Consider the following 56,365-nt stretch of genomic DNA (forward strand, 5'->3'; position numbering starts at 1 on the left):
CGATATGCAAACGTCCGATCCATCGAAACGAACCAAACCGCCCGCATATCCCTTCATACACCAAATTTTCAAAAAGCGTTCCGAACACAAAACGAAGAACTCGCTAGTCTTGCCTAGCGCCTTCGCTCGCCTCGCATCCAGATATGTTGTCGGCGTTTCCGCCGCCGTCGCTGCTTCGTTCGCGTTTCCGCGTCCCCGCCGCTTCGGTGAGGCGGTATCTAGGCCCCGGCGCCAAAACCCGCAAGAGGAAAAATGCAGGGCCTCGTCGTTTTTTTTCGCGGAACTGTCACAAGCCCTTGTTTTATTGGCTCTGGCAGCGCGAACAAAATCGACCCCCGCCTGTGGGGCGTCGTAGGGGGGCAGTTTGCCTTCCTGATGGGCGGGGTGAATATTGCGCGATGCGGGTCGCTGTGCGCAATTTCCTGACCAGACGGACAGGATTCGACCCGGACGCCCCGAATCCCTGCCCCGATTCCGCGTGATTCCGGTCGATTTTTTTTCACGGGACCCCGACTCGCCCCTCCGATTCATCCGACTCGCCCGGGCGTCACCGGCAAGGACGGGAATCGGCGCCGAGTCAGCGGCTGGGCGCGGCTCCGGCGGGCGGGTTGGCGCGGGCGGGCCGGCGCGCGGGGATCAATCGGACCGCCAGCAAGGCGATGATCGCGCCCAGATACAGGAACGGCTCCCACGGATAGCCTTTGACCAGCCAGACGAAGTGAACGGCCCCCAGCAGGATCGCGGGATAGGTGAGCTTGTGGATCCGGCGCCAGACCAGCGGCCCCAGCTTGCGGATCGACAGGTTGTTCGAGGTCACCGCCAGCGGGATCAGCAGCACGAAGGCCGCAAAGCCGATGGTGATATACGGGCGCTTGACGATCTCGGCCCCGATCCGGGAGAGGGATTGCAGGTCCAGCACCGCCCAGACGAGGAAATGCGCCAGCAGGAACAGGAAGGCGGTCACACCCAGCGCGCGGCGATACTTGATCAGGCTGACATTGGTGAATCGCCGCAGGGGCGTCACCACCAGCGTCGCCACCAGGAGCTGCAGCGTCAGAAGCCCGTAATCGCGTTCCAGCGCGTTGATGGGCTCGGGTCCCAGCTGGCCGCTCAGCCCCAGCCAGAACAGCCAGCCCATCCAGCCCAGCCCGATCAGGTAGATCGGCCAGGCGGGCACATGGCGCTGCGCCCGGTTGATCCGCTGCGCAAGGGTGACCGAGGCCATCAGTAATTCTCCCGCAGGTCCATGCCCTCATAGAGCGCGGCGACCTCGTCCTCGTAGCCGTTGAACATCAGCGTGTCCTGCCGGCGCGCGAACAGGCCGCCGCCGATCTGACGCTCGGTCGCCTGGCTCCAGCGCGGGTGGTCCACTTCGGGGTTCACGTTCGAATAGAACCCGTATTCGCGCGCATTGAGGTTGTTCCACGTTGTTTCGGGCATCGTGTCGGTCAGGGTGATCCGTACGATCGACTTGATCGACTTGAAGCCGTATTTCCACGGCACGACCAGCCGGATCGGCGCGCCGTTCTGCTTGGGCATCGGCTCGCCGTAGATCCCGGTGGCCAGCAGCGTCAGGGGATGGCGCGCCTCGTCAAGCCGCAGACCTTCAATATAGGGGAAGGGAATGACGCCGCGCCGCACGCCCGGCATGTTGTCGGGCTGCACCACGGTCTCGAACGCGACGAAGCGCGCGCCCGATTGCACGCCCACCCGGTCCAGGACATCGGCCAGCTCGACCCCGTTCCAGGGCACGACCATCGACCACGCCTCGACACAGCGGAAACGATAGATCCGCTCTTCGATATCCAGCCCGTCCAGAAGATCGGCCAGCGCATACTCGCCCGGATTGTCGACCATCCCGTCCACGGTGATCGACCACGGCTCGATCTGCATCGCGTCGGCATGGCGCATCGGATCTTCCTTGCCGGTGCCGAACTCGTAGAAGTTGTTGTAGCTCGAGATCTGCTCCAGCGTGTTGGGCTCCAGCCCCTGCGCCATGGCGCCCCGTCCGGCCATCGACAGCGCGGTCGCGCCCGCCATCCCCGCCATGATCTGTCGGCGGTTGAGCCACAGAGCCTTGGGTGTGACATCGGCATGGGTCAGATCGTTCGTCCAGCGGCGGGCCATCTCTGTCTCCTTTGCTTCGCATCGGCGATGCGGCGCGCGATGCCTTTGCAGGACAATACGGCCCAAGGGCCCGGTCGTTTCACCGGATTTCGGAAAATTCCGGTTCCGGTCGTCAACTAAATGTGAGTGGAAATTCGAAAAACCCTCGGCTTTGCGCAAAGGCGCATTCCGTCAAGACCGGCGCACAGAATCGTGAGGGTGATCCACGCGCGCCGCCGCTCCGTTTCCCTGCCATACGCAACACCCAACGGGAGATACACGATGCTTCGTACAACCGCTTTCGCCTTCGCTTCGGTCTGCGCTTTTGCCGGGACCGCCTGGGCCGACAACCATGGCTCGATGTCGGGCGAGATGGACATCGTCGACACCGCCGTCGCCAATGGCAACTTCACCACGCTCGTGGCCGCGGTCGAAGCGGCGGGCCTTGTCGACACGTTGAAGGGGGAAGGCTCGTTCACCGTCTTCGCACCGACCGACGCCGCGTTCGCCGCGCTGCCCGAGGGTACGGTCGAAGCCCTGCTCGAAGACACCGAGGCGCTGACCGGCATCCTGACCTATCACGTCGTGCCGGGGGCCGTCATGGCCGGTGACCTGAGCGAGGGCATGATGGCCGAAACCGTCAACGGCCAGGAAGTCACCTTCACGCTGGAAAGCGGCCCGCAGGTCAACGGCGCCAACATCACCATGACCGATATCGAGGCGTCGAACGGCGTCATCCACGTCATCGACGCCGTGCTGATGCCGGAATAATCCGCCCCGACTTTCCAGTCCGCCGCCCCGTGTCCCAAGCGCGGGGCGGCTTTCGTTTCAGCGCGGACCGTTCCCCGGCAGAACCTTCCCGGGATTGAGCCGCCCTTCCGGGTCGAACGCCGCTTTCAGCGTGCCCATCGCCGCCAGGATCCCGGCGGGCCGATAGGTCTGAAGCGCCGCGCGCTTTTCCAGCCCAACCCCGTGCTCGGCAGAAATCGCGCTGCTTTCGAACCCGGCCAGAACACCATAGACCACGGCATCGACCGCATCGCGCGGCGGCAATGTTCCGTCGGGCATCAGCGACAGATGCAGGTTGCCGTCGCCCACATGGCCGAAGACCAGCACCGCGATACCGTCGAACGCGTCCGCCACCTTTGCCTGCAGGCGCTGCACATAGGGGTCCAGATCGGCCAATTTCAGCGAGACGTCGTAGTGATAGCCCGGCGCGCCGTCGCCACCGATCACCCCTGCCCCTTCGCGGATGCGCCAGATCCGGGCGCGCTCGGCCCCCGATTGCGCCAGCACGGCATCGCGGATCGTCCCGTCTTCCAACATCGGCACCAACGCCTGCTCCAGCGCCGTTTGCGCGGCGGTATCGTCGGGGCCGAACGCCTCGGCGATCAGGAACAGCCCCGGCCCGTCCGGCCCGGCCTGCAGCGGCAGCGGCGTCACGCCCTGAAATTCGGCGCAGCGGCGATAGCAATCGGGCCACATCCCCTCCAGCGCGGCCAGCCCCTCGCCCAGCGCCAGCCGCAGACGCGGCATGAACGCCGACAGCGCCCGCGCATCGATCCCCACAAGCGCGGTGGCAATCGCCCTGGGCCGCGGGAACAATCGCAACGCCACCTTCGTCACCAGCCCCAGCGTGCCCTCGGAGCCGATGAAGACCTGTTTCAGATCGTAGCCCGCATTGTTCTTCATCAGCGGCGAAGTCAGGTCCAGCACCGTCCCGTCCGCCCGCACGACCTCAAGCCCCAGCACGCTGGCGCGCATCATGCCATAGCGCAACACCCGGATCCCGCCCGCGTTGGTCGACACCATGCCGCCGATCGTGCAGCTGTCGCGCGCGCCGATATCCACCCCGGCCATCAGCCCATGGGGCTCCAGCGCGGCATCGAGCTGCGCCAGCGTGACGCCAGCCCCCACCAGCGCCACGCCCTGCGCCGGGTCAATCTGCTCGATCCGGTTCATCCGCTCGAAGGAGACGATGATCTCGCCGGGGGACGAGGCCGTGCCTTCGACCAGCCCCGTGACGCCGCCCTGCGGCACCACCGGCACGCCGGGCGTGGCCTTCAGGATCGCCGACAACTCGGCGGCATCGGCGGGGCGCACCAACAGGCCGGCATCCAGCGACTGCGCGCACCAGCCCGGATGCCTGAGCGACAGTTTCTCAGGGCCCAGGACATGCTCGGCGCCCAGTTCCCGCGCCAGGATCTCTGCCAGTGTCATTGCTGCCCTCGCCAACAGGCCCCACGAAAAATCCGGGCGATCCTGTCACGGAGCGCCCGGATTTGTAAGAGGTCCGGCCCGCCCTGGGCCGTCGGATCAGCGTTCAGGGCAAGCCAAGGGGATATCGCGCCGATGTCCCGATGCCGGAACCGGGCGCGTCACAGATAGCGGTTGACCAGGTTTTCCAGCCGCTCCTGCCGACCCGAACGCGGCTGCGGGTTGATCTTCTTGTCCTCGACCAGATGCGCGATGGTTTCCAGATCGCTCTCCATCAGCGCCCGCCCGTCCGAGGTCTCCCAGCCCGCGTAACGCTCGTTGCGCGCCGCTTCCAGCTTGCCGTCTTCCAGCATCCGCGCCGCCGCCTTCAGACCGGCCGCGCAGGCATCCATGCCGCCGACATGCGCCAGGATCAGATCCTCGGGGTCGAGCGACTGGCGGCGCAGCTTGGCGTCGAAATTGGTGCCGCCGGTGGTGAAGCCCCCGGCTTTCAGCACTTCGTAATAGGCCAGCGTCATCTCGGGGACATTGTTGGGGAACTGGTCGGTATCCCAGCCCGATTGATAATCGTTCCGGTTCATGTCGATCGAGCCGAAGATCCCCAGCGAGGATGCCAGCGCCAGTTCATGCTCGAAGCTGTGGCCCGCAAGGATCGCGTGGCCCTGCTCGATATTGACCTTCACCTCGTTTTCCAGCCCGAAATCCTTGAGGAAGCCGTAGACCGTGGCGACGTCGTAATCGTATTGATGCTTGGTCGGCTCCTGCGGTTTGGGCTCGATCAGGATCGTGCCCTTGAAGCCGATCTTGTGCTTGTAATCGACCACCATCTGCAGCATCCGCCCCGCCTGCGCGCGCTCGCGCGCCAGGTCGGTGTTGAGCAGCGTCTCGTAACCCTCGCGCCCGCCCCACAGGACATAATTCTCGCCGCCCAGCTTGTGGGTCGCATCCATGCAAGTCTTGATCGTCGCGGCCGAGAAGGCGAAAACCTCGGGGTCGGGGTTCGTCGCGGCGCCGGCCATGAAGCGGCGGTGGCTGAACAGATTCGCCGTGCCCCACAGAAGCTTGGTGTCCGAATTTTCCATCTTCTCGGCGAAGTAATCCGTGATCTCGCGCAGACGCGCGGTGTTCTCGGCAAAGCCTTCGCCTTCGGGGCGCACATCGACATCGTGGAAGCAGAAATACGGCGCGCCGAGGATCTCGAACATCTCGAAAGCCACATCGGCCTTGAGCTTGGCGTGATCCATCGACTCGCCGAACCAAGGCCGCTCGAAGGTCTGGCCCCCGAACGGGTCGCCGCCGGGCCAGGCAAAGCTGTGCCAATAGGCCACCGCGAACCGCAGGTGATCCTTCATCGGCTTGCCGAGGATCAGTTCGTCCGGATTGTAATGCCGGAACGCGAATTCGTTGTCGCTTTCGGGGCCCTCGTAGCGGATCTTGTCGATGCCGTGGAAGAAGTCGGTCATGGGAGTGTCCTGTGTCAGAGGGTCTTGATCGCGGCATAAGCCGCCTTGTAGCGCTGATGCGCCTCGGCAAAGGCCGGGGCCAGCGCGGTGTCGGGATCGTGGCTGCGCGCGACGGGGGGCGCGGTGGCGATCTCGGGCCCGGCGCCGGTGGCCGCCATCATGCCCAGACGCGCCGCCCCCAAGGCCGCGCCGAACTCGCCCTGTTCGGGCACGTCCAGCGGGAAGCCGCAGGCCGTGGCCAGCACGTCGAGCCAATAGCCCGAGCGCGCGCCCCCGCCGATGGCGAGCGCGCGGGTGATCGTGGTGCCGGTCGCCCCCAGCGCGTCGCGGCAATCGGCAAAGGCAAAGGCCACGCCCTCCATCACCGCGCGCGCGGCGGCTTTCGCATCGGTCGCGTGGTCGAGATGCAGGAACTGGCCCCGGATCGCCGCATCGTTATGCGGCGTCCGCTCACCGCCCAGATAAGGCAGGAACAGCGTCTGCGCGGGCGCCCGCAGCGCCCCCAGATCCGAGGTCAGCGCCGCCGCCGATTGCCCGGTCAGCCGTGACAGCCAATTCAGCGCATCGGTCGCAGCAAGGATCACGCCCATCTGATGCCATGTTCCGGGCACGGCGTGGCAAAAGGCATGGACCGCGGTCGCGGGATCGGGCCGATAACGGTCATTGGCGGCAAACAGCACGCCCGAGGTCCCGAGGCTGAGAAACGCCTCGCCCTCTCGCACCACGCCCGCGCCGATCGCGGCGGCGGCATTGTCGCCCCCGCCCCCGGCCACGACGCAGGCGGGCAGCCCAAGCTCGGCGGCCAGATCGCCGCGCAGCGTCCCCGAAACCGCGGACCCTTCGACCAGTCGCGGCATGGAATAACGCGACAAACCGCAGATGGCCAGCAGCCGGTCCGACCAGTCGCGCGCGCCGGTATCGAACCACGCGGTTCCGGCGGCATCCGACATCTCGGCCACATATTCGCCGGTCAGATAGAAACGCAGGTAGTCCTTGGGCAGCAGGATCTTCGCGGTCTTCGCGAAGATCTCGGGCTCGTTGCGGCGCACCCATTCGACCTTGGGCGCGGTAAAACCCGGAAAGACGATATTGCCCGTGATCTCGCGAAACGCGGGATCGGCATCCATTTCGGCAGCCTCGGCATGGCTGCGGGTATCGTTCCACAACATGCAGGGCCGCAGGACCGTGCCGTCCTTGGCCAAGAGGGTCGCGCCGTGCATGTGCCCCGACAGCCCGATGCCGGTGAGCCCGGTGCAATCATGCTGCGCGCGGATCGCCGCCAGCGCTTCGCGCACGGCTTTTTCCCAGCTTTCGGGGTTCTGCTCGGACCAGCCGTCATGCAGCCGCTCCACCGTCAGCGCGACGCTGTGCTCGGCCAGAACGCGCTGCTCGTCATCGATGAGGATCGCCTTCAGGGAAGACGTCCCCAGATCCAGTCCAATATACATCAGGCCGCCAGATGTTCGGGTTTCTTGCCCAGGATGATCATCGCAAGGATGTCGTCCTCGGTGACTTCATCCACCTTCACCACGCCCACCAGCTCGCCGTTCTTCATCACCGCCGCGCGGTCGCACAGCTTCTTCACCTGATGGACGTCGTGATCGATCAGGAAGATCCCCAGCCCCTGACGCTTCAGCTCGTCGATCAGGTCGGCGACCATCTGCGTTTCCTGCGGGCCAAGCGCTGCGGTCGGTTCGTCCATAATCAGCACGCGGGCATTGAAATAGACCGCGCGCGCGATGGCGACCGACTGACGCTGGCCACCCGACAGGGCGGAAACCGGCGCGTTGAACTTGCGGAAATTGGGGTTCAGCCGCCCCATGATCTTGCGCGTCTCTGCCTCCATCGCGCCGTCGTCGACGAAGCCCAGGGGCGTGGTGATCTCGCGCCCCAGGAAAAGGTTGGCCGCCGCATCGAGATTGTCGGCCAGAGCCAGCGTCTGGTAGATCGTCTCGATATTATAGGTGCGCGCGTCCCGGGGGTTGTTGATCTCGGCTTCCTTGCCGTCGACGAAGATCTGCCCCGAATCCATCCGGTAGGCGCCCGACAGGCACTTGATCAGCGTCGACTTGCCGGCGCCGTTATGCCCCAGCAGGCCCACGACCTCGCCCGGGAACAGATCGACGCTGACGTGATCCACGGCCTTGATGCCGCCGAAGGAAATCGAGATGTCGCGCATCTCGACCAGAGGGGTTCCGGTACGGTCGACCATCACAGCACTCCCTTGCGCTTGAAGAAGACACCCAGGATCACGGCCACGACAGCCGAGACGGCGAAATAGAGCACACCGAAGAACATCAGGATCAGGATCGGCAGCACGATCAGGTGGAACAGCAGCGCCTTGGGGCGGACGGACGGAACACGATACGCGATGTCCAGAAGCACGGCCTCGACCAGCACAGCGCCGACGACGATGTTCTGGAACGGCGCGTCGACGCCGATCATCGCCATGCCCGATTGCAGCGACTGCATGATCAGCGCGCCCAGAACGGCGCCATAGATCGTGCCCAGCCCGCCCGACAGCGCCGTCCCGCCGATCACCGCCGCCGCGATCACCCGCAATTCGTCGAGCGTGCCGATGTCGTTGGCGTGGTTGGTCAGCCGGGCCGAGGCCACGACCGCCGACAGGGCGCACAGAAAGCCCATGATGGCGAAGACCTTGACGGTCAGGAAGCGGGTATTGATGCCCGACAGCTCGGCCGAATCCGGGTTGCCGCCGGTGGCAAAGATATAGCGGCCCAGCCGGGTCTTGCGGGCGATCACGGTCATGGCAATGGCCACGAGGATCAGCAGCAGCACCGAGATCGGCAGCCCGTAGCCCATCGAGAAGCCCTCGGGCACCGTTTCGCCGCGCGCCTCGAAGATCCGGCGCAGGCGGCCCATCGGCACCTCGTAGGCGTTGAGGATAGCCACGAAGCCCAGGATCAGCACCACGAACAGGCCCGCCAGCACCCCTTCGGCCCAGAGCGGCTTGACCGGGAATTCATGCGAGATCTTCTTGCGCCGGGCCGAGAACACGATCCACACCGCCGCAGCGGCCGCGATGGCGCCCAGGATCCAGCTCCAGCTTGCGCCCAGCGTGCCGTTGATGCCCCCGAACAGCTGGAAATTCTCGTCCAGCGGGCCGATCGTCTGGCCGCCGGTCAGGTACCACGCCACGTTGCGCCACACGAGCAGACCGCCCAGCGTGACGATGAAGGCGGGGATGGTCAGATAGCCCACCAGCCAGCCCTGCGCGGCCCCGATCAGCGTTCCGGCGATCAGGCCGGTCAGGATGGCCAGCGGCGCGATGGCCCAGTGGCCCAGTTCCAGCCCCATCAGGTTGGGCAGCCAAGCCTGCTGCATCATCGCCATCACCGCCGAACAGGTCGCCAGCAGCGCCCCCACGGACAGGTCGATATGGCGGGTGACAATGACAAAGACCATGCCGGTCGCCATGATCGCCACGCTGACGGTCTGGATGGACAGGTTGAAGATGTTGCGCGGGCTGAGGAAACGGCCGCCTGTCATCATGTCGAAGGCAATGCAGATCAGCGCGAAGGCGGCGATCATGCCCAAGAGCCGCGTGTCGATCTCCAGCGACTCGATCAGGGAACGGCGCCGGGGCGTCTGGGCGGGGCGCGCGGTATCGCTCATGGCGGAACTCTCGGTGCAGGGAATTGGGAAAAGGGGGCCCCGGCGAACGCGCCGCCAGGGCCTTTGCTCAGATCAGTTGCACGGCGCCGGGCCGTCCGAGACGCCCTGGCAAAGCGCTTCCTGGCTGATCCAGCCGGCATCGACCACGACAGACAGGTTGTCGGCGGTGATCGGAACGGGGGCCAGGAACATCGACGTCATCGTCGTGCCGCCGGGCGAGGTCCATTCCTCGGCGCCCTCGATATCGGCCATCGCGGTGCCGCGGGCCAGTTCGACGGCGATTTCGGCGGCCGCGCGGCCCAGTTCACGGGCGTCTTTCCACACCGACACGGTCTGCGTGCCCAGCGCGATGCGGTTCAGCGCGGCATGGTCGCCGTCCTGACCCGAAACCGGGATACCCTGCATGCCCTGCGCGGTCAGCGCGGCGACGACGCCGCCGGCGGTGCCGTCATTCGACGCGACCACGGCGTCGACGCCGTTATCGGTGGCGGTCAGGATCTGCTCCATGTTGCGCTGCGCGTTGGCGGGCAGCCAGCCATCGGTATAGGCTTCGCCCACGATCTCGATCGCGCCCGAGTCGATGGCCTCCTGCAGGATCTCCTGCTGGCCGCCGCGCAGGAAGTCGGCATTGGGATCGGTGGGCGAGCCCTTGATCATCACGTAGCGCCCTTCGGGCATCGCCTCGAACACGGCGCGGGCCTGCATCCGGCCGACTTCGACATTGTCGAAGGTCAGGTAGAAGGCACGCGGGTCTTCGATCAGGCGGTCATAGGCGATGACCGGAATGCCTTCGTCCGCGGCGGCCTGCACGGCCGGACCGATGGCCTGCGCGTCCTGCGCCAGCACGATCAGCGCATCGACACCCTGCGCGATCAGCGCCTCGATATCGGAAAGCTGCTTGGCCGAGGACGATTGCGCGTCCGCCGAGACATACTCGGCGCCCGCCGCTTCAAGAGCGGCGACGATGGCGGTCTCGTCCGTGCGCCAGCGCTCTTCCTGGAAATTCGACCAGCTGACACCCACCGTGATGTCCTGCGCCATCGCCGTGGTGGCCGCGGATGTCATGAAACCCGCAGCCGCAACGGCCGCGGCGTACAATGCCTTGCGCATGTTTTTCCTCCCTGGATAACGACCCGTTGACACAGGCCTCGGGCTCCTCCCGATGCGGGCAGGATAGGTTATTTTGTTTAGGTGTCAAAATAAATATTCTCGCATATAAGCAATTTTCGTGTTTCAATACGGGCTTCAGGCCGATCCAGGGACGCTTCGGGGAGGAAGCGGGGTCGCGCCGCGCTGCAGCGAGGGGATATTATTTGATGAATGAACGAATGTCGGCCGTTTCCTTGACGCAGCGCCCCGACGAGTCGGCGGCCCCTTCCGGCTGCGGCCCGCTGCTGCCCGGCCCCGAACTCGACACGAAGCCGCTGCGCCAGAAAGTCTTCGAACATGTCCGCGCCACCGGGCAGGCCGCACGCGCCGATGTCTCTCGCGCGCTGGGAATCAGCGCGGGATCGGTCACGCAGGTGACCTCGGACCTGATCGAGCGCGGCTACCTCCAGGAATCCGACGAGGCCGCGCGCGACCGGCGCGAAACCGGGCGCGGCCGCCCCTCGGTCGCGCTGTCGGTCGTGCCCGAGGCGCATCGCGTGGTCGGGATCAAGCTGTCGGACGAACGCCACACCGCCGTTCTGGCCGATTTCGCCGGCACCATCCTGGCCGAGGCGATGCTGCCCACGCCGGCGGTGCGCAAGACCATGGACCAGATCGCGGGCGAGACCGCGCAGCTGGTCGACCTGGTGCTGGAAAAAGCCGGGCTGACGATCTCCGATATCGCGGCGGTTGGGGTGGGAATCTCGGGCCTTGTCGATCCGATCGAGGGTCTGGTTCCGTGGTCGCCGCTGCTGGAAGGCGAGAACCTCGCGCTGGCCGAACGGCTGACGCGCAGGCTTGGCTGCCCCGCCCTGGTCGATAACGACGCCAACATGCTGACGCTGGCCGAGCTGTGGTTCGGCGCCGGTCGGGCCAATTCCGACTTCGCCGTCGTCACCATCGAACACGGCGTCGGCATGGGGCTGGTGGTCGGCAACCGGCTTTACCGGGGCACGCGCGGTATGGGGATGGAGCTGGGCCATATCAAGGTGCAGCTCGACGGCGCGCTGTGCCGCTGCGGCCAGCGTGGCTGTTTAGAAGCCTATCTCGCCGATTACGCGCTGGCACGCGAGGCGGGGACGGCGCTGGGACGCAATCCGCGCAACATGGCCTCGGCGCAGTCCATGCTGGACACGCTGTTCGCCGAGGCCAAGGGCGGGAACATGGCCGCGCGCTCGATCTTCCGCCGCGCCGGGCGCTATCTTGCGGTCGGGCTGTCCAACGTCATCCAGCTTTTCGATCCGACGCTGATTATCCTGTCGGGCGAGCGGATGCGCTACGACTACCTCTATGCCGACGAGGTCATGGCCGACGCGCTGTCGCTCACGCTCAATCACGGCCGCCCCGCCTGCCGGGTCGAGATCCATAACTGGGGCGACATGGTCTGGGCACGGGGCGCGGCGGCGCTGGCGCTGGGGCATGTGACCGACACCGCTCTGGGTCAGGCGGCATGAAACTGCGCTGGCTTGTCCTCACCCTGATCGGCGCGGCCACCCCCGCGCTCGCCACGCCGCGCTTTCAGGACCTGTCCGATACCCTGCCCCGCCATGTCTATGACGGCGGCTGGGAACATTTCGTCGGCGGCGGGGTCGCGGTGTTCGATTGCAACGGCGATGCCCGCCCCGAGATCCTGGCCGCCGGTGGCACGAATCCGATGCTGTTCCTGCGCAACCGGGGCGACATGGTCTTCGAGGCCGGCCCTTTTCCCACCCTGACCGGCGCCACCGGGGCCTATCCGCTGGATCTGGACGGCGACGGGATCCTCGACCTCTATATCCTGCGGGCTGGCGCCGACCGGGTGCTGCGTGGCGGGGCGAATTGCCGTTTCGAGGACGTGACCGATGCCTGGGGCTTCCCGCAGGACGACCACTGGACCACCGCCTTCACGGCGTGGTGGGAAGACGGCGCCAGCCGCCCCACGCTCGCCATCGGCCATTATGTCGACCGCAGCAACCCCGAGGGGCCGTTCGAGGCCTGCGACACCAACAGCCTGATGATCCCCCAGACCGAGGGCTGGCGCGAAGAACCGCTCGAGCCCGGTTTCTGCGCGCTGTCGATGCTGGCCGCCCGCGACGCGCGGGGCCGCCCGACGCTGCGGATCTCGAACGACCGGCACTACTATGTGCGCGGCGGCTATGAGCAGATGTGGGACATCGCCGAGCATCGTTTCCTGACGCCAGAAGACGGCTGGCAACACGTCTCGCTCTGGGGCATGGGCATCGCGTCGCGCGATCTCGATGGCGACGGGCGCGACGAGGTGATGCTGACTTCGATGGGCGATCAACTGCTACAAATCGCACAACCCGATGGCACCTACGCGGCGGCACCCTATGCGATGGGGACTTATGCAACCCTTCCCCATGATGGAAGCGATGGCCGTCCCTCGACCGGATGGCACGCGCAGTTCGGCGACGTGGACAATGACGGCCGCGCCGACCTGTTCATCGCCAAGGGCAATGTCGACCAGATGCCGACGAATGCGATCGAGGATCCCAACGATCTGCTGATGCAGCAGGCGGACGGCACCTTCGTGCAGCGCGCCACCGAGGCGGGCGTGGCGACCCGGACCCGCGCGCGGGGCGCGGCGCTGGCCGATCTGGACGGCGATGGCGGGCTGGACCTGGTGGTGATCAACCGCCGCGCACCGATGGAGCTTTATCGCAACGTGACGCCCGGGCGCGGCCACTGGATCGCGCTCGACCTGCGCCAGCCGGGCGCGAACAGCCGGGCTGTCGGGGCGGTGGTGACGGTCGAGAGCGCGGCGGGAATGCAGGGACAACAGGTCACCGTCGGCGGCGGCCATGCCGGCGGGCAGGCGCTGCCGCTGCATGTCGGGCTGGGAAGTGCGACGGAGGTGGTGATCCGGGTCGAATGGCCGGACGGTCGCGTGAGCCGCGTGGAGAGCGGCGTCGACCGCGTCCTGACCCTGTCGCCCCAGGAGTGAGGGCGGCGTTGCGGGGCATCGAGCCCCGCAACGCCGCGCGGGCCGCAGGCCCGCACCCGCCCGGGAGGGTTTTCCACCCTCCCGGACCCTCCCGAGGATACTTCCGGAACAAAGATGGGCGTGGCCGGGCGGGCGGGTGTCGCCCAGCGAAGCGCAGGCGCAGGCGCCGGCCCGGCTCAGGGGTTGGGCACCGGCAGCCCCGATGGCACGCTGTCGGGAACGCCCAGTCGTCCGGTCCGCGCCACGGGGTCGGTGAGGGTTTCAAGAAACGCCACCAGCGCCGTGATCTGCTCCGCATCGGGCACGAAGACAGTCTCGGCCGCCGCGCGGATGGCCGCGACCTGTTCGGGATCGTCCATCGCCGCCCAATCTTCAACCGGCATGGCCGGCAGCACCGCCTGCGTGCGGTCATAACCGTCGAGTCCCTGCGCGCCATGTGCCGCAAGAAACCCCGCCAGCGTCGCATGCGCGCCCGCATGGCCATAGGGCGCCGTCAGCGCCACGTTGCGCAAAGCCGGCGTGCGGAACGCGTACCAGTCCGCCGGATCGCCGGTCACGCGGTAGCGCCCCTCGTCGCGGTGATGGCTTTCGAACCGCGCGCCCTTGCCCGGTCCCAGCTGCGGGGCGCCCATCGCGTGGAAATCATGGTCGGTCAGGAACGGCCCCGCGTGACACGAGGCGCAGCCCGCCTCGCCATAGAACAAGGCCATGCCCTGCCCGGCCAGCGGCGCCATCGTCGCCTCGCCCCTCAGCACCGCGTCGAAGGGGGCGCTGTCCGAGCGGAATTCGAACTCCATGAAGGCCGCGATGGCGTTCGAGACATCGGCGAAGGTGATCGCGCGGCCCGCGGCGATTTCGGGATAGACCTCGGCGAACATCCGCGCGTAATCGGGCACGCCCGCCACGCGTGCCGCCAGCCGGGCCCAGGCGCCGTCCTCGCCCGTCAGCATCCCCATCCGCACGGCGGTCGAGATCTCGTTTTCCTGGTAATGGCCCGCCATCTCGTCGGGCGAGACCACCGGGAACATCGTCTGCGCCGCCAGCATCGAGGCGAAGCCGTCCAGCATGTCGGCCCCCAGGGGCGTGCGCATACCGTGATATTGCGCATCGTCAATCTCGACCCGTCCGTCATGGAACATCGACCGGTATTCGAGCGCACCCAGATTCCACAAAGCCTGCGCGTTGCGCGGCACGCGTTCCTCGGGTGGGTTATCGGGGTCGACGACGCGCGCCGGCCCCAGCCCGATGCCGCCATCGCCCAGGCCCAGCGACAGCCCGTCCGAGGTTCCGAAGGCCGGGTGGTGGCAGGTGGCGCAGGCAACCTCGCGATTGCCCGACAGGATCGGATCGTAGAACAGAAGCTGGCCCAGCCGGGCCTCGGTTGGATCCACGGGGCGGAAATCGGCGTCGGTCAGGGGTGGCGGCAGGGTGTCGGGCCGTCCTGCGCCCAGCGTCGCCGCCGCCTGCCAGCCCAGCGGGATCAGCGCCAGCGCGCCCCAGATGATCGCCCGTTTCATGGCCCCTCCCCTGCCCGCTTGCCGGACGGGCGAAGGGTGGCATGCCGGTCAGAGCCCGGTCAACTGGTGCAGCACGAAACTGACGCTGAGAAGGCCCAGCACCGTCGTCACCATCGTCGCCCCCGAGGCGACGGCGCCGAAGCCATAGAGCCCGGCGAAGATCGGGAAGACCGTAAGCATCGGCATCGCCGCGAACAGGATCCCCACGGGGATCAGCGCGGGCGGAACACCGGGTACCAGCATCAGCGCCAGCGCCACCATCAGCGGGTGCAGCACCAGCTTCCCCGCCGCCACGGCCAGCGAGCGCCGCCAATGTCCGTTCAGGGACATGGTGGCGACGGTGCCGCCGATCACGAACAGTGCCACCGGCGACGCCGCGCCCGCCAGAAGGCGCACGCCACGCTCGACCGGCTCGCCCAGATCGAGCCCCGTGACCCGGATTGCCAGCGCCACCACCACGGCGATGACCAGCGGATTGGTCACGATTCGCGTCAGCACCGGGCGGATCTGCGACAGGAACGCGCCGCGATGCCCGGCGACACCGGCGGCGATGGTTGGCACCGGCAGCGTCACCGCGTTCTCGATGATCATCGTCATGGCAAAGACCGTGGCCGCATGCTCGCCGAAGAACAGGCTGGCGATGGGGAAGCCCAGAAAGCCGCTGTTGGAGTTCGACATGCCCATCGCCAGGATCCAGGATTCCGGCGCGGCCTTGCGCATCAGGAGCCGCAATGCGGCGAAGCCGATAAGCAGGGTCGCCACCGATCCGGCCATATAGGCCGCGAAGAACGAGGCATCGAGGCCACTGTCGCCGCGCGGAAAGGCGATGGCGGTGACGATCAGCGCGATCAGGGCGATCTTCAGGGTGAACTGGCTGAGCGCGGCGATATGCGCTGCGGGCAGGTAGCGCGTGCGCACGGCCAGGAAGCCGATGGCGATCATCAGATAGATCGGCAGAGTGGTCAGAAAGATGTCCAGCATGGCGGTCCCCGGCTCGTCTGCCGCCCCTTAACACGGCAAGAAACGCGCGGCGAGGGGCAAGACCCTGCCGGCCCGGCTTGTGCCTGCCTGCCTTCGGCCTTAGACCGCAGCAACGCGCATCCACAGAGCCCGCCGGCCCATCATGCCCCCTATCCGTTTGTTTTCTCTCAACAATTTTCAGCGCTCGGCGATGACGCTTGCCCTGTCCGGGGCCGGAGCCGCGCTGTTTTACGCGCTGCACCTGCCCCTGCCCTTCCTGTTCGGACCGATGTCGGCCTGTCTGCTGGCCGCTCTGGCGGGCTTGCCGTTGCGCGGCAGCGGACAGATCGGCATCGGCGCGCGCACGATCCTGGGCGTGGCCGTCGGCGCGACGATGACGCCCGCGCTTCTGGGCCTGTTGCCGACGATGCTGGCCTCGGTCGCGCTGATCCCGGTCTATATCGCGCTGATCGGGCTGATCGGCGTGCCCTATTTCCGCCGGGTCGCGGGCTATGACGCGCCGACTGCGTGGTATGCGGCGATGCCCGGCGGGTTGCAGGACATGGTCGTCTTCGGGGCCGAGGCCGGGGCCAATATCCGGACCCTGTCGCTGATCCACGCCACCCGCGTTCTGCTGATCGTCACCGTCGCGCCTTTGCTCCTGACGCAGGCTTTCGGCGCCTCGCTGTCGCATCCGGTGGGCGAACCCGCCGCGGACCTGCCCGTGTCGGAGATGGCGCTGATGATTGTCGCCGCTTTGGTCGGCTGGAAAGGGGGCGAGCGGATCGGGCTGTTCGGCGCCTCGATCCTCGGGCCGCTGGCGGTGACGGCGGCGCTGTCGCTGGCGGGCTTCCTGCACCACCGCCCCCCGGCCGAGGCGATCTACGTCGCGCAATTCTTCATCGGCGCGGCGATCGGCGTGGGCTATACCGGCGTCACCCTGCACGAAATCCGCCGCGACGTGCTGGCGGGGATGGGCTTCGTGGTGATCCTGGCGCTTCTGGCCACGCTTATGGCCGAGATCGTCTACCAGCTTGGCCTTGCGCCCGCGCTGGAGGCGTTTCTGGCCTTCGCACCGGGCGGTCAGGCAGAGATGACGGTGCTGGCCATCATCGTCGGCGCCGATCTGGGCTATATCGTCGTCCACCATATCCTGCGTATCCTGCTGGTGATTACCGGCGCGCCGATTGCCGCGCGTCTCATGCGCATGAACCGCAAGGAGCCGTGATGCGTTTCACCACCCGTCCCGAATTGTCCGGCACGTTCGGCATGACCGCCTCGACCCACTGGATCGCCACGGCGGTGGGGATGTCGGTGCTGGAACGCGGCGGCAACGCCTTTGACGCGGCCGCCGCCACCGGCTTCGCGCTGCAGGTCTGCGAGCCGCATCTGAACGGCCCCTTGGGCGACATGCCCGCGCTGATCTGGCCCGCTTGCGACGATGCGCCGACGATGATCTGCGCGCAGGGCACCGCGCCCGCCGGGGCCACCATCGCGCATTACCGCGCCGAGGGGCTGGACCTGATCCCGGGCTCGGGCCTGTTGGCCACGGTCATTCCCGGCGCCTTCGACGGCTGGATGCTGATGCTGCGCGATCACGGGACATGGCCGCTGGCCGAGATCCTTGCGCCCGCCATTCACTACGCGCGCCACGGCGTCCCCTGCCTGCCGCGCGTTACCGATGCGATTGCCGAGCTTGCGGATTTCTTCCGCACCGAATGGCCCACATCCGCCGAGACATGGCTGCCCGGCGGCGCCCCGCCGCAACCCGGAGCGCTGTTTGCCAACCCGGCGCTGGCCGACACCTGGGACAGGCTGTGTGCCGAGGTCGCGGGCGTGAAGGGCCGCGAGGCGCAGATCGACGCCGCGCGCGACCAGTTCGCGCAGGGTTTCATCGCCGGGGCCATTGATCGCTGGATGCGCGAGGCCTGCGTGATGGACGCGACCGGCCATCGCCGCAAGGGCGTGCTGAGCGGGCAGGACATGGCCGGGTGGCGTGCCAGCTATGAGCCGGTTCTGTCCGGAGACCATGCTGGCTGGCAAGTGTTCAAGGGCGGGTTCTGGTCGCAGGGGCCGGTGCAATTGTCGGTACTGGGGATGCTCGCGGGGGACGATCTGGCCGCCCTGCCGCCCGAGGGCGCGGATTTCGTCCACCGCGTCACCGAGGCGCTGAAACGCGCGCTGGCCGACCGCGAGGCCTATTACGGCGACGCGCCCGAGGCCGCGGGCCCGCTCACGCTGGCCCCCGAGTACCTGCGCGCGCGCCGGGCGCAGATCTCCGGGACAGCCGGCGCCACGCTCGACCCCGGCGATCTCCCCGGTTTCGAGACCCAGCGCACGGCGGCCCTTGCCCGCAACGCGTGGCTTGCCGGCCGTCAGGTCCATTCCGGGCCGGGCGTGGGCGAGCCGACGATGGGGCATCTGAAGAAACCGGGCGATACCGTGCATCTTGATGTCGTCGATCGCTGGGGCAACATGGTCAGCGCCACGCCTTCGGGCGGATGGCTGCAATCCTCGCCCGTGGTGCCGGGGCTGGGGATGCCGCTGAATTCCCGCACTCAGATGTTCTGGCTGGACGAGGGACTGCCCACCAGCCTGCACCCCGGCCGCCGCCCGCGCACCACGCTGTCGCCCAGCATGGCACGGGCACCCGATGGCACGCGGCTGGCCTATGGCACGCCCGGCGGCGATCAGCAGGACCAGTGGCAGACGGCCTTCATCCTGCGGCTCATCCATCACGGGCTGAACCTGCAGGAAGCCATCGACGCGCCGCTTTTCCACACCGATCACCTGCAGGCCAGCTTCGACCCGCACGGCTTCACGCCCGCGCATCTGCTGCTGGAACCGGCCTTCCCGCCCGCCACGATCGAGGCGCTGAAGGCGATGGGACATCGCGTTCAGGTCTCGGCGCCCTGGTCGGCGGGGCGCCTGACCGCCGTCAGCCGCCGCCCCGACGGGCTGCTCAGGGCGGCGGCAACGCCCCGGTTGATGCAAGCCTATGCCGCCGGGCGCTGACGGGTGATTATCCGCCATCCGCTGCTTGCATCTGCCGGAAAGCGGGACAATGGATGTCACAGTTTCAATTTCGGGCCGCGCCTGCCAAATGACTGACCTTTTCGTCGCCCTGATGCCGCCGGATCTGCCGGGCGGCATTGTTCTGCTTCTGATGGCGACCAGCTTCGCATCGAGCTTCATCACCATTTCCTTCGGCATCGGCGGCGGCGGGCTGATGCTGGCGGTGATGGCCTCGCTGCTGCCGCCTCTGGCGCTGGTGCCGGTTCATGGCGTGGTGCAGTTCGGCTCGAATGCCGGACGCACGGCGATGATGGTCGGCCATATCCACTGGCCCGCCGTGGCGCGCTTCGGCGCGGGGATCGTGCTGGGCATCGTGATCGGCGCCAGCGTGGCCATCAACCTGCCCGCGCCCGTTCTGCTGATCGGCGTCGGGCTGTTCCTGATCTGGACCGTGATCGCGAAGCCGCCCGCATGGATGCGCAACTGGCCGCTCTTCACCGGCACGCTGACCTCGGTGCTGAGCATGTTCTTCGGCGCCTCGGGGCCCTTCGTGAACACCTATGTCAAATCGCTGGAGTTGGGCCGCCACGCGCATGTCGCCACGACCGCCTCGCTGCTGACCGGCCAGCACCTGTTGAAAGCCGTGGCTTTCGGCGCCCTGGGTTTCGCCTATCTGCCCTGGGCCGGGCTGATCGCGGCGCTGATCCTGTGCGGGCTGGCGGGAACATGGACCGGGAAGCGGGTGCTCAACCGGATGAGCGACGCGCGGTTCAAGCAGGCACTGAACGCGGTGCTGCTGCTTTTGGCCGCGCGTCTGGTCTGGCAGGGCGTGGCGGCGCTGCTCTGACGCCGCCACGCCGGGTCTTTACAGGACTTCGCGCAGGGCTTCGGCGGTGACGCGAGCGATCTGATCGGCCTCGCCCTCGGTCAGGCACAGGGGCGGCGCAAAGCCCAGAATGTCGCCCTGCGGCATGGCCCGCGAGATCACGCCGCGCTTGACCATCTCGCCCACGACCTTGCCCGCGACGCTGCCCACCGGCGAGAAGCCGGCCCGCGTCGAACGGTCCGAGGTCAGCTCGACCGCGCAGAGCATCCCCTCGCCGCGGATCTCGCCCACATTTGGGTGATCGCCCACCGCGTCGGCCATGGCGCGGCGCAGATAGGCGCCGACCTTGCCCGCGTTCTCGACCATGTTCAGATCGTCGATCAGCTTCAGGTTCGCCACCCCGGCCGCCGCACCGATCGGATGCGCGGAATAGGTCCAGCCATGGCCGATCGGGCCGTTTTCATCGGTGCCCTGCATCAGCACCTGCCACATCTTGTTGCCGACGATGGACCCCGACAGCGGCGCATAGGCCGAGGTCAGGCCCTTGGCGATGGTGATCAGGTCGGGCTGCAGCCCGTAATGCTGCGAACCGAACATCGTACCCAGCCGTCCGAAGCCGGTGACGACCTCGTCCGCGATCAGGACAATATCGTATTTGCGCAGGATTTCCTGCACGCCTTCCCAGTAGCCAACCGGCGGCGGCACGATGCCCCCGGTGCCCAGCACCGGCTCGCCGATGAAGGCGGCGATGGTGTCGGGATCTTCCCGCTGGATCAGCTCTTCCAGCTTGGCCAGCAGCCACTTGGTGAAATCGCCCTCGGACATGTCGGCCTCGGGGCGGCGGTAGAAATAGGGCGCCTCGGTATGGAGGACGCCGTCAAGCGGCAGGTCGAATTTCTTGTGGAACAGCTCGAGCCCCGTCAGCGACCCCGACATCAGCCCCGAACCGTGATAGCCCCGCCAGCGCGAGATGATCTTCTTCTTTTTCGGCAGGCCGCGGATATTGTTGTAATACCAGACCAGCTTGATGTTCGTCTCGTTCGCGTCCGAACCGCCAAGCCCGAAATAGACCTTCGACATGCCCTCGGGCGCGCGGTCCATGACCATCTTCGACAGCGTGATCGAGGCTTCGGTCCCGTGGCCGACATAGGCATGGTAATAGGACAGCTCGCCCGCCTGCTTGGCGATGGCGTCGGTCACTTCGCGCCGCCCGTAGCCCACATTCACGCAGTAAAGCCCCGCGAAGCCGTCGAGCAGACGGTTGCCGTCACGGTCGGTGATGTACACGCCCTCGCCCCCGGTGACGATGCGTTGCGGCGCCTCGCCCCGGGCGAACTGGCCCAGATGGGTTGAGGGGTGGAAAAAGCTCTCGCGGTCCCATTGGGCGAGTTGGTCATTGGTCAGCATCGGGAACCTCCTGTGATGCGGCTCACGCTAGCAGGCAAAGGCCCGGGGTTGAACCCCGCCCCCCTCCGGCGGCAGGATAGAGCCCCGGACGCCCCGCGAAACCTTCAGGACATCATGATTCAAAACCCGATCCGCCCGACCCTGTCCCTCGACGCCCCCGGCAAGCGGCACGGGCATCTGAAACTGCCCTATTCGCGCAATGACAGCGCCTGGGGGGCGGTGATGATCCCGATCACGGTGATCGTGGGGAAACCCGGCCCCACCGCCCTCTTGACCGGGGCCAATCACGGCGACGAATACGAGGGGCCGATCGCGCTGCAGGCGCTGGCGCATGAGATCGAGCCCGAGGATGTCACCGGGCGCCTGATTATCGTGCCCTACATGAACACCCCCGCCTTTCGCGCCGGGACGCGGGTATCGCCGCTCGATCAGGTCAACCTGAACCGCGCCTTTCCCGGCGCGCCGGGGGGCAGCGTCACGCAGAAGATCGCCCATTACTTCAACGACACGCTGGTGCCGATGGCCGATCTGGTGGTCGATTTCCACTCGGGCGGGAAGACGCTGGATTTTGTTCCCTTCGCCTGTGCGCATTACCTCGACGACGCGACGCAGCAGGCGGCTTGCGTGGCCGCCGTCACCGCCTTCAACGCGCCCTACACGCTGATGCTGCGCGAGATCGACGCGGTCGGCATGTACGACACCGCGGTCGAGGAGCAGGGCAAGACCTTCGTCACCACCGAACTGGGCGGCGGCGGCACGGCCACGGCGCGCAGCGCCGGCATCGCCCACAAGGGGATCCGCAACGTGCTGAAACATGCGGGCATTCTGCCCGGAGCGCCCGAGATCGCGCCTACGGTCATGCTGGATATGCCCGACGACGATTGCTACCACACCGCACCCGAGGCCGGGTTGATCGAGCCGATGGCCGATCTGGGCGAGACCGTCACGCAAGGCCAGCCGCTGGCGCGGATCTGGCCCTTGGATCGCAGCGGCGCCGCGCCGGCGGTCGTTCACGCCCAGCGCGACGGTGTCGTGGTCGCGCGTCACTTCCCGGGGCTGGTGCAGCTGGGCGATACGCTGGCGGTGCTGGCGGTCGAAGCTGGCTGAGCCTTTTTCAACCTGGGGCCATGAAAAAGGGCGGCCCCGGCGGGTCGCCCGGTGACTTATCCGACATCGCGCGAAGGTCAGACGCCCACGCCCGGCCCCATGCAGGTAAGCGGCTGATCGCTCTGCTCAACCTCATAGAGCTCGGTCGACGGACCGTCGCCGCCCTGGAACACCGCGCGCAGGCCGCTGCCCTCGGCGTAGAAATGCCAGCATTGCTCGTCATCGGGCGCGGCTTCGTAGAGGAAACAGATCGCGTCGCCACGCTCGTACCACACCCCGTCATTGCATTCCTGATTGACGAAGGCCCAGCGCACGCGGCGGTTGGGCAGGTATTCCTCGATCCCGTAGGGGGTGCCGTCGATGGCGTAGGACAGCGTCCGCCCCTCGGTATGCGCTTCGAACTCTTCCGCGGTCATCGGTGTGCCCTGCGGCGCGGGGGCCGCGTTCTGCGCGAAGGCCGGGAACACGGCGCCGAGGGCGATGGCAAAGACCCCGGCGGCAGAGAGCGTGCGGGCAGCGGAACGGGTCATGGAAACCTCCGAGAAAACCATGCCCCAGTGTGACAGAGCCCCGCCGCCTGAGCCAGCACCCGCCACGTCACGAAGCTGCGAGACCGGCCTCAATCGTCAATGCACCGGCATCGCATCGGGCGAGACGCGCGGCGCGGCCTCCTGCTCGTCCAGAAGCGCGGCAAGGCGCGGGTCCATCACCCGTTTCCAGAACGGCGGCAGCATCGCCAGCATCGCCATCGCCGGCAGCGGCGCGGGCAGCATGGCCGAGCCTTCGGGCAGGGTGAGCTGCGGATAGGGCCGTGCCGGATGGGCGTGGTGGTCGGAATGGCGCGGCGCGTTCAGCGTCACCGCCGAGGAATACCAGCCCTTCGAGTTCCACGCATGCCACGGCCCGGCGGCCTCGTAACGGCCATTGGGCAGGCGGCGGCGGCGCAGGCCGTAATGCTGGACGTAATCCGCCACCAGCATCTGCGCCTGCGTATGGGCGCAGAGCATGACGTAGATGAACAGCCCCCACAGCCCGCACAGTGCGAAACAAAGGGCCAGCAGGATCACCTCGCCGCCGATGTAATAGACATAGGGGTTGCGCTTGCGGACCGCACCGCGCTGGCGCAACGCCTTCTCGGCCTTGTAGCCCGACAGGAAACTGCCCCACCACGCCACCGGCAGGTAGATCCAGAAATTCGTCCCCTTGGTGGCCGATACCGGGTCATGCGGTGTCGCGACATGGGGGTGATGCACCAGCCTGTGGGCCGAGACATGGTGCCCGAACAGGAAATTGATGTAGACCAGCGTGCCCAGCCGGGTCATGAAGCGGTCCGACCGGTGGATCAGCTCATGCGCGGCGGGATTGCCGACCTGACCGAAGAACAGCCCGAAACCGATCATCCCCATGATCCAGTCGAAGCCGTGCAGGTTGAAGGTCATGGCCCAGACACCCAGCCCCATATGCGTGATCTGCAGGAAACCCAGGATCACCAGGAGCCCGTCGCCCACCGGCAATTCGCTGCCATCGGCCGGATCGGGCATCTGATCCATCACGATCCACATCAGGCCGATCGTGACCGGCGCGGCCCACAGGATCCAGCCGCCGGTAAAGGCCCCGACGACCAGCAGGATTGCGGGCAGGAATGTGGCGAAACTGTAGAGAATCAGACGCATGAGCACACCAGAACGGACGGTTTTGCCGACTTTATCAGGGTATTGAGGCCAGCATAAGGCGCAGCGCCCCTTCCCTCCATGCGACTCAGAGGCTACTTGCTGAAGAACGCCCAAGCCAATCTCTGCGAGGCCCCATGTCCTTTTTCGGCAAGCTCAAGGAACGGATGTTCCGCTCGTCCTCGAAACTCGACGAGGGGCTCGATGCGCTGGTGGCCTCGGACCCGGCCCCCGCGGACGAGGGAGCCGACGAGAGCCCGGCAGCGCCCCCCAAGACGCCGGACACCCCGGTCGAAACCGGTGGCACGCCCGCCATCGCGCCGATCCCCTCGCCCGTTCCCGCGCCCGATGCGCGGACCGATGCCGCCCGGCCCGGCCTGTTGTCGCGCCTCACGGGCCGCGCCGACGCCCCGCGCCGCGTGCTCGACGACAATTTCATCGAGGAACTCGAGGATCTGCTGGTGCAGGCGGATCTGGGCGTGGAAACCGCGCTCAAGGTCACCGCCAATATCGCCGCCGGGCGTTTCGGGCGCCGCGTCACCACGCAGGAGATCAAGCAGGCCCTCGCCGACGAGGTCGCCCGCATCATGGAGCCGGTGGCGAAACCCCTGCCGCTTTACCCCAACAAGCCGCAGGTCGTGCTGGTCGTGGGCGTCAACGGCGCGGGCAAGACCACCACCATCGGCAAGCTCGCCTCGCAGTTTCGCGCGGCAGGCAAGTCGGTCATCATCGCCGCGGGCGACACGTTTCGCGCTGCCGCCGTCGAACAGCTTCAGGTCTGGGGCGACCGCGCAGGCGTGCCGGTGATGACGGCGCCCGAAGGCTCGGACCCCGCCTCGCTGGCCTTCGACGCGCTGACCCGCGCGCAGGCCGAGGGCGCGGACCTTTTGATGATCGATACCGCCGGACGGCTGCAGAACCGCGCCGACCTGATGGAGGAGCTGGCCAAGATCGTCCGCGTGATCCGCAAGAAAGACCCCTCCGCCCCGCACAACACCCTGCTGGTGCTCGATGCGACCACCGGCCAGAACGCGGTGACGCAGGTCGAAGTCTTCCGCCAGATGGCCGATGTGTCGGGGCTGATCATGACCAAGCTTGACGGCACGGCGCGCGGCGGTGTGCTGGTGGCGCTGGCCGACCGCTTCGGCCTGCCCATCCACGCGATCGGCGTGGGCGAGCAGATCGACGATCTTGACGCGTTCGACCCCCAGGATTTCGCCGCGGCGCTGACCGGCACCGGGCGCTGAGGCGTCACTCCTGACTACGCCGCTCGACCAGCCGAAGGATCGACAGCACCACCACGACCAGAACCGTGGCCATCAGCGCCAGCGTCTCGCGCCCCGCGCCGCAGCCCAGCCCCACCGCGCCCGCCAGCCACAGCGAGGCGCCGGTGGTCACGTTGCGCACCTTCTCGCCCGAGGTGAAGATCATCCCCGCGGCCAGGAACGCGACCCCCGCCGTCACTGCCTCGATCATCCGCAGGGGATCGTTGCGCTGCTCGCCCGTATTGCCGAAATCCAGCGCGCTGATCTCCAGCCCCAGGATCACGAACAGGCAGGCGGCGACCGAGACGAGGATATGCGTGCGCAGCCCCGCCGCTTTCTGGCGCCATTCCCGCTCGATCCCGATCGCGGCGCCCAGCGCCATGGCCATCAGGATCCGCAGGAAAGCCACCGGCGCGGGCACGACGGCGAAGGTATCGGTGAATTCGGACTGTATCTGTTGCCACATCCCCGGATTGTAGGGCGCCCCCGAAGCCCGACCAGAGGCCCCGACCCCAAGCGGCAAGCCCGGCGGCGAAATCCCGCGCGACCCTTGTCTTTCCCGCACAGGCGCGCGACATCTCGGCCGGTCCCCGCAGGAAGGCACGGATCGTGAGCGACTGGCTCCTCTCACTCGACGGCACCGAGACCGGCTTGCACCTGTCGATGGCCCTAGCACTCTGCGCCGCGCTTCTGCACGCGGTGTTTGGCGCGCTGCAGAAGGGCCGCCACGACCCGTGGCTGTCGCGCGCCGGGATCGACGTCTTCACCTTTCTGCTCGCCTTGCCCGTGGCCTTGTTCGTCGTGCCCTGGCCGCAGCCGCATATGTGGCCGATCTTCGCCGCGATGTGGGCGATCCATGTCGTCTACAAGATCCTGCAGGCCATGACCTATACCCGCGGCGCCTATACCGTGGTCTACCCGGTCGTGCGCGGCACAGCGCCGCTTTTCGCCGTGCTGGGCGCGGGCCTCTTGTTCGGCGAACATTTCAACGCGATACAGTGGCTGGGCGTGGCGGTGCTGCTGTCGGGCATCTACGGGCTTGCGCTCTACAACCTGCGCAAGATCACCGTGAACCGCGACCGGCTGGTGCCCGCGCTGGGCTTTGCCGTGGCGACGGGCGGGATGGTCGCGCTTTACACGACCTTCGATGCCTATGGCATCCGGCAGGCCGCCGATCCCTTTACCTTCCTCGCCTGGTTCTTCGTCATCGACAGCGTGTTCATGCCGCTCGTCTGCGCGCGCCGCCTGATGGCGATGCCCCGCGCCGACCGCACGGACCTGCTGCGCCGGGGCGTGGTGGGCGCGCTGGTGGCCTTTGCCAGCTTCGGCGGCATCATGCTGGCCACGCGGCTCGGCCCGGTCGGACAGGCGGCAGTCCTGCGCGAAACCTCGACGGTCTTCTCGGCGCTGATCGGCTGGCTCATGCTGGGCGAAAGCACCGGGCCGCGCCGCGTCGCGCTGATGGCGATGATCGCGGCGGGCGCGGTGATCGTGCAGCTTGCGTCCTAGGCGGGTTCGCGCACGAGCCCTTTCAGCACCTCCGAGGCAATCTCGAAGGACCGCACCCGCTTCTCGGGATCGTGGATGCCGCCCGTCAGGATGATCTCGTCGGGCTGAGTGCGGTCGATGAGCCGCTTGAGTTCGGCCTCCAGCGTGGCAGGCCCGCCCGTGGCCGAGAACGACAGCGCCCCCTCGACCTGCCGCATCAGCGCCGGCGGCACCTCGGCCTCGATATCGGCGACCGGGCGCGGCAGCTTGCCGGGCTGCCCGCTGCGCAGCCGCGCGAAGGCCAGCATCTGCGACGAACGCAGGTAGCGCGCCTCGTCATCCGTCTCGGCCGCGAAACAGCCCGCCGCCACCATCGCATAGGGGCGTTCGAGATACTCGGAGGGCCGGAAGCTTGCGCGGTAGATCGCCAGCGCCTCGTCCAGCGCAGCGGGCGCGAAATGCGAGGCAAAGGCATAGGGCAGGCCCAGATAGGCGGCAAGCTGGGCGCCGAACAGGCTCGATCCCAGGATCCAGACCGGCACATGCGTGCCCGTCCCCGGGACCGCCCGCACCCGCGCCTCGGGATTGTCGCCGAAATACCCCAGCAGCTCGACCACATCCTGCGGGAACGTATCTTCCTGCGCCATGTTGCGCCTCAGCGCGCGCATGGTCAGCCCGTCGGTCCCGGGCGCCCGTCCCAGCCCCAGATCGATCCGGTCGGGATACAGCGTGGCCAGCGTGCCGAAAGCCTCGGCCACGACCAGCGGCGCGTGGTTGGGCAGCATGATGCCCCCCGCCCCCACCCGGATGGTCGAGGTCGCGCCCGCGACATGGCCGATGGCAACGGCGGTGGCGGCGCTGGCAATGCCGGGCATGTTGTGATGTTCGGCCAGCCAGAAGCGGTGATAGCCCGCCCGCTCGCCCGCCTGGGCCAGCGCGACACTGGCTTTCAGCGCATCGGCGGTGCTCGCCCCTTCGGGCACGGGCGACAGATCGAGGATCGAGAAATGGTGCACGTGTGAACTCCTTTCCCCGGACTTAAGCCGCCCGGCGCCCCGCGCAAGAGGCAGGCCCGAACCGCCCGCCCGCGCGCGCCCCATCTTTGTTCCGCAAATATCCTCGGGGGTGAATTGGCCGCAGGCCAAGAGGGGGCAGACAGCCCCCTCCCGTCACGCCATGCCTCAGCGCATCCCGATGCCCAGCTGCATCAGCCCCCGCCGCACCGGCGCCAGCGAATAAAGCGCGTGCAGCGCCGCACCGCGCGCGTCGCGCAGCGCCCGGTTCTCCATCATCGACGCCCGGTTCAGCGCATCCACCCCTGCCAGCCGCAGCTGGATCTCGGGCCAGCGTCGCCGGTGATAGGCGTCGAGCGGCGCGGCCTCGCCCAGTGTCGCGGGCGTGCACAGATCCATCAGCGCCGTCAGGTCGCCCAGGCTCATGTTCAGCCCCTGCGCCCCGATCGGCGGGACGACATGCGCGGCCTCGGCCATCAGCGCCACGCGCTGACCCGCCATCCGCTCGGCATGCTGGGTGATGATCGGCCAGATTGTCAGCGGCGTCGCCTGCTCCAGCCAGCCGAACAACCCGCAGGAGCGCGCGTTCATCGCCGCCCCGAACTCGGCCCTGTCCAGTGCGCGCAGCCGCTCGATCTCGGGGCCCGTTTCCATCCAGACCACCGCCGAACAGGGTTTGCCCTCGTGGTCGGGCAACGGCACCAGCGTAAAGGGTCCGCCCGAGCGGTGGATCTCGGTCGAGACGTTCCGGTGCGGCTCGGGATGGGTGACGGCGAAGGCCAGCGCCTTTTGCCCGTAGCGCCGGGTATGGACCGGGATGCCCAGCGCGCGGCGCACCGGCGAATGGCGGCCATCGGCGGCGACCACCAGTCTGGCGGAAACCTTGGTGCCGTCCGACAGCGTCACCAGCGCCTCGCGCTCGCGGGTGAAGACGCGCGCGGTCGCGGTGCCGGGGCGGAAATCGACATTGGGCAGATCGCCCAGCCGCGCCACGAATTCGCGCCGGAGCAGCCAGTTGGGCAGGTTCCAGCCAAAGGGCTGGTCCGACACGTCGGCGGCGTTGAAATCGTGGGTGATGCGCGCCTCGGGCTCGGCGCCGCCCGCATCGACGATCCGCATTACCTGCAGCGGCATCGCGTGGGGCTCAAGCCGCTGCCAGAGCCCCGCCTGCGTGAGAACCGGGATCGAGGGCTGCAGAAACGCCGTGGTGCGCAGATCCGCGCCCGGCGCGTCGCCCGTGGTGACCGGCGGCGCGGGATCAACGCAAATCACCGAATAGCCCGCCGTGCCGAACGCGGCGGCGGCGGCAAGCCCCGCCACCCCGCCGCCCGAGATCAGAACATCCACCGTTTGCCGCATCGCTGCCTCCGTTGGCCCGGCCCCTGTTGCGCGGACTGTCTAACGCAAGGCACCGGCCGGGGCGAGACGACACGGCGTCGCGTCACCCGCGCGTGATCAGGACCAGCACCACCATCATCAGCGGCGCGGCGACGACCGCCGGCAGATAAAGCGCGGGCAGACCGAAGAAGACGATGGCGATCCCCCAGATCGCCATCAGCGCGACGATCAGGTAGAGCGGGTAATCCCTGTCGCCCTCGGCCAGTTCGCGGAGGATCGCGCCGAGGATCGGCAGGCGATAGGCGAACGGCGTGGGAACATAGCGGGAATCGGCAAGAGCCATTTGTAACTCCGGGTTAAAGGTTTTCACCGGATATGGCTTTTGCCCTCCCTGCTTCCCATCCGGCAGGTTGCCGCAGTGCGGCAACGCGCCGCGTGCGTCATCCTGCCTGCCCATCCTGTGCCCGATCCTTCGGGCTGCCCTTGTGCCCGCCAACATCGGTGTGCAGCGCGCCGCGCGCCGCCGCAGGCGGCGCGCCCGGTCGCCCGAGGCCTCGGCGCCGGAGGCGTCGCGGATAAGGGCGAAACCCCTCTCCCGTCACCTTCGGGGCCGGGCGGCGCTCAGAGCCCGCTCAGGAACCCGGTCAGATCGTCGGTATGATGGTGGACATGGGCGTGGGTTTGCAACTCGGGCGTCACCAGCACCGTGCGCATGCCCAGGGCATGGGGCACTTTCAGGTTGCGCGGATCGTCCTCGAACATCGCCGCGCGGCCCGGGTTCAGCCCATCCAGCCCGAAGATGCGCGAGAACGCCTCTTCCTGCGGCTTGGGCAGGTAATCCGCATTCTCGACCCCGTAGACCGCGTCGAACAGCCCGTCGAGCCCCCGCGCCTCGAGCACCCGCAGCGCATAAGGGGCCGAGCCGTTGGTATAGACGATCCGCCGCCCGCGCAGCCGCTTGATCGCCGCGCGCAGCTCCGGATCGGGTTCCAGCACCGAGAAATCGATATCGTGCACCTCGACCAGGTACGGCACCGGGTCGACGCCGTGATGCGCCATCAGCCCGGCCAGCGTGGTGCCGTATTGCAGCCAGTAATCGCGCCGCAGCCGGTCCGATTCCACCGGGTCGGCGCCGGTGATGCGCATGACGAAATCGGTCATCTTGCGGTCGATCTGATCGAACAGGCGCACACGCGGATGATAGAGCGTGTTGTCGAGGTCGAACACCCAGGTGTCGACATGGTGGAAATCGTCGCGGTGGCTGTCGGGTCTTGGCTCTGCGCCGGGTTCGGGAATGGGCATGACCCTTGGCTAAGCCAAGCGCAGGCGGCGCACAAGTCCGCCCCGCGGGCGAAGAACCGGGCGCCGATCCGGACACCGACCTCGTCGCTGTGTCGCAGGTCCCCCGCGGCCGCCGCTTCTGGGCTTTTCACCGTCGCCGCCCCCGCCTATCCTTCGCCGCCTTGGAGTAACAGATGACCGAACAGCGCCAACCCCTTCTCGACGCCTATTCGTTGATCCTCGCCGCAATCGACGACGGCGTCTACCGCCCCGGCGACCGGCTGGTCGAATCGGAACTGGCCGAGCGTTTCGGCGTCTCGCGCACGCCGATCCGCGAGGCGCTGCAACGGCTGGAGACGCAATCGCTGCTCTCGCGCGACGGGCGCTCGCTGATCGTCGCGTCGCTCGACCATAACCAGCTGGCCGAGCTCTATGTCGTGCGCGCGCAGCTCGAAGGGCTGGCGGCGCGACTCGCGTCGAAACATGCCTCGATCGAAGAGGTCCGCGTGCTGCGCGACATGGTGACCGAGGACAAGCGGCTCGTCGACGATCCCAAATCGCTCAGCCGGGCGAACAAGCGGTTCCACAAGCAGATCCACCTGGCCTCGCATAACCGCTTCCTGGTGCAGCAGCTCGACCTGGTGCACCGGTCGATGGCGCTGCTGGCGACCACCTCGCTGGAAGCCGAGGGGCGGGGGCGCACCGCGCTTGAAGAGCACGCGGCCATCGTCGAAGCCATCGCGCGCGGCGATGGCGACGCTGCCGACAAGGCGCTGCGCGACCATATCTCGCGCGCCTTCGAAACCCGGCTCAAGCTGGAATCGGGCGACCGCCGCCGGCAGATGTGACGTCGCCGGCCGGGTCCCGCTTGTCTGCCAAGCGGGCCAGTCAGGTGGGGCCGCCATTGGGCCCGGTCAGGCAGACCGGTCAGGCGGGCCGGGTGCCATGCGCCGCGAAGGCCGCGCCGTCATGCAGCCCATGCGTTGTCTTGTCCCAGTAGAACGGGCTCGACAGCATCTCCCAGATCCCCTTCCACGCCGCCACCGCCGCCAGCGGGAAATACAGGTGCAGACTGACCACCCAGGGCCGCAGGAAGCGGTGGCGCTGCGCGTTCAGGGCGACGATGTTGATCGTCATCGACACGATTTCCGTCATCAGGAACATCACCGCCAGCGCCACCCCCGCGCCCGATCCCAGCAAGTCGGCCAGCGGATGGCCAAACCCCGCCAGCATCAGCCAGAAGCTCCACAGGATCGGCGCGAAGAGAAACTGCACCAGAGTGCCCAGAAACAGCAATTGCACGCCGCAGAACCGCCACGCGCCCAGCTGGCGCCACAGCAGCACCGGGTCCCGCATATGCACCGCGTAGGTCATGGCGTAGCCCTTCAGCCAGCGCGAGCGCTGCTTGATCCACGGCCAGACCCGGCAATTGGCCTCTTCCATTGTCACGCTGTCGAACAATTCGGTCCGGTAACCATGCCGCGCCAGCCTGAGGCCCAGATCGGCATCCTCGGTCACATTATGCGCGTCCCAGCCGCCCAGCTCTTCCAGCAGGTCGCGGCGAAAGAACAGCGTCGTGCCTCCCAGCGGCACCACCAGCCCCATCCGCGCCAGCCCCGGCAGGATCAGCCGGAACCACGCCGCGTATTCGATGGTGAAGCAGCGGCTCAGCCAGTTGGTCTGCGGATTGACGTAGTCCAGCACCCCCTGCAGGCAGGCCAGATCCGGCCCGCCCTGCGCGAAACGCTCGGCCACGCGGTGCAGCTGATCGGGCGCGGGCGCGTCCTCGGCATCATAGACGCCCACGACGCTGCCTCGCGCGAAGTTCAGCGCATAGTTCAGCGCGCGCGGCTTGGTACGCAACGGCGAATCGGGCACCGGGATGACCCGCATCCAATGCGGCAACTCGGCCCGCGCCAGGGCCTGTCTGGTGACGGCATCGTCCTCTTCGACCACCAGCATGACGTCGAGCAATTCGCGCGGATAGGCCAGCGCGCCCAGCCGCTTGACCAGCCGGGGGGCGATATCGGGCTCGCGGTAGAGCGGCACCATGATCGAGATATGGGGCTTGCGCAGCAGAGGTTCGGACCGCGTCCGCCGCGCCTGCGCCGATGCGCGGCGGCGTGCCCGCCATTGGGCAATGGTCGCGGCCAGTTTCATCGCGTTGCCCGCGCCCTGAAAGGCCAGAACGATGGCGAACAGCACCACAAAGGTGGTCAGCGGGGCCAAGATCAGACCGGCCAGCATCGCCGCGGCAAGTCCCGCCACGATCCGGATGAAGCGTCGCCCGTCCCAGACACGACAGCTTTCGGCTTCGGCAACGCAGGTCTCGGCCATCAGCCGCAGCATCGAGCGGCGCGAGGCGATGAGCGCGGCATGCAGGCGCTCTTCCGAGATGACTGCCATCGCCACCGGACCCAGCACCTGTTCCAGCCCGCGCCGATGCTCGGCAAAGCGGTCGGGCTGCGCGCAAGCCACCAGCGTCACCGCCCCGGCGCGCAGCCACGGCAAGCAACCGGTCCGCAGGCAGTGACGGGTGCCGACAAGATCGATGAGCCGCGGATCGGGACGCCCCATCGTCTCGTCCACGACGCCGGTATCGAACTGTTCCGCCAGCGCTGCCATCACCTCGGTTTCCGAGGCCATGCCGTGCGCGCGCAGGATGTCGCCCAGCCGCGAATACTGGCGGCGCTGCAATTCCAGCGCGCGCAGCAGGTCCGCCGAGCGAATCGCCCCGCGCCGAAGCAGGATCTCGCCCAGGCGCGGGCCACGGGCCAGCGCGTCGTCTGGAGGAACGTCGTCTGGAAGCGGGACAGCCGGAAGCGGATCTCCGGCCAACAGACCGGCGGGCAGCAGCACTCCAATGCCTTCGGAGGCGAGAGACGAAACCGAAGCGCCCGGCACAAACCCGGCCGGGCCCGGCACACCGGCCCCGTGGCGACCGGATGCAGGGCCGCCGGTTTCGTGCAGTATTTGCTCGGCCAGCGCCATTGTCACCCCCCCTGACACGATCATCGTGTCGGGAGAGGTCTTAACAGGGGGTTAACGCACGCCGGGGGGAGCGTCGGAACCGGGTCGTCCGATCAGCCCGCGACCGCCTTGCGCTCGGCCATCGCCGCCGAGAACCGCTCGAACAGGTAATAGCTGTCCTGCGGGCCGGGGCTGGCCTCGGGGTGGTACTGGACCGAGAAGACCGGCTTGTCGGCCAGACGGATCCCGCAATTCGACCCGTCGAACAGCGACACATGCGTTTCCAGCACGCCCTCGGGCAGGGTCTGGGTATCGACCGTGAACCCGTGGTTCATCGAGGTGATCTCGACCTTGCCGGTTTCGCGGTCCTTCACCGGATGGTTGGCGCCGTGATGGCCGTGATTCATCTTCACGGTCTTCGCGCCCAGCGCCAGCGCCAGCATCTGGTGGCCCAGACAGATCCCGAAGACCGGCAGATCGGCGTCCAGAACGCCGCGGATCATCGGCACCGCGTATTCGCCGGTCGCCGCCGGATCGCCCGGACCGTTCGACAGGAAGACCCCGTCGGGATTGAGCGCAAGCACCTCTTCGGCGGTGGCCGTCGCGGGCAGCACGGTCACATCGCAACCGGCCGAGGCCAGGCAGCGCAGGATGTTCTTCTTCGCGCCGTAATCAATGGCCACGACCTTGTGCACCGGGTTCTCCTGCGGCGCGTAGCCGTCGGGCCAGGCCCAGCGCATCTCGTTCCAGCGGTAGCTCTGCGCACAGGTCACGTCGCGGGCCAGGTCGAGCCCCACAAGGCCCTTCCAGCCGCGCGCGCGGGCCAGCAGATCATCCAGGTCGAAATTACCCTCGGGGTCATGCGCCAGCGCGACATGCGGCGCGCCCAGCTGACGGATCGCGCGGGTCAGGCGCCGCGTATCGACGCCGCCGATGCCGATCCGGCCCTGCTGGCGCATCCAGTCGGTCAGCTCGGACGCCGCGCGCCAGTTCGACGGTTCGGTCGGGTCCCATTTCACCACCATCCCCTCGGCCACGGCGCGCTGCGCCTCGTCGTCATCGGTGTTGACGCCGACATTGCCGATATGCGGGAAGGTGAAGGTCACGACCTGCCCGGCATAGGACGGATCGGTCATGATCTCCTGATAGCCGGTCATCGCGGTGTTGAAGCACAGCTCCGCGACCGTCACGCCGGTGGCTCCGAAGCCGTGACCGTAGAAAATCGTTCCGTCTGCAAGAACAAGGCAAGCGGTCGGGCGCGGCTGGGCGGGTGCTGCGGACATCGGACGGCTCCTGTGTGAATCGGGCTGTCTCTAAGGGGTCGGACCGGGGGAATCAAGGGCCGAGCGTCCGCACCCGGCAGCAAGCGCGGGCTGAGCATTGGCAACAAGGTGAAAGGGCGCCGCCCCCGCCGTCCCGGCCCCGGTCAGAGCGGCATGTCGTAGGTCTTCCAGCCGGTCGCGCGGGCCTGCTTGTCATACAGCGCACGGGCGCGCTGATTGTCCTCGGCGGTGATCCAGCGGATCACGGACCAGCCCCGCTTGCGCCCTTCGTCGCGCAGGGCCTCGAGCAACGCGGGGGCCGCGCCAGAGCCGCGCGCCGCGGGCGCGACGAACAGATCGTCGAGATAGCCGCCGACGCTTGCCGCGAGCGGGCGTGCGAAGGGCCGGAAATGGGCAAGGCCCACCAACTGCCCCGCCGCGTCTTCGGCAACGACGGCCTCGACCTCGTGCGCGGGGTCGTGGATCCAGCCCCAGACCCGCGCGCGCATCCCGGCGTCCTGCGCGACGCCGTAGAACTCGGCATAGCCGGCATAGAGCCGCTCCCACGCGGCGCGGTCGCTCTCCTGAGGTTGGCGGATGATCATGTCGAGCCCTCCTGTGCGTCGGGGCGACCCTAGCCGGACCGCGCCGCAGCGTCCATGCGCCCGATCCCGTTAATTCGCCAGCTTTCCCTTTTCAACCGGACGCCTTTCCCGTATGGCCCTGCTCTGTTGTAAACGGAGCCGCATCGATGCAGGGAAGCGCCAATCTCAACCTGATGATCAAGGCCGCGCGCAAGGCGGGCCGCTCGCTGGTCAAGGACTTCCGCGAGGTCGAGAACCTCCAGGTCTCGTCGAAGGGGCCGGGCGACTTCGTGTCGAAAGCCGACCGCGAGGCCGAGCGGATCCTCAAGGACGAACTCATGGCCGGCCGGCCGAATTACGGCTGGCTGGGCGAGGAAACCGGCGAGAGCGAGGGCACCGACCCGACGCGCCGCTGGATCGTCGACCCGCTCGACGGCACCACGAATTTCCTGCACGGCCTGCCGCACTGGGCGGTGTCGGTGGCGCTGGAACACAAGGGCGAGATCGTCGCGGGCGTGGTCTTCGACGCCGCCAAGGACGAGCTGTTCTACGCCGAGAAGGGTCTCGGCGCCTACATGAACGAAAGCCGGCTGCGCGTGTCGGGGCGCCGGTCGATGATCGAATGCATCTTCGCCACCGGTGTCCCCTTCGGCGGCCGCCCCGCCCTGCCCGCCACACTGCAGGACCTGGCGCGGCTGATGCCCGTCTGTGCGGGCGTGCGCCGCTTCGGCTCGGCGGCGCTCGACCTCGCCTATGTCGCGGCGGGGCGCTACGACGGCTACTGGGAACGCGGGCTGCAGGCCTGGGACATCGCCGCCGGCGTGATTTTGGTGAAAGAGGCGGGCGGCTTCGTCGGCCCGATCCGCGACGGGCAGGATCCGGTCGACTCGGGCAACCTGATCGCCGCCAATGCCGAGATCTTCGACGGTTTCGGCAAGGTCATCCGGTCGCGCGACTGACACGCTGCGGGGTCAGGGGGCTGTCTGCCCCCTCTTGGCCTGCGGCCAATTCACCCCCGAGGATATTTCCGGAACAAAGATGAGGGCCGCCTCCCGACCGGGAAGCGGCCCTGTTTCATTCTGCCCGAAATACTCATCCGCCTTTCGGCAATTGCCGCAACCGCAAGGGCGCGCGCGCAAGCGGGGCGGGTGGGTGGGAGCGACGCGCGCGCGCCGCCCCTCACCGCCCGAGCGCCATCAGTTCCAGCAGGACACCAGCACCGTCAGATCGCCCGACATCCGGGTCAGCATTTCCGCCGACATCGGGCGCGAGACACGCGCCACGCTGCCGCGCAGGCCCGAATCGGCCAGCATGCGCTGCACCGCATCCCCGGACAGCGCGAAATTCACGTCCTCGGGCAGCATGCGGCCGGGCGTTTCCGGGCGCGGCAGAAGCATGCCGACCACGCCGCCATTCATGTCGAAGACCGGGCCACCGGAATCGCCTTCTTCCGCTTCGAGCGACAGGCGCCAGAGGTATTCCTCGCCGTCCAGCCCGGACAGCTCGCTCAACTGACCGAAGCTGACGATGGGACGGGTCAGCGTGTCCTGGTAGCTGAAGCCCGAGACGCGGACTTCGCTGCCCGGCGCGGGCGCGGCGGGAGCGAATTGCGCGAAGGCCAGCGGCACCAGCGGGTCGTTGGGGGTGATCACCGCGATGCCCAGTTCCTCGTCGACCGAGCGCACCGAGGCGGTATAGGCCTCGTCGATGGTCACGCGGTCGCACTGGTTCACCGCTTCGGCGCTGGTCACCACGCTGCCCACCGCATCGACGAAGAAGCCGGTGCGCGAGCGTTCCGGGCGGCGCACGTCAAGCCCCGCGATCAGGTCGCGGCGCGCCACGGTCGAGGCGGTCGCGCCAAGCGTCGAGGGCAGCACGCCCGCGATCGGCGTGAAGCTGTCGCGCATCGTCGACAAGATCACCTGCGCGTCGTCGTCGGCCGAGGCATCCCACAACAGCATCCAGCCCTTGATCTCCCCATTCGACAGCCGCGCTTCGACATGCGCGCGCGCGGTCGCGTTGCGGCCGGTGATGGTGAAGCTGTTGCGGCCGCGCTCGCGCTCGCCTTCCAGCGGGATCACTTCCAGCGTCTGCAGGATCTCGTAGAGACCGAAGAAGGTGCTTTGCGTGCCTTCCTGGCTGATCAGCAGCACGCGCATGCCGCTGTCATTGACCTCGTTGAAATGCGCGAAGGGCGCTTCGTGGCGGTCGAATTCGACCATGCCCAGCGGCAGCGTGATCTCGATCCCCGCCGCCTCGTCGCGGAAGGGGCCGAAGGCGTAGCGCGCAACGGCTTCCTCGTAATCGCGCATCAGCGTCGCGCGGCCCCGGGTGGTCAGGAAGCCCGACGGCTCGAACCCGTTCGCCGCCTGCCATTCACTGATCGCGCCGCGCGTGCCCGGCCCGAACTGCGCGTCGATGCCGCTGCGATAGAACCCGAACCATTGCAGCGCGATCTGGATTTCCATCCGCTCGTCGCGGGTCAGCTGGTATTCCATCTGCCGCGCCTCGGCGACGGATTCCATCGGCAGGTCCTCGATCGAGGGCTCGGCCGGGGCGGCGGGTGCTGCGGGCGCTTGGGGGGCGGGCGCTTCGGGGGCGGTCGTTTCCGAGCCCGTCCCGGTTTCGGCCTGCGCCAGCAACTGGGTCATCTCGGTTTCGGTTTCCGGGGCGCCGTCGGTCGTTTCCACGGGCGTCGCGTCGGAGGCCTCGCCCTCTGCTGCCTCGCCCTGTGCTGCGGGCTCCTGTGCCACCGGCTCCTGCGGCGTCGCGGTCTGACCGGCGTCGCGCGCGGGCGCTTCTTCGGTCGGGACGGCGGGCGCGCTGGGCTGGCCGCCCACTGGCCAGAATCGCTGGCCATAGATCGAATCGTCGGTGACGTAGGCGTCTTCGCGGATCTCGCGCGCGGCGATCAGGGCGGCGCGGCGGGCCTCGGCCTGTTCGGCGCTGTCATAGGGCCCCACGGCCAGCGCATACCAGCCGCCGGCGATCCGGAAACCCGAGATATTGCCGATCCGTTCTTCGTAGCGGGTCGCGAATTCCTCGGCGGTGCGCAGCGTCGCATGCGCTTCGATCTGAACCCAGTGCGACGCCTGTGCCAGCGCCGCTACGGGAACCAGGATCACGGCCACAAGAGTTGCGATAAAAGCTTTAACTATTCGATCTGTCACGGTCGTTCCACGATTGGTTGTTTTATTATGATTCCCCGGCGACCCTATCAGGGTCGTCAAGCAAGTGCCGATAAAAATTAGGTTAGGAACGGGCCTTGACCACGGGGCGTGGCATTTTTTCCGCGCCGCCGCAGCACGCCCGTCCGCGCCCGGCGCCATGCCCTGCGGCGGTGCGCGACGTTGACCCTGCCCCGGCCTGCGCCTATTGAAGCGCTGAACCAAGGATCCGCAATTTCCGTTCCCGTCTATAGGCCCCGCATGCCCGCCAGTTCCGACAAACCGCGCAGCTTCCAGGAAATCATTCTGAGGCTTCAGGCCTATTGGGCGGCCAAGGGCTGCGCCGTGCTGCAACCCTATGACATGGAAGTCGGCGCCGGGACCTTCCACCCGGCGACCACGCTGCGCTCGCTCGGCTCGCAGCCCTGGGCCGCGGCCTATGTGCAGCCCTCGCGCCGGCCCACGGATGGCCGCTACGGCGAGAACCCGAACCGGCTGCAGCATTACTACCAGTATCAGGTGCTGATCAAACCCTCGCCGCCCGATCTGCAGGAGCTGTATCTGGGCTCGCTCGACGCGATCGGCATCGACACCGCGCTGCACGACGTGCGTTTCGTCGAGGACGACTGGGAATCCCCCACGCTGGGCGCCTGGGGTCTGGGATGGGAGGTCTGGTGCGACGGCATGGAAGTGTCGCAATTCACCTATTTCCAGCAGGTCGGCGGGCATGATTGCAAACCCGTCTCGGGCGAGCTGACCTATGGCCTGGAGCGTCTGGCGATGTACGTGCTGGGCATCGACCATGTGATGGAGATGCCGTTCAACGATCCGCAGGCGCCCATTGCGCTGACCTATGGCGACATCTTCCGCCAGACCGAGCAGGAATATTCGCGCCACAACTTCGACGGCGCGACGACCGACATGCTGCTGCGCCATTTCGAGGATGCCGAGGCCGAATGCGAGAAACTGCTGGCCTTCGAGCCGCAGGATCCCACTTCGGGCAAGCGCATCGTCATGGCCCACCCGGCCTATGACCAGTGCATCAAGGCCAGCCACCTGTTCAACCTGCTGGACGCGCGCGGCGTGATCTCGGTCACCGAGCGGCAGGCCTATATCGGCCGCGTCCGCGCCTTGGCCAAGAAATGCGCCGATGCCTTCGTGCAGACCGAGGCGGGCGGCTGGACGCCCGAAGGGGCGCAGGCGTGACCGGTCGCATCGCCGCGATCGTCATCGTGCTGGCCGCCGCGCTGACCGGCGGCTTCATGTATTACCTGCAGGTCTACGGCTATTACGAAGAACTCGAGCCACAGATCGGCTATCAGGTCGCCACGCCCGATGGCGGCACCGCGCGGCTCGAGATCGCGGCTTTCCGCGGCATCGACAGCTATTCTTCGCCGCTGCGCTACCGCGCGTGCTTCACCGTCGTGGGCGAACTGCCCGATCTGGTCGAGCGTGACCATTCCGAGCCCCTGAACGCGCCCGGCTGGTTCGACTGTTTCGACGCCGAAACCATCGGCGAGGATCTTCTGGCGGGCCGCGCCCGCCCGGTCATGGTCGAGGAAAACGCACCCTACGGGTTCGACCGGGTGATGGCGCTCTATCCCGATGGCCGCGCCTATGTCTGGCCGATGATCAACGCTTGCGGCGAAGCGGTTTACGACGGCGACCCCGCCCCCGCCGGTTGCCCGCCCCCGCCCGCCGCGATCCGCGACTAGGGAACCTTTTCGCCCCGCCATGCGCTTTCCCCATGCCTGCAATGCCATGGGAGAGGCCGCATGACCGATCAAAGAGCCCCGGACTGGGTCGTGCCGATGATGCGCGCGGGCTACGCCTCGCGCGGCATCGTTTACCTCATTCTCGGCGCCCTGACCTCGACCGCCGCCGCAACCGGCGGCCGGACCGAGGGCACGCAGGGCGCGCTCCGGACGCTGCGCGAGGCGCCTTTCGGACAGGTCTTGCTCTGGCTCGTGGCGCTCGGCTTCGTCTGTTACGGCATCTGGCGCCTGATCGCCGCCTATTACGACCTCGAACGCCGCGGCGATGACGAGGAAGGCCATGCCCAGCGGCTGGGCCTCGTGGTGACCGGGCTGATCCATATCGGCATCGGCGGCGCCATCGCCACGCTGCCGCTGGGCGCCGGCAGCGGGTCGGGCCCAGGATCTGGCGGGGGATCGGGCGCAGGATCTGGCGGGGCCTCGGACTGGACCGCCACGCTCATGCAGATGCCCGCCGGGCGCTGGATCGTCGGGATCGTCGCGTTGTGCATCATCGGCGCGGGCGTGCACTATGTCCTCAAGGGCTGGCAGCAGAAGTACGAACGCTACATCCAGAGCACCGAGACGACGCAGAAACTTCAACCGCTGCTGCGCTGGGGCTTCGTCAGCTACGGCCTTGTGCTGGGCATCGCCGGCGCCTTCCTTCTCTACGCCGCGATCAGCACCAACCCGGCCGAGGCCAAGGGCATCGGCGGCGCGCTCGAATATATCCGCTCGCTCACCGCCGGGCGGATCCTGCTGGGCGCGGTCGGGCTGGGTATCCTGGGCTTCGGGATCGAAAACCTGGTCGAGGCGCGCTACCGCGTGGTGCCGGGCGTGCGGTCCTCGGGCACGATGACCACCATCGCCCAGCGCGCCAAGGCCGAGGCCCGCGAACAGGCGCGCCGCGCGACCTGACCCGATGCCGGCTCCGGCCCGTCACCGGAAAATCGGCGCTACCGGCTTGCCGCGCAACGGCAGGACCGATAAGCACCGGGGCGTCAAGACAGATGCCCCAGAGAGCGCCCCGGTGATGCCATGCCCGATATCCTGATCGAACTCTTCTCCGAGGAAATCCCCGCCCGCATGCAGACCCGCGCGGCCGAGGATCTGCGCAAACTCGTCACCGACGGGCTGGTCGAAAGTGGACTGACCTATGCCCATGCGCGCAGTTTCTCGACCCCGCGCCGGCTGGTTCTGGCGATCGAGGGCCTGACCTCGGAAAGCCCCACCCTGCGCGAAGAGCGCAAGGGTCCCAAGATCGGCGCGCCACAACAGGCCATCGACGGCTTCCTGCGTTCGACCGGGCTGGGCATGGACGACCTGATCACCAAGGAGGACAAGAAGGGCGCCTTCTACCTCGCCATCGTGGAGAAACCCGGCCAACCCGCCGCCGAGATCCTCGCCCCCGTGCTGGAAAAAACCATCCGCAACTTCCCCTGGCCCAAATCGATGCGCTGGGGATCGGGCAGCCTGCGCTGGGTGCGTCCGCTGCATTCGATCATCGCGCTGATGGTGACCGAGGCGGGCGCCGACATCGTGCCGCTCGACATCGACGGCATCAGGGCGGGCAACACCACGCGCGGCCACCGCTTCATGGCGCCCGAGCCCTTCACCGTGTCCGGATTCGAGGATTACGCGGCCAAGCTGAAACGCGCCTTCGTGGTGCTCGACGCCGCCGAGCGGGCCGAGGCGATCCTCAACGAAACGCAGAACCAGGCCTTCGCGCTGGGGCTTGAACTGGTCGAAGACCCGGGCCTTCTGGCCGAGGTCGCGGGCCTCGTCGAATGGCCCGTCGTGCTGGTGGGCGAGATCGGCGCCGACTTCCTGTCGCTGCCGCCCGAAGTGCTGCAGACCTCGATGCGCGAGCATCAGAAGTTCTTCTCGCTCAAGGACAAGTCGGGGCAGATTGTTCGTTTCGTGACAGTCGCCAACCGCGAGACCGCCGATAACGGCGCCACCATCCTGGCCGGCAACCAGAAGGTGCTCGCCGCCCGCCTGTCGGACGCGAAATTCTTCTGGGAGAACGACTTGCGCGTGGTGGCGAATGTCGGACTTTCGGGCATGGCCGAAGGTCTGGCCAACGTCACCTTCCACAACAAGCTGGGCAGCCAGAAAGCGCGGATAGATCGCATTTCTGCCCTCGCCCGCGAAATCGCGCCGCTTGTGGGCGCCTCGCCCGACCTCGCGCATGAAGCCGCCGAAATCGCCAAGGCCGATCTGCAATCGGCCATGGTGGGCGAATTCCCCGAGCTGCAGGGCACGATGGGCGTCTACTACGCCAAGGCCGCGGGCCTCCCCGACGCCGTTGCCCATGCCTGCAAGGCGCATTACCAGCCCCTCGGCCCCTCGGACGACGTCCCGACCGAGCCGGTCTCCGTCGCCGTGGCGCTGGCCGACAAGATCGACACGCTCACCGGCTTCTGGGCCATCGACGAAAAACCGACGGGTTCGAAAGACCCCTTCGCGCTGCGCCGCGCCGCGTTGGGGGTGATCCGGTTGGTGCTTGAAAATAATGTGCGCTTGGACTTGGCTTCACCGGTTATCGGGCAACTGCAAAGAAACGAAGTGGCTCGCCAATTTAGCGTAGCCGCCAACAGCCCTAACGCGTTTGCTACGATGGGTGGGCTAGAAGAGTTTGCTTCTCGCGCAGTAATTGATGTCAACGAGTTCGAAGCGCTTGCTGCGGACCTCCTCGCCTTCTTCCACGACCGCCTGAAGGTCTACCTGCGCGACCAGGGCATCCGCCACGATGTGATCGACGCCTGCCTGGCCATGCCGGGCAATGACGACCTCACCCTGTTGGTCGCCCGCGCCCGCGCGCTGCAGGCCACGCTGGAAACCGATGACGGCGAGAACCTGATCCAGGCCTACAAGCGCGCCAACAACATCCTGACGCAGGCCGAGGAAAAGGACGGCGTGGAATACTCTTTCGGCGCCGACCCGAAATTCGCCGAAACGGACGAGGAACGCGCGCTCTTCACCGCCCTCGACGCCGCGGAGCAACAGATCGCCCCGGCCATGGCACGGGAAGATTTCGCCACCGCCATGGCCGCCATGGCGGCCCTGCGCGCGCCGGTCGATGCCTTCTTCACCGCCGTGCAGATCAATACCGACAATGAGATCCTGCGCCGCAACCGGCTGAACCTGCTCAGCCGGATCCGCCAGATCTGTCTCTCTGTCGCCGATCTCGGCAAGCTCGACGGCTGAACGACAAAGGGGCGCCCGAAACTGGCGCCCCTTATCTTTGTTCCATAAATATCCCGGGGGGTGAGGGCGCAAGCCCGAGGGGGGCTGGCCCCCCTTGTCAGCCGTGGATCCGCGCCAGCGCCCGAAGCAGATCGTCCTTCAGCGCCGCGTAATCCCGCTCGATCGTCGCGCCCGGCTTGCCCACCAGAACGTAATCCCAGCCGCTCAGCCCCTGCCCCGCCAGCACCTCGCGCGCCAGCGCCCGCAGACGCCGCTTGGCGCGGTTGCGCGCCACCGCGTTGCCCACCTTCTTGGAGCAGGTAAAGCCCACCCGCAGACCCTCGCCCGGCTCGCCCTCGGCGCGCTCGCGGGCCTGCAGCAGGAAACCGGGGGCCGGCGCCCGGCGTGCCCGCGCCGCGGCCAGGAAATCGCGCCGTTGCTTGAGGACATTCATGCCAGCACCCACGCATGACGAAGCCGCCGGGGCCGCCTGTCACCCGCACGATCGCAGGTCAGGGGCACATCCGGCGGCGTCAAAGGCGTCACCTCGGGCCGAAAGGCCCGATCCCGAAAGATCAGGCCGACAGCTTCTTGCGGCCGCGCGCGCGACGCGCGTTCAGGATCTTCTGGCCGCTCTTGGTGGCCATGCGCGACCGGAAACCGTGGCGCTTCTTGCGAACCAGGTTCGACGGCTGGAAAGTACGTTTCATTGCTTCGGTCCTTCTTGTCGGCCCGAATCCAATGGCCGGGATTCGAGGGCGTCATGTTCTGAGGGCCGGGCAATAGCCGGGGTCGCGCCCCAAGTCAACGCCGCGCGGGCCGAAACGCGCCGATATTCCGGCCCCCAGCGCCAAAAAACGCCGCCCCGGGCGCCGTTCCCCCACGACCGGGCCCCTGAAACCCTGCATGGCAGTTGCCCTCGGGCCCCGAGCCTGCCACGAAAGGGCGAATCCCGGCAAGGGCGTGTAACAGCGCCGCGTCCCGTTTCGTCCCGGCAGGCATGACACCGCAAGAACCGCCTTTCTCTGCCCTGCGCCGCTGGCTGCCGCTGGCGCTGATCGTCACCGGCGCGGTGGCGGGCTTCGTTCTGTTCCGCGACCGGCTGAGCTTTGACACGCTGGCGCAGAACCGCGAGACGCTTCTGGCTTTCGCCGCCGCGCATCCCGTCGTCACGCCCGCGCTGTTCATGGCCGCCTATCTGCTGATCGTCGCCTTTTCGCTGCCCGGCGCCACCTGGGCCACGCTCACGGGCGGCTTCCTGTTCGGGCTGTTTCCCGGCGTCTTCTACAACGTCACCGGCGCCACGCTGGGGGCGCTGGCGCTGTTTCTGGCCGTGCGGCAGGGCTTCGGACGGGGGCTCAGGGCGCGGATCGACGCCTCGGACGGCCGCGTGCGCCGCCTGAGCGACGGCATCCGCGCCAACGAGGTTCCGATGCTTCTGTCCATGCGGCTGATCCCGGTCGTGCCGTTCTTCGTGGCCAACCTGATCCCCGCGCTGCTCGACGTATCGGCGCGGCGCTTCGCGTGGACCACCTTCGTGGGCATCCTGCCGGGCGCGCTGGTCTATACCTGGATCGGCGCCGGCCTGGGCGCGGTGTTCGAGCGTGGCGAGCGGCCCGATCTGTCTGTCATATTTGAACCTTATGTGCTGGGGCCTATCCTTGGGCTGGCGGCCTTGTCGCTGCTGCCCGTTCTCATCAACCGCAAGCGGAGACCCTAGACCATGCTCAAGACCGATCTGTGCGTCATCGGTGCCGGTTCCGGCGGCCTTTCGGTGGCGGCAGGCGCGGCGCAGATGGGCGCCTCGGTCGTGCTGATCGAGGGGCACCGGATGGGGGGCGACTGCCTGAATTACGGCTGCGTGCCGTCAAAGGCGCTGCTGGCCGCGGGCAAGGCCGCGCAGGCGGTGCGCGCAGGCGGGCCGGGCGTCGAGGGCAGCGCGCCGTCCGTGGATTTCGCCGCCGCCAGGCGCCATGTCACCGACACCATCGCCGCTATCGCGCCCCATGACAGCCAGGAGCGGTTCGAGGGCCTTGGCGTGACCGTGATCCGCGACTGGGCGCGTTTCACTGGCCCCGACACGCTTCAGGCGGGCGGGCAGACCATCCGCGCCCGGCGCTTCGTCATCGCCACCGGCTCGCGCCCGCTCGTCCCCCCGATCGAGGGGATCGACGCCACGCCCTACCTGACCAACGAGACGATCTTCGACCTGCGCGAGCCGCCGGGTCATCTGCTGATCATCGGTGGCGGGCCCATCGGGCTGGAAATGGCGCAGGCGCATCGGCGGCTGGGCTCGTCGGTCACGGTGATCGAGGGGGGCACGGCGCTGGGGCGCGAAGACCCCGAGGCAGCGGCGCTGGTGCTCGAGCGGCTGCGCGCCGAGGGAATCGAGATCGTCGAGAACACGCAGGCCCGCCGCGTCGGCGGCCGCACCGGCGGGATCGAGGTCGAGGTCGCGGGCGGCACGATCTTCGTGGGGACGCATCTTCTGGTCGCGGTGGGCCGCAGCCCGGCGCTGGACCGGCTGGATCTGGACCGCGCGCATGTGCGCCGTTCCGAAACCGGCATCGACACCGATGACAATCTGCGCAGCCGCACCAACCGACGTGTCTATGCCGTGGGCGACGCCGCCGGGCGCGGGCAATTCACCCATCTCGCGGGCTATCATGCCGGGCAGGTCGTGCGTTCGGCGCTGTTTTCCCTGCCCGCGCGGGTCCGCGACGACCACATCCCGCGCGTGACCTATACCCAGCCCGAACTGGCGCAGGTGGGCCTGACCGAATCGCAGGCGCGCGAGAAATTCGGCGGGCGGATGCAGGTCCTGCGGGTGGCGATGGACGGCAATGACCGCGCGCTGGCCGAGGGCACGACGCGGGGCTTCCTGAAGGTCATGGAGGTCGGCGGCCGCCCGGTCGGGGCCACGCTGGTGGGGGCGGGGGCCGGCGAACAGATCGCGCTCTGGTCGATGATGATCGCCAATAAGATGAAAATGGGCGCTTTGGCCGCAACCGTTATGCCTTATCCGACCATGGCAGAGCTTTCCAAACGCGCCGCCTCTGCCTATTTTAGCCCGAAACTGTTTGATAATCATTTGATCAAGACCGTGGTGCGCGCGATTCAGCGCTGGATCCCATAGCCACGACGATCGCGGGACGGGTATGTTCTTTCGGACGCTTTCAGGCCGCTTCCTGCTGCTCACGATGATCTTCGTGCTGCTGGCCGAGGTGCTGATCTTCGTGCCCTACGTGGCACGCTACCGCGAGGATTACCTGCTGACCCGGGTCGAGCGGGCGCAGATCGCCTCGCTCGCGCTCCTGGCCTCGGACGGGCAGATCAGCGACAAGCTGGCCGAGGAACTTCTGGATACGGCGGGGGTCTACAACGTCGTGCTACGGCGCGACGCGGTGCGCGAACTGGTCCTGTCCTCGCCGGTCCCGGCTCCGGTCAGCGCGACCTACGATCTGCGCGACGGCTCGATCTGGCCGCTGATGCGCGACGGGCTCGCCGCGCTGTTCCTGCCCGACAACACCGTCATCCGGCTGATCGGGGATCCGGTGCAGGAAGCGGGACTGCTGATCGAGGTCACGATGAATGCCGACCCGATGCGCGACAGCCTGCAGGATTACGCGATGCGTATCCTCGTTTTGTCGCTGATCATCTCGGTCGCCACCGCCGCCCTGCTGTTCCTGGCGGTGCAGCGCCTGATCGTGACCCCGATCCGGCGCGTCGTGCGGTCGATGGCGACCTATGCCAAGGCGCCCGAGGATGCGCGCTCGCTCATCGTGCCCGACAGCCGGGTAACCGAATTGCGCGAGGCCGAGGAAGCCCTGCTGCATCTGCAGGAAGACCTGATGAAGGCCCTGCGTCAGAAAGAGCGGCTGGCGCAGCTGGGCGGCGCCGTCGCGCGCGTCAGCCACGATCTGCGCAACATCCTGTCCACGGCCTCGCTGCTGGCCGACCGGATCGAACGCTCGGACGACCCCAAGGTCGCGCGTGCCGCGCCCAAGCTGCTGAACTCGCTGTCGCGCGCGATCAGCCTGTGCGAATCGACCCTCGCCTTCGGCAAGGCCGAGGAACCGCCGCCCCGGCTCACGCAATTCGCCCTGCGTCCGATGGTCGAGGACCTGGTGGAAAGCGAAACCATGGCGACCGCCGACGGCGCGCAGCTGGTCGAGTTCCTTGTCGATGTGCCGCCGACGCTGAGCCTGCGCGCCGATCCCGAACAGATCCACCGCGTGCTGACCAATCTGGTGCGCAATGCCCGGCAGGCGATCGAGGCCACCGGCAAGGAGGGGTGTATCGAAGTCACGGCCCGCGACGCCGAGGACGGCACCGCGATCCGCGTGATCGATACCGGGCCGGGCCTGCCGCAGCGGGCGCGCGAAAACCTGTTCGCGGCCTTTCAGGGCGGGGCGCGCAAGGGCGGCACCGGGCTGGGGCTGGTGATCGCGGCCGAGCTGATCCGCGGGCATGGCGGTACGCTCAGCCTTGAGCGCAGCGACGCGGATGGCACCGAATTCCGCATCCTTCTGCCGCACGCGATATAGGCGCGGGCTCCTGTCCGGCGGCCCGGCCCCCGGCCGGAAATTTCGCACAAGAAATCCGCATGCCCCCCTTGCGCTGTCCGACAGAGGGCGGTACATGACGCCCCACAGCGCACCCGTAGCTCAGCTGGATAGAGCACCAGACTACGAATCTGGGGGTCAGAGGTTCGAATCCTTTCGGGTGCGCCAAAGAATTCAAGGGCTTGGGCATTTTGCCCGAGCCCTTTTTCTTTGCGCCGCCCCTGTCTCGCCCAACGCCGCCCCGTCCGAGTCCCGCCTTACCGCGCGGCGCGGGCCTCGATCTCGTGCGTGCGCCTGGATCGCGGCGATGTCGTTACGCTATCCCGCCGCATGATCGTGTGCACGGTCCGGTCCAGGCTTCGCCGTTCGCGGCGGTTGCGGATCTGCCGGGCGGTGATGCTGGTGGGCAGAATGCGCAGCGACGCGCCCTTGCCTTCGACCTCGAACGCCCGTTCGGCGGCCGCGATCTCGGTATTCGACGCGGTGATCGCCACCAGCGTGATGCGGAACCAGCTGACATTTTCCACCGTGATCTCGTGATCGGCCATCTGCGACAGGCGGCGGAACAGCTGTGTGACGGGCCCCACGTCCAGGCTGGCGCCGCTGTTCAGCGTGCCGGTACCCAGATGCTGCGGCTTGCTGCCATCGACCACCCCGTCGCCCTTTTGCGAGACCGCCGCGACATGCTCGCCTTCTCCGTCTGCCTCGGGGACGGTGAGCAGGATCTCCTGCAGCGCCACGGGCTCGAGTCCCAGATTGGTGACGATGATCGTGGCCCCGGAATCCGGCTTGCCGCCGATCTGGATCAGCAATTCCGTCCGGCGCTGGCGCTGCAGCTGGTTCCAGAACAATTGCAGATACAGAATCCAGATCAGCGCCATGAGCAGGCTCGATCCGATTTCGATCAGCCCCGAATATTCCGACAGGAACGACATCATGGCCAGACACCCCGCCAGAGGCTTTCGACGCACCACGGGTGCGCGCGCAAATCCGCAAGATCGCACGACATGGCAGAACCCTTTCCTTTGCAAACGGCCCATACAACCCGTGCAGGGCGCAGGGGTTCCTGCAATTCTTCAGCAGTTTTCCTATGGAACCCAACGGCCGCCTGACGGTTAAGCGGGAACTTCAGGCCAGCGCCCTGCCCCCAAACCCCGGGGCCTGCGCTCCGCGCCCAGTGCCCTGCCGGGTCACTTTTCTTGGAACATTGTCGCCGCCTGCGTGTTCACAACCTGTTGACACCGGAACCGATCGTGCCCTCACGCCGCCTGACGCCCAGATCAATGCCCCGCTCGAAGGCGCGCGCCGCTGCGCGCCCGAAAGCGCTGTCCGCCGCACTGACGCTGCCGCTGCTGGCCGGCTGCGAGGGCGCGCAATCGGCGCTCGCCCCGGCGGGCGAGGATGCAGCGGTCCTTGCCACGCTCTTCTGGGTCATGCTGTCGGGCGCCGTCGTGCTGTTTCTGGCGATGAACGGGCTGTTCTTCTACCTGACCCGGATCCGCGTGCAGGCCCAGTCCGAAACCGTCGCACGCTGGCTGATCGTCGGGGGCGGCATCGTGCTGCCCTTCGTCGTGATCTCGGCGCTGCTTGTCTGGGGCCTGTCGATCCTGCCCGATCACCGGCAGGCGGGCGACGGGCTGCGGATCCGCGTCACCGGCGAGCAGTGGTGGTGGCGGGTGGAATACTGGCCCGAGGGCGCGACCGAGCCCGTCATCTCGGCCAACGAGATCCGGCTTCCCGCCGGGCAGCGCACGGAGCTTATCCTTGATTCCGCGCATGTCATCCATTCGTTCTGGATCCCGGCGCTGGGGGGCAAGATGGACATGTTTCCGGGCCGCGAGACCTTTCTCAGCCTGCGTCCGACGCAGCCCGGCACCTATCGCGGCCAATGCGCCGAATTCTGCGGCGCCAGCCATGCCTGGATGGCCTTCGAGGCGCATGTCATGGCGCCCGAAGCCTTCGACGACTGGCTTGCCGCGCAGGCCGGGCCCGCGCAGACGGCGTTGAGCGACGCAGCCCGTCGCGGCGCCGGGATCTTCACGCGCGAAGGCTGCGGGGCCTGCCACACGATCCGCGGCACGGAACATATCGGCGTGGTCGGGCCGGACCTGACCCGCGTCGGCAGCCGCACCACGCTGGGCGCCGGGCGGCTGGGGGTCTCGCTTGACGCCTATCGTGCCTGGATCACCCATACCGGGGATCTCAAGCCCGAGGTCGAGATGCCCGCCTATGATCACCTGTCCGAGGCCGAGGCCACCGATCTCGCCCAGTATCTGAGAGGTCTCGAATGAGCGCCGACAAAGCCGCCCTGCCGCCGCCCGACCGTCGCCCCCTCGGTCCCTATCCGCCCACGCCCGAGATGCTGGCCGAACCCGTGCCCGAAGCGTTGCAGCGCGCGCAGGCGGACCGGCTGCGCGCGGCATGGCGGACGCCGAAAGGCTGGCGCTACTGGACGGCGGTCAACAATACCGAGGTCGGGAAATGGTATTGCCTGACGGCGCTGGCCTTCATGCTTTGCGCGGGGGTGATGGCGCTGATCATCCGGCTGCAACTGGCGGTGCCCGACAATGACCTGGTGTCCTCGGACCGCTTCAGCCAGCTTTTCACGCTGCACGGCTCGGCGATGATGTTCCTGTTCGCCGTGCCGATGTTCGAGGCGATCTCGATCCTGCTTCTGCCCGGGATGCTGGGCGCGCGCGACATGCCCTTCCCGCGGCTGTCGGCTTTCGGCTACTGGTGTTTCCTGATCGGCGGCACCTTCGTGCTGGTGTCGATCCTGTTCGACATCGCCCCGCGCGCGGGCTGGTTCATGTATCCGCCCCTCGCCACGCAGGACGAGGGCCCGGGCAGCGACATCTGGCTTCTGGGACTGTCCTTCATCGAGATCGCGTCGATCGCCGCGGCGGTCGAACTGATCGTCGGCGCCCTGAAATGCCGCCCGCCCGGCATGCGCGTCAACATGATGCCGCTTTATGCGTGGTACGTGCTGGTCGTCGGCGGGATGATCCTGTTCGCCTTCCCGCCGCTCATCGCGGGCGATTTCCTGTTCGAACTGGAACGCTCGCTCGACTGGCCGTTCTTCGACCCGACGCGGGGCGGCGACCCGATGCTGTGGCAGCACCTGTTCTGGATCTTCGGTCACCCGGAAGTCTATATCGTCTTCCTGCCCTCGATCGCCATCGCGGCGATGGTCATCCCGACCGTGGCCCGGCGCCCCATCGTGGGCTATTCGTGGATCGTGCTGTCGGCCGTGGGCGTGGGCTTCCTGTCCTTCGGGCTGTGGGTGCACCACATGTTCACCACGGGCCTGCCGTCGATTTCGCTCGGCTTCTTCTCGGCCGCGTCGCAGGCGGTGGTGATCCCGACCGGCATCCAGCTTTTCGCCTTCCTCGCCACGCTGCTGGTGGGGCGGGTGACGATGAACCTGCCGATGCTGTGGATCGCGGGCGCGCTGGCGGTGTTCACGCTGGGCGGGCTGACGGGGGTGATGCTGGCCATCGCGCCGTTCGATTTCCAGGTCCACGACACCTATTTCATCGTCGCCCACCTGCATTACACGCTGTTCGGCGGAATGATCTTTCCGGTGATCGCGGGGGTTTATTACTTCTTCCCCTTCATCAGCAAGAAGATGCTGTCCGAGAGGCTGGGCCGCTGGTCCTTCTGGCTGATCTTCACCGGCTTCAACATCTGCTTCCTGCCCATGCACCTGACGGGCCTTCTGGGCATGCCGCGCCGGATCTACACCTATCCGACGGGGCTGGGATGGGACTGGCTGAACCTGATCTCGACCGTGGGCGCCTTCATCATCGCGGCGGGGTTCCTTGTCTTCGTCTGGGACCTGCTGCGCCCCAAGGGCAAGCAGCCCCAACCGCCGCGCAATCCGTGGCAGGCCGGCACGCTGGAATGGTCGCATGACATCCCCGAGGAAGCCTGGGGCGTGCGCTCGATCCCCCATGTCACCACGCGCTACCCGCTCTGGGAGCAGCCCGGGATACTCGAGCGAATGGATGCCGGGCGCTACTACCTGCCCGATGCCGAGGAAGGCCGGCGCGAGACCCTGATCACCAGCGTGATCGACGCGCGCCCGCTGCAGGTCCAGCGCGTCACCGGGCCCAGCTGGATCACGCATGTCGCCGCCGCCTTTACCGGCGGGTGCTTCATCTTCCCGACCTTCGGCTATTACTGGCCCGCCGTGGTCTGCGGCGTCTTCGCGGGCATGGCGATCCTGTACTGGCTCTGGACCGCGACCGCCCGCCCGCCCGAGGCCGAGCGCAAGGATGTGGGCCTGGGCCTGTCGCTGCCCACCTATGTCTCGGGGCCCGACAGCGTGGGCTGGTGGGCGATGTGGATCACCATGCTGGGCGATGCGACGGCCTTTGCCTCGATCATCTTCGGCTTTTTCTTCTACTGGACCGCGCAGGACGACTTCCCGCCCGACGGCGCCCTGCATGCAGGGGCCGGGGAAACCGCGCTGGCGGCGCTGGCGCTTGCCGCCGCCTGGGGGCTGGTCCTGCTGGCGCGCCGCTGGAACCGGCATGGCGCGGTCACCGCCGCCCGCCTTGCGCTGGCCGGGGCCGCCCTGACGGCGGCCACGGGCGGCGGCGCGCTGGCGCTGGCGGTCTGGCCGCTCGACCCGACCAGCCATGTCTACCCGGCCGTGATCTGCGCCATCGCTCTGTGGATCTGCGTCCATGCCGCGCTGGCCGTGGTGATGCATCTCTACTGCCTGGCCGGCAGCTTCGCGGGCAAGCTCACGCCGCATCACGATGCCGATCTGTGCAATGTCGCGCTGTTCTCGCATTTCTTCGTGCTGTCGTCGCTGGTCGCCTGCGCGGTCATCGGCCTGGCCCCGAGGCTGATATGAACGACGAAAGCAATACTTCCGACCGCCCGCGCGAGGACGAGGACCGCCATGCCTTTGCCGCCGAGGCGCACAGTCTCTGGCGCATCACCTTCGCCCCCACCGTCTGGGCGCTGCATTTCGTGCTGTGCTACGGGCTTGTCTCGCTGTCCTGTGCCAAGGAGCTGATCCCGATTGCCACGGTGCAAGCCGTGCTGACCGCGCTCAGCCTGCTGGCGCTTGCGATCATTGCCTGGCTGGGTTTCCGCTCGCTCCGGCAATGGCGCGTTCTGGTCACCGGGCAGCTGGAGCATCCCGAGGGCACGCCGGAAAGCCGCCACCGCTTCCTCGGCCACGCGGCCTTTCTGCTGTCGGTGATCTCGGCCATCGGCGTGATCTTCGTGTCGATGCCGCTGATCCTGATCGGGGGGTGCCAATGACCTTGCCGGTGAAAGGACGCTACCTTCTGCCCGCGCTCGCCTGCCTGGCCGTGCTGTGGCTATTGCCGCTCGACCGCTGGTTGCCGCTCTTCCCGGTGCACATGCTGCGCCATATGGGGCTGGTCGCGGTCGCCGCACCGCTTCTGGTTCTGGGCCTGCCGGGGCTGGCGCGGCGGATGGCGATCCCGCCGCTCTTGGCCGCCGCGCTGGAATTCGTGGTGGTCTGGGCGTGGCACCTGCCGGCGGCCCATGCCACGGGACGCAACAGCCTGACCGGATTCGTCACCGAACAGGGCAGCTTCCTGCTGGCCGGGCTGCTGGTCTGGGCCGGGTGCCTTGCCGCGGCGCAGCCGCTGGCCGGCGCGGGCGGGCTGTTGCTGACCTCGATGCACATGACGCTGCTGGGCGCGCTGCTGATCCTTGCCCCGCGCGACCTGTATTTCGAGCTTTGCGGCACCGCCCCCGACCTGACCGGGCAGCAGCTGGGCGGGATGCTGATGCTGGGCATCGGAACCCCTGTCTATCTTTTGGCCGGCGTTGCGCTGACCGCGCGCGCCCTGAAAACCGAGGTCCGGGCATGAAGGCTGTTCTCATCACCCTTGCCGCCCTCGCCGGGCTGGGCGCTGTCGCGGGGGGCTCGGTCGTGGCGTTCGGGCTCTACAATGTGTCGGCCCAGGCCGGGCACCTGCCCGCCGTGGGATGGGTGCTGCACACGACGTTCCGCAATTCGGTCAGCCTGCGCGCGCCGTCGATGGCCGATGCCCCCGACCTGGACGACCCCGATCTGGTCGCGCTTGGCGCCGGGCATTATGCCACCGCCTGCCTGCCCTGCCATGCCGCCCCCGGACAACAGCGCACCGCGACCAGCACCGCGATGGTCCCCGAGCCGCCGCATATCTCGGAGGCGATCGCGCATTGGGAACCCAACGAGCTGCACTGGATCGTCGAGAACGGGGCCAAGATGACCGGGATGCCGGGCTGGCCCGCCCGGCAGCGGGGGGACGAGGTCTGGGCGGTCGTCGCCTATCTGGAAGCGATCCGCGAGACCGGCCCCGCGCCCGATACCGCCGCGCTGGCCGAGGTGACCGAACCCCGCGCCTATTGCGCCACCTGCCACGAAAACGTCGCCGGCCCGGTGCCCCGGCTGGACCTGCTGCCGGCGGATTACCTTGAAGCGCAGATGCGCGCCTATGCCTCGGGCCTCAGGCCCAGCGGCATCATGGAACAGGCGATGAGCCGGGTGGACGGGGACGACATCGCCGCGCTTGCGGCCGAAATGGCGGCGCTGAGGGTGCGCTACGACAGCCCGGCGGATCCCGGAACGGAGGACGAAACGGGCCGCACGCTGGCCATGCGGGGCACGCGCGACGTCCCGGCCTGCACCGCGTGCCACGGGCCGGACCGGGACGCGGGGCCTGCGCCCGGTCGCGCCGGCCCCGCCATCCGAGGGCAGAACGCCGCCTATCTGGCGCAGCAGCTGGATCTGTGGCGCGACGGGATCCGCACCGGATCGCCGTTGATGGAGGCAGCCGCCCGCGATCTGACGGACGCACAGATCGACACCTTGTCGCGCTGGTTTGCGCAGCAGGCCCCGGCCCCGGATAACTGACGGCCCTGAGGAGCGGCGCCGCACAAGGCGCTCAGCCCGCCTCAGGCTCCCAGCGTATAGACGATCACCGGCGCCGCCAGCAGCGGGATATGCGCCAGCGCGATCAGCACGCCATCCCGCGTCAGCAAGCCCGCCGAGAAAAAGGCGATCGCCGCCGACGCGACCGAGCCCGAGGTCGGCACGATCTCCATGAAGGGCATGAAGAGCGTCAGAAACAGAACAAGGATCAGCGGCAGCCAGAGCCAGGGGCGATGGGTCAGCGCGGTCCAGCGGGGCCGGGCGAATTTCTCGACGAATTCCGTCGGCCGCCGCAGCCAGCGGATGCCCTTGCACAGCTTGCCGCTATCCATCTTCCGGCGGGTGATGACATCCGGCAGCCAGACGTGATCGCGCCCGATGATCATCTGGACCACCAGGAGAAACACGATCAGCGCGACCACCGCGGTTATGCCCGGAATCGCGCTCGCCGGCGAGGTCGAGATCAGCGAGAAGATCAGCATGAGCGCGGGAAAGGACTGATGTCCCAGCGTGTCGATCACGTGCTGGACGCGCACCTCCTTGCCCTCGACCGATTGCTCGAGCTCGTCAAGAACATGGCTCAGCGCCTTCCGGTTCCGCTCGTCCTGCGCCATCGCCTTTGCCCGTTCCCCTTGCCTGTTCCCGTTCCTGCGACATCAACGTCAGGATCGCGCGGTTGTTCCCGCGGCGGCCGGGCTTCAAGGCGTCATGCGGCCCGCGACACGCGCTCGGTTGACCGCCGCGCCGGCCGGGGCTAAGACCGGCGCCATGGAAAACGCGCAGATCCTGACGACCCTGTGGTGGCTGGCCTCCTGACAAGGCGGCCGGACGTTTCCTGTTCCTCGAGGCCGCCGCATGGGCGGCCTTTCGTGTTCTCTGTGTCCCCCCTGCGGCCCCTCGCCCATTCCCAGAGGACACACCATGACCAAACCCGTCATCCTGACCGGAGACCGCACCACCGGCCCGCTGCATATCGGCCATTACGCGGGCTCGCTTGCCAATCGCCTGCGCTGTCAGGACAGCCACGAGCAGTTCCTGCTGCTCGCCGATACGCAGGCGCTGACCGACAACGCCCATGACCCCGCCAAGGTGCGCCGCAGCGTGATCGAGGTCGCGCTCGATTACCTTGCCGTGGGGATCGACCCGGCGCGCTCGACCATCTGCCTGCAATCGCATCTGCCGGCGCTGGCCGACTTGTCGATGCTGTATCTCAATTTCGTCACCGTCGCCCGGCTGGAACGCAATCCCACGATCAAGGACGAGATCCGCGCGCGCGGTTTCGGGCGCGACATCCCGGCGGGCTTCCTGTGCTACCCGGCGGCGCAGGCCGCCGACATCACCGCGTTCCGGGCGACCGTGGTGCCGGTGGGCGCCGATCAGGCGCCGCTGATCGAGCAGACGAACGAGATCGTGCGCCGCATCAACGCCACCGCCGGCCACCCCGTCCTGCCCGAGGCGCAGGCCCTGATCCCCGAGGCGGGGCGGCTTCCGGGCATCGACGGCAAGGCGAAAATGTCGAAATCCGGTGGCAACGCGATTGCGCTCTCGGCCTCGCCCGACACGAT

Annotated in this window: 50 protein-coding genes and 1 tRNA gene (1 of these 51 cut by a window edge); 25 read left to right on the top strand and 26 right to left on the bottom strand. The window is 67.7% G+C overall.

Annotated elements, in window-relative coordinates; genetic code table 11:
* Window positions 1–577: 577 nt before the first annotated feature.
* Together msrQ and msrP are read right to left on the bottom strand one after the other, a co-directional pair.
* Complete coding sequence (gene msrQ / locus C4N9_RS17595) at window positions 578–1,225, bottom strand: protein-methionine-sulfoxide reductase heme-binding subunit MsrQ (RefSeq protein WP_109534668.1); 648 nt, start codon at window positions 1,223–1,225, stop codon at window positions 578–580.
* Window positions 1,225–2,127: a protein-methionine-sulfoxide reductase catalytic subunit MsrP gene (gene msrP / locus C4N9_RS17600; RefSeq protein WP_109534669.1), complete on the bottom strand. Its 903-nt coding sequence runs from the start codon at window positions 2,125–2,127 to the stop codon at window positions 1,225–1,227. Before msrP ends, msrQ begins: the two co-directional genes overlap by 1 nt.
* A gap of 261 nt (window positions 2,128–2,388) precedes the next feature.
* On the opposite strand from msrP, the gene C4N9_RS17605 reads away from it, so the two are divergent.
* On the top strand, window positions 2,389–2,877 hold the full coding sequence (locus C4N9_RS17605; protein WP_109534670.1) for a fasciclin domain-containing protein: 489 nt from the start codon (window positions 2,389–2,391) through the stop codon (window positions 2,875–2,877).
* Between the two features lie 57 nt (window positions 2,878–2,934).
* On the opposite strand, the gene C4N9_RS17610 is transcribed toward C4N9_RS17605, so the two are convergent.
* From C4N9_RS17610 to xylF, 6 genes are all read right to left on the bottom strand, one after another.
* Complete coding sequence (locus C4N9_RS17610) at window positions 2,935–4,326, bottom strand: FAD-binding oxidoreductase (protein WP_109534671.1); 1,392 nt, start codon at window positions 4,324–4,326, stop codon at window positions 2,935–2,937.
* A gap of 158 nt (window positions 4,327–4,484) precedes the next feature.
* A complete protein-coding gene (gene xylA / locus C4N9_RS17615; protein WP_109534672.1) occupies window positions 4,485–5,786 on the bottom strand; it encodes a xylose isomerase in 1,302 nt (433 codons plus the stop codon).
* 14 nt (window positions 5,787–5,800) lie between these two features.
* The gene (gene xylB, locus C4N9_RS17620; RefSeq protein ID WP_109534673.1) at window positions 5,801–7,234 is read right to left on the bottom strand and encodes a xylulokinase; all 1,434 of its coding nucleotides are present in this window, start codon (window positions 7,232–7,234) and stop codon (window positions 5,801–5,803) included.
* A complete protein-coding gene (locus C4N9_RS17625) occupies window positions 7,234–7,998 on the bottom strand; it encodes an ATP-binding cassette domain-containing protein (RefSeq protein WP_109534674.1) in 765 nt (254 codons plus the stop codon). The genes xylB and C4N9_RS17625 overlap by 1 nt, the downstream gene beginning before the upstream one ends.
* Window positions 7,998–9,422, bottom strand: coding sequence for a sugar ABC transporter permease (locus tag C4N9_RS17630; protein WP_109534675.1), 1,425 nt, complete (start codon window positions 9,420–9,422; stop codon window positions 7,998–8,000). The genes C4N9_RS17625 and C4N9_RS17630 overlap by 1 nt, the downstream gene beginning before the upstream one ends.
* A 72-nt stretch (window positions 9,423–9,494) precedes the next feature.
* Window positions 9,495–10,532, bottom strand: a complete 1,038-nt coding sequence (gene xylF, locus C4N9_RS17635) for a D-xylose ABC transporter substrate-binding protein (protein ID WP_109534676.1) — start codon at window positions 10,530–10,532, stop codon at window positions 9,495–9,497.
* Window positions 10,533–10,738: 206 nt separating this feature from the next.
* Here xylF and C4N9_RS17640 point away from each other — a divergent pair, with 206 nt between their 5' ends.
* Together C4N9_RS17640 and C4N9_RS17645 are read left to right on the top strand one after the other, a co-directional pair.
* Window positions 10,739–12,025, top strand: coding sequence for an ROK family transcriptional regulator (locus C4N9_RS17640; RefSeq protein ID WP_245902607.1), 1,287 nt, complete (start codon window positions 10,739–10,741; stop codon window positions 12,023–12,025).
* Window positions 12,022–13,515 (top strand): CRTAC1 family protein, encoded by a 1,494-nt coding sequence (locus C4N9_RS17645; protein ID WP_109534678.1) that lies wholly within the window; start codon window positions 12,022–12,024, stop codon window positions 13,513–13,515. The genes C4N9_RS17640 and C4N9_RS17645 overlap by 4 nt, the downstream gene beginning before the upstream one ends.
* Window positions 13,516–13,691: 176 nt before the next feature.
* Here C4N9_RS17645 and C4N9_RS17650 read toward each other — a convergent pair whose 3' ends face one another.
* Entirely contained in the window at window positions 13,692–15,032 is a 1,341-nt protein-coding gene (locus tag C4N9_RS17650; protein WP_109534679.1) for a cytochrome-c peroxidase, read from the bottom strand.
* Window positions 15,033–15,080: 48 nt separating this feature from the next.
* The gene (locus C4N9_RS17655; protein WP_109534680.1) at window positions 15,081–16,013 is read right to left on the bottom strand and encodes an AEC family transporter; all 933 of its coding nucleotides are present in this window, start codon (window positions 16,011–16,013) and stop codon (window positions 15,081–15,083) included.
* 190 nt (window positions 16,014–16,203) lie between these two features.
* Between C4N9_RS17655 and C4N9_RS17660 the strand changes: the two genes are divergently transcribed.
* The 3 genes from C4N9_RS17660 (at window position 16,204) to C4N9_RS17670 (ending at window position 19,854) form a co-directional block, all read left to right on the top strand.
* Window positions 16,204–17,220 carry an AbrB family transcriptional regulator gene (locus C4N9_RS17660; RefSeq protein ID WP_245902608.1) on the top strand — a complete coding sequence of 339 codons (1,017 nt, stop codon included), beginning with the start codon at window positions 16,204–16,206 and terminating at the stop codon, window positions 17,218–17,220.
* Entirely contained in the window at window positions 17,220–19,007 is a 1,788-nt protein-coding gene (locus C4N9_RS17665) for a gamma-glutamyltransferase family protein (RefSeq protein ID WP_109534682.1), read from the top strand. Before C4N9_RS17660 ends, C4N9_RS17665 begins: the two co-directional genes overlap by 1 nt.
* 88 nt (window positions 19,008–19,095) lie before the next feature.
* A complete protein-coding gene (locus C4N9_RS17670; RefSeq protein ID WP_109534683.1) occupies window positions 19,096–19,854 on the top strand; it encodes a sulfite exporter TauE/SafE family protein in 759 nt (252 codons plus the stop codon).
* Between the two features lie 18 nt (window positions 19,855–19,872).
* Here the strand turns inward: C4N9_RS17670 and C4N9_RS17675 are convergent, their stop codons facing one another.
* Window positions 19,873–21,240 (bottom strand): aspartate aminotransferase family protein, encoded by a 1,368-nt coding sequence (locus C4N9_RS17675; RefSeq protein WP_109534684.1) that lies wholly within the window; start codon window positions 21,238–21,240, stop codon window positions 19,873–19,875.
* Window positions 21,241–21,354: 114 nt separating this feature from the next.
* Between C4N9_RS17675 and doeB the strand changes: the two genes are divergently transcribed.
* The gene (gene doeB / locus C4N9_RS17680) at window positions 21,355–22,347 is read left to right on the top strand and encodes a N(2)-acetyl-L-2,4-diaminobutanoate deacetylase DoeB (RefSeq protein WP_109534685.1); all 993 of its coding nucleotides are present in this window, start codon (window positions 21,355–21,357) and stop codon (window positions 22,345–22,347) included.
* Between the two features lie 77 nt (window positions 22,348–22,424).
* On the opposite strand, the gene C4N9_RS17685 is transcribed toward doeB, so the two are convergent.
* A complete protein-coding gene (locus C4N9_RS17685) occupies window positions 22,425–22,877 on the bottom strand; it encodes a hypothetical protein (protein ID WP_245902609.1) in 453 nt (150 codons plus the stop codon).
* A gap of 96 nt (window positions 22,878–22,973) precedes the next feature.
* The gene (locus C4N9_RS17690; RefSeq protein ID WP_245902610.1) at window positions 22,974–24,020 is read right to left on the bottom strand and encodes an alkane 1-monooxygenase; all 1,047 of its coding nucleotides are present in this window, start codon (window positions 24,018–24,020) and stop codon (window positions 22,974–22,976) included.
* Window positions 24,021–24,154: 134 nt separating this feature from the next.
* Here C4N9_RS17690 and ftsY point away from each other — a divergent pair, with 134 nt between their 5' ends.
* Window positions 24,155–25,264 carry a signal recognition particle-docking protein FtsY gene (gene ftsY, locus C4N9_RS17695; RefSeq protein ID WP_109534686.1) on the top strand — a complete coding sequence of 370 codons (1,110 nt, stop codon included), beginning with the start codon at window positions 24,155–24,157 and terminating at the stop codon, window positions 25,262–25,264.
* 4 nt (window positions 25,265–25,268) lie between these two features.
* On the opposite strand, the gene C4N9_RS17700 is transcribed toward ftsY, so the two are convergent.
* A complete protein-coding gene (locus C4N9_RS17700) occupies window positions 25,269–25,748 on the bottom strand; it encodes an MgtC/SapB family protein (protein ID WP_109534687.1) in 480 nt (159 codons plus the stop codon).
* Window positions 25,749–25,891: 143 nt separating this feature from the next.
* On the opposite strand from C4N9_RS17700, the gene C4N9_RS17705 reads away from it, so the two are divergent.
* Window positions 25,892–26,791 (top strand): EamA family transporter, encoded by a 900-nt coding sequence (locus C4N9_RS17705; RefSeq protein WP_109534688.1) that lies wholly within the window; start codon window positions 25,892–25,894, stop codon window positions 26,789–26,791.
* Here the strand turns inward: C4N9_RS17705 and C4N9_RS17710 are convergent.
* The 4 genes from C4N9_RS17710 to C4N9_RS17725 form a co-directional block, all read right to left on the bottom strand.
* Window positions 26,788–27,786 carry an LLM class flavin-dependent oxidoreductase gene (locus C4N9_RS17710; RefSeq protein WP_109534689.1) on the bottom strand — a complete coding sequence of 333 codons (999 nt, stop codon included), beginning with the start codon at window positions 27,784–27,786 and terminating at the stop codon, window positions 26,788–26,790. The genes C4N9_RS17705 and C4N9_RS17710 overlap by 4 nt on opposite strands.
* Window positions 27,787–27,951: 165 nt before the next feature.
* A complete protein-coding gene (locus tag C4N9_RS17715) occupies window positions 27,952–29,142 on the bottom strand; it encodes a UbiH/UbiF family hydroxylase (protein WP_109534690.1) in 1,191 nt (396 codons plus the stop codon).
* 82 nt (window positions 29,143–29,224) lie between these two features.
* Window positions 29,225–29,464 carry a hypothetical protein gene (locus tag C4N9_RS17720; RefSeq protein ID WP_109534691.1) on the bottom strand — a complete coding sequence of 80 codons (240 nt, stop codon included), beginning with the start codon at window positions 29,462–29,464 and terminating at the stop codon, window positions 29,225–29,227.
* Window positions 29,465–29,742: 278 nt separating this feature from the next.
* Window positions 29,743–30,423 (bottom strand): pyrimidine 5'-nucleotidase, encoded by a 681-nt coding sequence (locus C4N9_RS17725; RefSeq protein WP_109534692.1) that lies wholly within the window; start codon window positions 30,421–30,423, stop codon window positions 29,743–29,745.
* Window positions 30,424–30,596: 173 nt separating this feature from the next.
* Here C4N9_RS17725 and C4N9_RS17730 point away from each other — a divergent pair, with 173 nt between their 5' ends.
* On the top strand, window positions 30,597–31,250 hold the full coding sequence (locus C4N9_RS17730) for a GntR family transcriptional regulator (protein ID WP_109534693.1): 654 nt from the start codon (window positions 30,597–30,599) through the stop codon (window positions 31,248–31,250).
* 79 nt (window positions 31,251–31,329) lie between these two features.
* Here the strand turns inward: C4N9_RS17730 and C4N9_RS17735 are convergent, their stop codons facing one another.
* The 3 genes from C4N9_RS17735 to C4N9_RS17745 all read right to left on the bottom strand — a co-directional run bounded on the left by C4N9_RS17735 (window position 31,330) and on the right by C4N9_RS17745 (window position 35,239).
* Window positions 31,330–33,261, bottom strand: a complete 1,932-nt coding sequence (locus C4N9_RS17735; protein ID WP_168192277.1) for a glycosyltransferase — start codon at window positions 33,259–33,261, stop codon at window positions 31,330–31,332.
* A 224-nt stretch (window positions 33,262–33,485) separates the two neighbouring features.
* Window positions 33,486–34,655 (bottom strand): glutamine-hydrolyzing carbamoyl-phosphate synthase small subunit, encoded by a 1,170-nt coding sequence (gene carA, locus C4N9_RS17740; protein WP_109534695.1) that lies wholly within the window; start codon window positions 34,653–34,655, stop codon window positions 33,486–33,488.
* A gap of 143 nt (window positions 34,656–34,798) precedes the next feature.
* Window positions 34,799–35,239: a GNAT family N-acetyltransferase gene (locus C4N9_RS17745; protein WP_109534696.1), complete on the bottom strand. Its 441-nt coding sequence runs from the start codon at window positions 35,237–35,239 to the stop codon at window positions 34,799–34,801.
* 146 nt (window positions 35,240–35,385) lie between these two features.
* On the opposite strand from C4N9_RS17745, the gene C4N9_RS17750 reads away from it, so the two are divergent.
* Complete coding sequence (locus C4N9_RS17750; RefSeq protein WP_109534697.1) at window positions 35,386–36,177, top strand: inositol monophosphatase family protein; 792 nt, start codon at window positions 35,386–35,388, stop codon at window positions 36,175–36,177.
* A gap of 237 nt (window positions 36,178–36,414) precedes the next feature.
* Here the strand turns inward: C4N9_RS17750 and C4N9_RS17755 are convergent, their stop codons facing one another.
* Window positions 36,415–38,349 carry a trypsin-like peptidase domain-containing protein gene (locus C4N9_RS17755; protein ID WP_168192278.1) on the bottom strand — a complete coding sequence of 645 codons (1,935 nt, stop codon included), beginning with the start codon at window positions 38,347–38,349 and terminating at the stop codon, window positions 36,415–36,417.
* Between the two features lie 297 nt (window positions 38,350–38,646).
* Here C4N9_RS17755 and C4N9_RS17760 point away from each other — a divergent pair, with 297 nt between their 5' ends.
* The 4 genes from C4N9_RS17760 to glyS all read left to right on the top strand — a co-directional run bounded on the left by C4N9_RS17760 (window position 38,647) and on the right by glyS (window position 43,349).
* The gene (locus C4N9_RS17760) at window positions 38,647–39,591 is read left to right on the top strand and encodes a glycine--tRNA ligase subunit alpha (RefSeq protein ID WP_109534699.1); all 945 of its coding nucleotides are present in this window, start codon (window positions 38,647–38,649) and stop codon (window positions 39,589–39,591) included.
* Window positions 39,588–40,100: a DUF6446 family protein gene (locus C4N9_RS17765; protein WP_245902611.1), complete on the top strand. Its 513-nt coding sequence runs from the start codon at window positions 39,588–39,590 to the stop codon at window positions 40,098–40,100. The genes C4N9_RS17760 and C4N9_RS17765 overlap by 4 nt, the downstream gene beginning before the upstream one ends.
* A 60-nt stretch (window positions 40,101–40,160) precedes the next feature.
* Entirely contained in the window at window positions 40,161–41,057 is an 897-nt protein-coding gene (locus C4N9_RS17770; protein ID WP_109534701.1) for a DUF1206 domain-containing protein, read from the top strand.
* A 120-nt stretch (window positions 41,058–41,177) separates the two neighbouring features.
* Entirely contained in the window at window positions 41,178–43,349 is a 2,172-nt protein-coding gene (gene glyS / locus C4N9_RS17775; protein WP_109534702.1) for a glycine--tRNA ligase subunit beta, read from the top strand.
* A 97-nt stretch (window positions 43,350–43,446) separates the two neighbouring features.
* On the opposite strand, the gene rnpA is transcribed toward glyS, so the two are convergent.
* Together rnpA and rpmH are read right to left on the bottom strand one after the other, a co-directional pair.
* Complete coding sequence (gene rnpA / locus C4N9_RS17780; RefSeq protein ID WP_109534703.1) at window positions 43,447–43,782, bottom strand: ribonuclease P protein component; 336 nt, start codon at window positions 43,780–43,782, stop codon at window positions 43,447–43,449.
* Between the two features lie 121 nt (window positions 43,783–43,903).
* Window positions 43,904–44,038: a 50S ribosomal protein L34 gene (gene rpmH / locus C4N9_RS17785; protein WP_109534704.1), complete on the bottom strand. Its 135-nt coding sequence runs from the start codon at window positions 44,036–44,038 to the stop codon at window positions 43,904–43,906.
* A 290-nt stretch (window positions 44,039–44,328) separates the two neighbouring features.
* Between rpmH and C4N9_RS17790 the strand changes: the two genes are divergently transcribed.
* The 4 genes from C4N9_RS17790 to C4N9_RS17805 all read left to right on the top strand — a co-directional run bounded on the left by C4N9_RS17790 (window position 44,329) and on the right by C4N9_RS17805 (window position 48,061).
* The gene (locus tag C4N9_RS17790) at window positions 44,329–45,048 is read left to right on the top strand and encodes a TVP38/TMEM64 family protein (protein WP_109534705.1); all 720 of its coding nucleotides are present in this window, start codon (window positions 44,329–44,331) and stop codon (window positions 45,046–45,048) included.
* Window positions 45,049–45,051: 3 nt separating this feature from the next.
* Window positions 45,052–46,464, top strand: coding sequence for a dihydrolipoyl dehydrogenase family protein (locus C4N9_RS17795; protein WP_109534706.1), 1,413 nt, complete (start codon window positions 45,052–45,054; stop codon window positions 46,462–46,464).
* A 22-nt stretch (window positions 46,465–46,486) separates the two neighbouring features.
* Complete coding sequence (locus C4N9_RS17800; protein WP_109534707.1) at window positions 46,487–47,875, top strand: sensor histidine kinase; 1,389 nt, start codon at window positions 46,487–46,489, stop codon at window positions 47,873–47,875.
* 109 nt (window positions 47,876–47,984) lie between these two features.
* Window positions 47,985–48,061: transfer RNA gene (locus C4N9_RS17805), tRNA-Arg, on the top strand.
* Between the two features lie 89 nt (window positions 48,062–48,150).
* Here the strand turns inward: C4N9_RS17805 and C4N9_RS17810 are convergent.
* Window positions 48,151–48,831 (bottom strand): hypothetical protein, encoded by a 681-nt coding sequence (locus tag C4N9_RS17810; RefSeq protein WP_109534708.1) that lies wholly within the window; start codon window positions 48,829–48,831, stop codon window positions 48,151–48,153.
* A gap of 345 nt (window positions 48,832–49,176) precedes the next feature.
* On the opposite strand from C4N9_RS17810, the gene coxB reads away from it, so the two are divergent.
* From coxB to C4N9_RS17835, 5 genes are read left to right on the top strand one after another with little or no spacing between them, the layout of a single operon-like run.
* On the top strand, window positions 49,177–50,184 hold the full coding sequence (gene coxB, locus C4N9_RS17815; protein ID WP_109534709.1) for a cytochrome c oxidase subunit II: 1,008 nt from the start codon (window positions 49,177–49,179) through the stop codon (window positions 50,182–50,184).
* Window positions 50,181–52,757 carry a cytochrome c oxidase subunit I gene (gene ctaD / locus C4N9_RS17820; RefSeq protein WP_109534710.1) on the top strand — a complete coding sequence of 859 codons (2,577 nt, stop codon included), beginning with the start codon at window positions 50,181–50,183 and terminating at the stop codon, window positions 52,755–52,757. The genes coxB and ctaD overlap by 4 nt, the downstream gene beginning before the upstream one ends.
* On the top strand, window positions 52,754–53,173 hold the full coding sequence (locus C4N9_RS17825) for a hypothetical protein (RefSeq protein WP_109534711.1): 420 nt from the start codon (window positions 52,754–52,756) through the stop codon (window positions 53,171–53,173). The genes ctaD and C4N9_RS17825 overlap by 4 nt, the downstream gene beginning before the upstream one ends.
* On the top strand, window positions 53,170–53,754 hold the full coding sequence (locus tag C4N9_RS17830; protein ID WP_109534712.1) for a cytochrome c oxidase assembly protein: 585 nt from the start codon (window positions 53,170–53,172) through the stop codon (window positions 53,752–53,754). The genes C4N9_RS17825 and C4N9_RS17830 overlap by 4 nt, the downstream gene beginning before the upstream one ends.
* Window positions 53,751–54,782, top strand: coding sequence for a c-type cytochrome (locus C4N9_RS17835; protein WP_109534713.1), 1,032 nt, complete (start codon window positions 53,751–53,753; stop codon window positions 54,780–54,782). Before C4N9_RS17830 ends, C4N9_RS17835 begins: the two co-directional genes overlap by 4 nt.
* Window positions 54,783–54,823: 41 nt before the next feature.
* Here C4N9_RS17835 and C4N9_RS17840 read toward each other — a convergent pair whose 3' ends face one another.
* Entirely contained in the window at window positions 54,824–55,414 is a 591-nt protein-coding gene (locus tag C4N9_RS17840) for an exopolysaccharide biosynthesis protein (RefSeq protein ID WP_109534714.1), read from the bottom strand.
* Window positions 55,415–55,721: 307 nt separating this feature from the next.
* Between C4N9_RS17840 and trpS the strand changes: the two genes are divergently transcribed.
* Window positions 55,722–56,365: the 5' portion of a tryptophan--tRNA ligase gene (gene trpS, locus C4N9_RS17845; protein WP_109534715.1), read on the top strand. The gene runs 358 nt beyond the window's last position; the window shows 644 of its 1,002 coding nt (coding positions 1–644); its start codon is at window positions 55,722–55,724; its stop codon lies beyond the right edge, outside the window.

This window comes from Pararhodobacter marinus, from assembly GCF_003122215.1.
Lineage (GTDB): Bacteria > Pseudomonadota > Alphaproteobacteria > Rhodobacterales > Rhodobacteraceae > Pararhodobacter > Pararhodobacter marinus.

Excerpts from the sequence above, each read along its gene's own strand:
- msrQ (WP_109534668.1), bottom strand. The coding sequence starts at position 1,225 with ATGGCCTCGGTCACCCTTGCGCAGCGGATCAACCGGGCGCAGCGCCAT.
- msrP (WP_109534669.1), bottom strand. The coding sequence starts at position 2,127 with ATGGCCCGCCGCTGGACGAACGATCTGACCCATGCCGATGTCACACCC.
- C4N9_RS17605 (WP_109534670.1), top strand. The coding sequence starts at position 2,389 with ATGCTTCGTACAACCGCTTTCGCCTTCGCTTCGGTCTGCGCTTTTGCC.
- C4N9_RS17610 (WP_109534671.1), bottom strand. The coding sequence starts at position 4,326 with ATGACACTGGCAGAGATCCTGGCGCGGGAACTGGGCGCCGAGCATGTC.
- xylA (WP_109534672.1), bottom strand. The coding sequence starts at position 5,786 with ATGACCGACTTCTTCCACGGCATCGACAAGATCCGCTACGAGGGCCCC.
- xylB (WP_109534673.1), bottom strand. The coding sequence starts at position 7,234 with ATGTATATTGGACTGGATCTGGGGACGTCTTCCCTGAAGGCGATCCTC.
- C4N9_RS17625 (WP_109534674.1), bottom strand. The coding sequence starts at position 7,998 with ATGGTCGACCGTACCGGAACCCCTCTGGTCGAGATGCGCGACATCTCG.
- C4N9_RS17630 (WP_109534675.1), bottom strand. The coding sequence starts at position 9,422 with ATGAGCGATACCGCGCGCCCCGCCCAGACGCCCCGGCGCCGTTCCCTG.
- xylF (WP_109534676.1), bottom strand. The coding sequence starts at position 10,532 with ATGCGCAAGGCATTGTACGCCGCGGCCGTTGCGGCTGCGGGTTTCATG.
- C4N9_RS17640 (WP_245902607.1), top strand. The coding sequence starts at position 10,739 with ATGAATGAACGAATGTCGGCCGTTTCCTTGACGCAGCGCCCCGACGAG.
- C4N9_RS17645 (WP_109534678.1), top strand. The coding sequence starts at position 12,022 with ATGAAACTGCGCTGGCTTGTCCTCACCCTGATCGGCGCGGCCACCCCC.
- C4N9_RS17650 (WP_109534679.1), bottom strand. The coding sequence starts at position 15,032 with ATGAAACGGGCGATCATCTGGGGCGCGCTGGCGCTGATCCCGCTGGGC.
- C4N9_RS17655 (WP_109534680.1), bottom strand. The coding sequence starts at position 16,013 with ATGCTGGACATCTTTCTGACCACTCTGCCGATCTATCTGATGATCGCC.
- C4N9_RS17660 (WP_245902608.1), top strand. The coding sequence starts at position 16,204 with ATGACGCTTGCCCTGTCCGGGGCCGGAGCCGCGCTGTTTTACGCGCTG.
- C4N9_RS17665 (WP_109534682.1), top strand. The coding sequence starts at position 17,220 with ATGCGTTTCACCACCCGTCCCGAATTGTCCGGCACGTTCGGCATGACC.
- C4N9_RS17670 (WP_109534683.1), top strand. The coding sequence starts at position 19,096 with ATGACTGACCTTTTCGTCGCCCTGATGCCGCCGGATCTGCCGGGCGGC.
- C4N9_RS17675 (WP_109534684.1), bottom strand. The coding sequence starts at position 21,240 with ATGCTGACCAATGACCAACTCGCCCAATGGGACCGCGAGAGCTTTTTC.
- doeB (WP_109534685.1), top strand. The coding sequence starts at position 21,355 with ATGATTCAAAACCCGATCCGCCCGACCCTGTCCCTCGACGCCCCCGGC.
- C4N9_RS17685 (WP_245902609.1), bottom strand. The coding sequence starts at position 22,877 with ATGACCCGTTCCGCTGCCCGCACGCTCTCTGCCGCCGGGGTCTTTGCC.
- C4N9_RS17690 (WP_245902610.1), bottom strand. The coding sequence starts at position 24,020 with ATGCGTCTGATTCTCTACAGTTTCGCCACATTCCTGCCCGCAATCCTG.
- ftsY (WP_109534686.1), top strand. The coding sequence starts at position 24,155 with ATGTCCTTTTTCGGCAAGCTCAAGGAACGGATGTTCCGCTCGTCCTCG.
- C4N9_RS17700 (WP_109534687.1), bottom strand. The coding sequence starts at position 25,748 with ATGTGGCAACAGATACAGTCCGAATTCACCGATACCTTCGCCGTCGTG.
- C4N9_RS17715 (WP_109534690.1), bottom strand. The coding sequence starts at position 29,142 with ATGCGGCAAACGGTGGATGTTCTGATCTCGGGCGGCGGGGTGGCGGGG.
- C4N9_RS17720 (WP_109534691.1), bottom strand. The coding sequence starts at position 29,464 with ATGGCTCTTGCCGATTCCCGCTATGTTCCCACGCCGTTCGCCTATCGC.
- C4N9_RS17725 (WP_109534692.1), bottom strand. The coding sequence starts at position 30,423 with ATGCCCATTCCCGAACCCGGCGCAGAGCCAAGACCCGACAGCCACCGC.
- C4N9_RS17730 (WP_109534693.1), top strand. The coding sequence starts at position 30,597 with ATGACCGAACAGCGCCAACCCCTTCTCGACGCCTATTCGTTGATCCTC.
- carA (WP_109534695.1), bottom strand. The coding sequence starts at position 34,655 with ATGTCCGCAGCACCCGCCCAGCCGCGCCCGACCGCTTGCCTTGTTCTT.
- C4N9_RS17745 (WP_109534696.1), bottom strand. The coding sequence starts at position 35,239 with ATGATCATCCGCCAACCTCAGGAGAGCGACCGCGCCGCGTGGGAGCGG.
- C4N9_RS17750 (WP_109534697.1), top strand. The coding sequence starts at position 35,386 with ATGCAGGGAAGCGCCAATCTCAACCTGATGATCAAGGCCGCGCGCAAG.
- C4N9_RS17760 (WP_109534699.1), top strand. The coding sequence starts at position 38,647 with ATGCCCGCCAGTTCCGACAAACCGCGCAGCTTCCAGGAAATCATTCTG.
- C4N9_RS17770 (WP_109534701.1), top strand. The coding sequence starts at position 40,161 with ATGACCGATCAAAGAGCCCCGGACTGGGTCGTGCCGATGATGCGCGCG.
- glyS (WP_109534702.1), top strand. The coding sequence starts at position 41,178 with ATGCCCGATATCCTGATCGAACTCTTCTCCGAGGAAATCCCCGCCCGC.
- rnpA (WP_109534703.1), bottom strand. The coding sequence starts at position 43,782 with ATGAATGTCCTCAAGCAACGGCGCGATTTCCTGGCCGCGGCGCGGGCA.
- rpmH (WP_109534704.1), bottom strand. The coding sequence starts at position 44,038 with ATGAAACGTACTTTCCAGCCGTCGAACCTGGTTCGCAAGAAGCGCCAC.
- C4N9_RS17790 (WP_109534705.1), top strand. The coding sequence starts at position 44,329 with ATGACACCGCAAGAACCGCCTTTCTCTGCCCTGCGCCGCTGGCTGCCG.
- C4N9_RS17795 (WP_109534706.1), top strand. The coding sequence starts at position 45,052 with ATGCTCAAGACCGATCTGTGCGTCATCGGTGCCGGTTCCGGCGGCCTT.
- C4N9_RS17800 (WP_109534707.1), top strand. The coding sequence starts at position 46,487 with ATGTTCTTTCGGACGCTTTCAGGCCGCTTCCTGCTGCTCACGATGATC.
- C4N9_RS17810 (WP_109534708.1), bottom strand. The coding sequence starts at position 48,831 with ATGATGTCGTTCCTGTCGGAATATTCGGGGCTGATCGAAATCGGATCG.
- coxB (WP_109534709.1), top strand. The coding sequence starts at position 49,177 with ATGCCCCGCTCGAAGGCGCGCGCCGCTGCGCGCCCGAAAGCGCTGTCC.
- ctaD (WP_109534710.1), top strand. The coding sequence starts at position 50,181 with ATGAGCGCCGACAAAGCCGCCCTGCCGCCGCCCGACCGTCGCCCCCTC.
- C4N9_RS17825 (WP_109534711.1), top strand. The coding sequence starts at position 52,754 with ATGAACGACGAAAGCAATACTTCCGACCGCCCGCGCGAGGACGAGGAC.
- C4N9_RS17830 (WP_109534712.1), top strand. The coding sequence starts at position 53,170 with ATGACCTTGCCGGTGAAAGGACGCTACCTTCTGCCCGCGCTCGCCTGC.
- C4N9_RS17835 (WP_109534713.1), top strand. The coding sequence starts at position 53,751 with ATGAAGGCTGTTCTCATCACCCTTGCCGCCCTCGCCGGGCTGGGCGCT.
- C4N9_RS17840 (WP_109534714.1), bottom strand. The coding sequence starts at position 55,414 with ATGGCGCAGGACGAGCGGAACCGGAAGGCGCTGAGCCATGTTCTTGAC.